Consider the following 55536-nt stretch of genomic DNA (forward strand, 5'->3'; position numbering starts at 1 on the left):
ACCCCCGCCACGGCGGGAACCGCCGTCACATGGAACGCGCGGAACAGCCTCGGATCGATGCCGATGTTGCCATAGTCGTCCTGGTTGTCGACGACCTTGAGGATGCCTTGCTGAAAGGCTTTCATCGAGTTCCCCGGAAACCCGTTGAAGACGACCGAACCGCCGGCGCGGGCAGTGTCGCGGATCAGCGCTTTCAGCGACTGCGGCGGCATCGCCAACGATGCGAACACAATCAGCTGCGGGGCACGGCCATGGTCGGCGCCGGTGTCGGCAGCCGTCTTCACCAGCGCATCGAAATCGACGAGACCTGCAGGGCCACCGCCGAGGCGGGGCAGACTCTGCGTCATGGCGCGCTGGCCGGCTTCAGCCGTGGCCCTTGCATCCTCGCGCAACGCCTCGCTGCGGCGCAAGACTTCACTGGCCAGCGCCTGCGCGTCGTCCTCCCCGGCCTTGCCTCGCGCCAGCACCGCCTGGATGTCGAGGCCCTCGACGTTCTGCGCGACGGCATAGCCGGTGCCGGCAAGCGCGATGAGGCCCAGCGGCAAGAGCGCCATGCGCTTGATGGTTGTCATGCTCTTCCTCACAGGACGCAGCAGTTTCGTTTGCGCCACACGAGGTAGCCCATGTCCTCACCCGTCGCGGGGATCGCATTGCCCGAGCCGGGCTTCATGTCGGAGGAGCCGATCGGCGGGCAGGCGTAACGGCCCTTGACCATCGGCGAGGGAATCGTCGCCTGGAACCGGTACTGCTGCTTGCGCATGATCGGCATGACGTACTTGCCGCACAGGCCCTTCGAGCCCATCGTCCCCCAAGCGACGCCTTCGCGGTGCAGCTTGTAGGCAAAGCGCGAGAGGGCAAGCCGGCTCGACTGCACCTCGCCCACATGCTCGGCGATATTGCCGTCCATCGGGTACATCGAGCCAAGGCAGCCCGCGCACCAGAACAGCGGATCGAGCGGGAGCTTCAGCGTCGCCGCGCCACAGTCGGCGGCACAGGCCACCTGCGCGATCGGGTTGGCGAAGACGGCGACCTCGGGATTGATCAGCGCGGTCAGGGTATCGTCCTGCCAGAGCGGATCGATCTCGGTGACATAGGCAATGTCGAACGAGGACTGCTCCATGCAGGCGACGTCCGTCAGGATCTCCATCCAGTAGAGGAGCGGATAGACATACCAGTGGACGTTCCACTTGGCGCCGCCGTTGCGGCCATCGCGCGAGGACGCGGCGCGCCCGTACCCGATGTCGAAACCCGGGGCGATGCGCGTGCCGCCAAGACTCGAGAAGCACCAGGGCTTGACCGTCACGTCAGCGAGGCGGACCGGCTCCCAGAAGCCGAACGCAAAACCGATGCGCGGGAGCGGCGAGCCGCAGGCGCAGACCGGAAGCGAGGGATTGTCGGTATCGGGCCGGTCCCCCGGAAAGATCTTCAGCGCGCCGATCGACAGCGGGAAGAGGCACGACCAGCACACGTCGGTGATCGGATTGACGAAACGGCCGGTGCATTTGGCGGGCGCGCTGGCGCTGGTCACGGCATCGGCCGCGCGGGGCTTGCCAGGCAGGCTGACCAGCAACGCGAGACCGAGCAGCGCCACGGTGACGATCCTGCCGACCGCCCCAAACCGCACAGGGAGCCGAACCGAGAGCGGCATGGATATTCGGACCGGCATCATGATCACTTCCTGCCGACGCTGACGGGGATTTCTGAAACGCGCATGACCTTGCCGGCGGGCTCGACGACCGCGGGAACCGCGCGGATGCCAAAGCGCGTGGTCAGGTATCCGCCCTGATCGAAGTAGAACCGGCGCTGGAAGCGCGTCATCGCCTCGAGCGGCGCGCCCTTGACCATGACGATCTTCGCGGTGACATCGGTATAGCGGCGCATTGCCCAGTCGAACTGGTCGCGATCGTCCGCGTCGATGAAGACGAGACTCTGGCGCACGGTCACGAAGTCGAGCGGATTGACGCGCTGGCCCGCGCGCGCGATCGCGTTGCCCTTCGTATCGAAGATGTCGTGATCGATGGTGATCGCCGGATCGTAAGTCCAGCTGCGCGGCCACGTGGCAAGAGCAATGCCAGCCACCGGATCGGGCCTGCGAATGCGCGCCTCGCTCCGACGGGCGAACTCCTGGTTCATCCGCTCGAGCGCGCCCGTCGTCTGCAGGTGCGTGAGCTTGTTGCGGATCACGGCGAGAAGATCCGGCTCAACGACCGCGAAGACCGCGCCGTGCTGGCCATAGTCCCTTGCCGATGTGGGAACGGCGACCGATCCTGCGCCCACGCACGCTACGAGAGCGGCAAGGCCCCTCCCCCGCATCACAGCAGGACTCCCCTGGCAACGCCGACGATCTGGCGGCGGCACACGAAGCCGATCGCGGCATAGCGGCTGTCGAAGCCGTCCTTGTGAGCGCTGCCCATGTAGTAGCAGCCCTCGGGGATACGTCCGACAGGACCCGGCGCCAGCACTTCGCCGGCGGCCGAAAGCGGCTTCATATGACCGATCACCGACCTCGTGCCCTGGCGCGGGTCGTTTCCGGATGGGGCACGGATCAGCACCACGTCGTCACCGCGGTGTTCGATCACGTCTCCTGGCATGCCAAGCGCGATCTTGCCGAATGGCGATGGCCGCTTGCCGAAGTGCGCCTCAACGAGTGCGTTCCGGGGCGGCAGGAAGAAGGCAACCTGCCCCCGTGCCGGCAAGGCGCCGCGCTCGACGAAGTAGGCCCAGTTGGGCAGCGAGGGTGAGCGGTTGATGAGGAACAGGTGCGCGCGCGCGAAGTCGTCGACGCCGCGCCACAGCACGAGCGCGGCAACAAGGCCGGCGCCGGCGATCCACCGCTTCCGCGAGGAACTGGCCCGGGAATGAGGAGGGGACGAATTACTGGCCAGCAACGCCATTGCCCGATCCCGTGATCATTGCACCCGACGAAGGGATCTGGGACGGCATCACGCCACCCTGCCCGACCGTTCCTGGGACACCGGCATTGCCGGTGCCTGGCTGCGCGGCCCCGCCCGCCGGCGGCGAGGCCACGCGCGGCGCGGGATTGGCGAGCATCACCTTGCCCACCGCCTTGCGCACCTCGGCCGTGATGTTGGGCGTGGAGGAGGACACCACGGCCTCGCCGACAAGGATGGTCTCGCCCGTAGCGGCCCGGTGCCTGAGCACCGCCTGCAGCGCCGCCATGTACTGGCGCGTGTCGGCCTCGGTCTGCTCGGGGCTGTTGCCCGCCCGGGCCTCGGCCATCACGAAGTCGTTGGCCATCGCCGCCAGATTGACCGAGACGATCCGCCTGTCCTTGAGCGCATGCACATCGCGCGTGATCCAGGCGCCCCACAGCAGGGCGCCGGCGACGGCCGCACCGCCGAGGATCTGGCCCCAGCTGAAACCGGCAAAGCCACGCCGGCGCTTGGCCGGTGCGATGTCCGGAACAGGGGTATCCGTCCCGGCCTGGGTGCTTGAAGGGTCGCGGTCCGGCAACGATGGTGCGGTAGTGGCCATGGAGAAGCTACTTTCAGGAAGGCGTGGAAGGGGAGATCGCCGACGCTGCGGCGTGTCGAAGCGCCGACAGGCGCGACAGGCACAGCACGGCAAAGACGAGATCGAACGCGACGAAGACCACCATCGCGAACTCGGCGCGGGCGGCGTGCGGCGCGGAGAGGTAATGCTCCGAAAGGTTCAGGCCCTCGCGGAAGAAGCCCTCGAAGCTCGCGTTCGCCATCAGGATGAACAGGCCGATCAGAAGGCCGAGCGCGGCGAGCGCGTTGATAAAGGCCCATGCGCCAAGCGCGATCGTCCAGTAGAAGAACGACGAGCGCCGAGATTGGCGCGGGGAGCGCGTTGCCTCCATCTCAGGCCCGGGCGCAGATGCCGGAGCCCTCATTCCGCCGCCTCCAGTCCCTCGATGCCCTCAAGCGGCGTCCACTTGCCCGGATCATCGGGATAGGCGATGCGCTCGATCGCCTGCGCCATCGGGAAGCCGCGATCGACTAGCCGCTCGACCGCGGCGAAGACCTGCGAGCTCGAGGAGAACACCGTCGCGGAATAGGGGTCGAGCACGAGCCGGCCCAGGGCGAGCGTTTCCGGGCCACGGATCATGAGATCGGAATATTCGGTGCCATTGCGCTTGAGCGAGCGCATCAGCGCCTCGCTGCCATCGCTCAGGTCGAAGCGACCGTGTTTGGTGAAGTCCGAGATGGTGTCGGGCTTCTGCTGGAGCACGATCGACCAGTCGCTGTTCTCCAGCGCCGCCACCGAGCCATCGGACTTGTAGTAGTCGTTGAGCGATTGCGTCGCGGTGATCAGCGATCCGCCGTACTTGCGGCAGGTGCGGGCATAGGCCTCGATGAAGTCGGCCATCGAGCCGCCCTTGAGCATGGCCCACGCCTCGTCGAGCAGCAGCGCCTTGCGCGTCGCGCGGTCCTCGCGCATCGCCTGGCTCGACAGGAACATGATCGCGCTCAGCACCACCGAGCGCAGTTCCTCGCGCGAGGCGAGGTCGGACAGCTCGAACACGGTCAGCGCTGCCCCGATCCGCAGCGAAGCGCGGCCCGTGAAGAACTTGCCGTAAGTGCCCGCTCTTGAGAACGGGCGCATGCCAATCGCCAGCGCCTGGCCCGCCGGATGCCCCGAGGCCTCGAGCGCCCGGATCACCCCGTCGATCGAACCGTTGTCGCGTTCGGCTTCCCACTCGGCATTGACCGCGCCATCGACCAGGCCCGCCTCGGTATCGTCGAGCCGGCTCGAGGGGCGCGCCATCTGGCCGACGATCGCCTTCAGCATGGAAATGGAGTCGAGCTTGTAGTCGTCGTTGCTGTCCGCTTCGGCCGCATCGATCATCGAGAACGGGTTGAGGCGCAACCCGCCGTTCATGGTGAACTCGACGAACTCCCCGCCCTGCAGCTTGCACGAGTGCTCGAAGCTGCGGCCATCGTCGATCACGATGACTTTCGCGCCGGCGCCGACCAGCGCCGCGGTGATCTCCTGCAGCGCCACGGACTTGCCCGACCCGGATTTGCCGAAGACCGCAACATTGTGGTTGCCCGCGGCGTTCTCGAACGGCGACCAGAAGAAGGGCTGGCCGCGCCGGCCCAGCAGCAGCATGTGCGGAACCGCCGAGCCGGTGTACTCGCCCTGCATCGGCGCGATGTTGGCGACAGTGGTCGTCAGCATCGTGCGCATGCGCTTCAACCGTTCGAAGTCGCGGGCGAGGCCGTTGGCCATGGTCATCGGCATGACCGCGAGCAGTCCCGGCATCTGCATGTAGCGCTCGTCCTGCAGCTCCCACCCCGCCGACTTGTAGATCGCCTTGAGGTTGCGCTCGTGGGCATCGCCCATCCCGTAGGTCGAGAAGCTGGTGACGCCGTAATAGACCCGCACGAGCTTCTGGCCCTGGCGCAGCTGCTCCTGGACATATTCCCACTCGCGGCTCTGGTCCTTGAGCTGCGGCATCCAGCGGGCCGAGCGGGAATCGGCAAGGCTGGTGGTGCGCATGAACTTGAAGCTCGCCCGTGCGGTTGCGGCCTGCTCGTCGGGATATTCGAGCGCCAGCACGGTCGCGACCGGGCACGGCATGCGCAGCTTGTCGATGAACGGATCGCCGATCAGCCGCGCGGTATCCCACGCCGTCCAGCGGGGCGGCAGGTTGCGCACCGCATAGGATCGAATGTCAAAGTGATCGGGGCGCACTTCGCCGATATCGGGCGTGCCGTCGGTGAGGTTGCCCATCGCCCGGAACCGCTCGGTCCTCAGCACGATCCGCGTCGGCTCGACCCGGATCTCCATATCGCGGCGCACGGCCTGGTCGGCGATGGGATCGAACGGGTTGTAGTCGGTGACGTCCTCGACGCCCGAGGTCGTGGGCGAGGTGAAGTCGTCGATCAGCGCCATCAGGCCGACCGGATCGATGACCATGCTGTGCACATCGATCGAGCGCAGCATCGCGATCATCGAATCGCGCAAGGCCACGAGTTCCACGTCCGTGGTCTTCGATCCTTCGGGAACGCCGAGAGACACGATCACGCGATGCGAGCGCAAGTGGAAGGGGGCGTCGCGCGACAGGCTCGCCCAGACACCGGCCTTGATATGATCGCAGCGGTGCTGCGCCATGCGTTCGTAGATGCCGCCCGCATCGCTGCGCGGCATGTACCACATGCCGATCTTGCCCGAGACGCGCGGGCTCTGCCACTGCACGATCTGGACGCAGGTGCGCTCCGGGATACCTTCGGACAGGAACTGGGCGATGATCTCGCTGGTGCGGTCGTCCGCGCCGACCAGCGGCGAGATCTCGAGGATGAAGCCGCGCGAGGCGTTGTTGTAGTAGAGCTGGGTCTTCGGATCGAAGCTGCGGTAGGGCAGCCAGTGCGCCAGCATGGGGATCGCGGCTTCGGGCGGCGCGGCATCGACCTTGCGGGGGCCGCCGAAGAGATCCGCGACAAGACCGTCGAAGAAGGCCATCAGTGTTCTCCCGCGATCGTGGTCGTGGCGGCCGGGAAGGACGGGGCACGGACGGGTGCGGCGGCGGCCGACGTGGACGCCGAGGGCGCCGGAGTAGCTGGCGCCGTGGCGCCCGCTCCCGCCGTCGACTTGCCCAGCGTCTGCTCGACCTGTTGGCGGATGGATGCTGACGGAGACACCGTTGCCGCGCTCTCGCCATTGATAGTGAGGGCCTGGTCGAACGCGGCAAGGCCGGGGGCACCGGCGGCAAGTTCCGCATAGGACAGGCGAGCCGGTGCCGCTGTGCTCTGTTGCACCGGCGCTGGCGCGCCCTTCCCCGCCATGGCGTCGGGCTCGACATAGACGACCGATTGCCCGCGCCAGCGCCCGAAGCGGTCCGCGCGTGCCGGCAGCACGACCTTCAGCGCGTGCGCCGAATGCGCCGTCGAACTGGTCGGGGACGCATCCGGCGATCCGGCCGGCGCGGAGCCATCGCCGCCCATGACCGTCAGCGCCTGGTCGTCGATCTTCGAGGTGGGTGCGCACATGCCGTCGGGGGCACGGCACACGAAGTTCCCCTTGACGTTGCCACCAAGGCTGACGCAGCCGGCAAGGATTGCGCAGGATACGGCTGCGCTGCTGATAGCGGCCATACGCTTCATGGCAGGATGCTCCGGCTGATCGTTACGGGTGCAGGCCGCGGGTTGCGGTTCGATCGCAACGCCATTCCCCCGGAAAGAAACAGGCCCATCAGGCCTGCCCATGCGGACAAGGCCTTGAGTGCGACGAACATCGGCCGCCATCCGACGGGATCGGAGTGCCCGAGCGCCGTCACCGCCTGGCTGCTGATCGCGAAGAGCACCGCCAGACCCGCCAGTTCAACACCGATCAACAGCGCGATCGTGACCCGATGCCGGTTCATCGCCGCGCCGCCTTCAGCCAGGGCTCGAGAATGTCGCGCGAGCGGTAGCCCTCGAGCATCTCGCCATCGGAGCGCACGATCACCGGCGTGCCGGAGAAGGCGTTGACGCGCGCGAACTGCTCGTTGGCGTCAAGCCCGCTGGTGTCGCACGTGGCTGCCGGCAGCGCCTCACCGGCATAGGCCGCGCGGACCGCACGCCCCTTGTCGCGCGCGCAGAGCACGCGGTTGGCTATGTCGCGGCTGCCAAGCGTCGAGATCGGCCGCTCGATCACGCGCACGTTCATCGTCTCGAGCTGGTTCACCAGCGCGCGGCAATACCCACAATGAAAATCGGTGAAGATCGTGACCGGGGTCCCGTCCGGCTTGCCCCAGACCACCGCGCCCGCCGGACCCAGCTTCGAAAGGTCCACCCGGCGCGCGGTTGCCGCCTGCCCGGCGCCTGCCCCTGGGCCTGCCACCGCGCCAGCAGGAACGCCGCCATGCGCGGCCATGGCCGCAGCGGGCGATTCCGCGCCCTCCTCCTCGCGTGATCCCGCATGGGCCGCTCCGCCCAGGAGCAGGCCGGGATTGATCTCGAGCAGCTTGGCGGCGGTGAGGTCCTGGCGCGTCTGCATGTCATAGACGCGGCCGATGAACAGGTAGCGCGCGCCGTGGTCGACGTAGAACAGGCTCTTGCCGGCCACGACCTCGCAGAGCCCGCCAACCTTGTCGCAGTCCATCGTGCCGACCTCGGTCTTTGGCAGGCGGGTCTTCAGGAGGTCGGTGACGTGGCGGGCATCGATGTGGCGATCGGCGGCATAGACGCCTGCCGAAACGCTGAGCGCGCCCAGGGCACCGAGAAGTCCGGCGCCCAGTGTCCCGCTCTTGAGTGTTCCGCTCTTGAGCTTGCTGGGGATTTTCATGGCTGAGGTAACCTTCAGTTGCGGATGAACGTGCCTTCGAGGAACACGATCTCGACATCGATGCCGGTCGGCATCTCGATGACGGGCTGATACTGCTCGGCCCGTTCGATGAGGTATTGCGATAGCCGGTCACCGGCCTGCGCGATGCCCTCGCCAAGGCCCCCTTGAGCGATATCGCCGGCCGACAGCTTCGGGCGCTCGCCGTTGACGACCGTCTGCGCGCCGGTGAGGTAGGCGCGCGTGTTCACGGAAAAGCCCTTGCCCACCCCGCCGACTAGGCCGGCGAAGAACGCCTGCATCGTGAGGCTGCCCTCGCGGCTCACCACGCGGCCGCGGACCCCGGTCTTGCCGCCGAAGGCGACGAAGCCCTTGACCTCGCTTTCCGCAAAGCGGCCCCCCGGCTGCGGACAGGTCATCTTCGCGAGCCGGACGTAGACCTTCTCCGAGGACAGATCGCCGCGCGCCGCGCCATTGACGAGGCAGCCGTCGATCCGCGTGGTCAGCACCTTGCCGTTCTGCGCGACCGAGCGCGCCGGGCCGGTGATGCGCAGGACCACCGGCAGGGGATCGGACTGCGATTGCACATTGGACGCGGCATCGACGCCAACGATGACGCGCGCCCTGGCGTAGCTGTTCGCCGGCAGGTAGTTGGGGCTGTCCGTATAGATCGTGTTGCCGCGATCGGCAGGCCTGGCGGTGCCGGTGGCGCCGGCAGGCGAGCCTGTGAAGCTGATGACCTTGAGTTCGGAGCGTGGGGCAGCCGCCAGCGGGGACCCGCCCGGAACACTGCTCGCGCCAAAGCCCTGGTATGACGATGGACCACCGGCGCCGTAGAGGGCGCGCGGTCCTGCCGCCGCCGCGCTCGCCGCACCCGATTGCGCGGCCGCCAGTTGCTGGCGCAGGTTGCGGTTCTCGTCCTCGTAGGCCGAGACCACCTTGGTGCCATCGGCCGCCATGTTGGAGTTTTCCGAACGCAGCGCGTCGAGCTGGGTCTTCAGCTGCGCAAGCTGGTCGCCCTGCCCCGCCATCCGGCGCAACTGGTTGTCCTGCGCCTGCAGGCGGTTCTCCGACATCGCAATCCACTCCTTCTCCGAGAGGTTGCGCGCGCCGAGATCGTCGGTGGACACGGAAATCTGCTGGCCGCCTTTGGGCGTCTCGGGGCCGGTCGGCTTTGTTCCGCTGTCGGCGAAGAGCCACCAACCACACAGCACGACCACCACCGCGCCGCCGGCGTAGAGCGCCATGCGCTGCCGGCGCAGAACGGCGTCGTTGCCGGCGAGGTCCGTCGCCGGCATCGGGGCGGCGTTGAGATCGGGCGCCGCCCTGCGTGCGCCCTTGCGCTGAAACAGATCGCTCAATGCCATTGCAAAACCTCGTGCTGCTCAATAGCGCCGCCGTGACGCGGTCGCGGGGCCGGGGACGGGAAGTCCAGGGGGGGCCAACCGTCCATGCTCATGATCCCGGCACGGTGCGGCGCGTGACGACATAAGCTGTCGTCACCTGGCGCGGCTCGAGACGGGGCGAGGCGATCGACACCGCGACCGCGTCAGCCGGCGCCACCTGCGCCTCCTCGAGGTCCACCGGCGCCTTGCCGGTGTTCTCAATCCGCAGCACCCGCCCCATCAGGTCGAGGCCGCGGTACTGGGCAAGGAGCTGGACGGTGACATCCCCTGCCCGCACCAGCACCAGCGCGGCCTTTTCCATATGGAAGCCGGGCACGACCTTCTGTCCCGCCATGGCCTGGACAAGCCGCACCGCCGTCTCGTCGAGATCGGGCGCCTGCTGGTCCCCCTCGTCGGCATCCGCGCTCTTTGCAGCGGCTGCCGCTCCGGGATTGGAGAGAAAGATCTGCTGCGCCTCGACAGCGTCGATGCGGCAGGCGAACTTGTAGACGAAACCCTTCTTCGACGTTCCGAAGAACGAGAGCGCCTTCGCCTTGAACCCGCCCGGGACCGAAAGATAGATGTCACCCCGCGTCGGCTCGTTGACGACCGAGAAATCCTCGAGCGGATTGTCGGGCTGTACCTTGGAGACGCTGGCGAAGGCATCGTCGACAAGGCTGATACGCGTGAGGTCCTTCTGCGAGGCGACGCATTCGACGCGCGCATTGTCCTCGACCATCAGGGTCTGGTCGGCCCAGGCAGGGGTGGCGAAGAGAACGCCGGCGGCAAAGAGGGTGCAGCCCACCCATTGCGCGCCACGGTTGTCGAGGCGCGCAAGCAGCATGGCGCCGCCGGCAAGGCAGGCGTAATCGGCCGATCCGTTCATGGCTGTGTTCCTGTTGAGGGCGCCGCGGTCGCAGCTTCGGCTGCGGCTTCAACGGGCGCGCCGGGAGCGCTGACCGCGCCGAAGCCGACGAGGCGCAGTTCGACGCCGGTGTAGCTCCAGTCGAAGCGGAACGTGCGCTTGAGCGCCGCCACTTCCTGCCGGCCAACCATGGTGTGCAGCACGCCCGTCACTTCGGACGTCAGGTGCTCGGGGTCGACTTTCATCGCTTCGATCGTGAAGAACTGCGCAACGCTGGAGCCGCGCTGGTCGTTGACGATGCGCAGCAGCTCGCCCTTGATCCGGCCGTAGGCCGAGGGGTGGACGATCCGCAGCACCGAATCCATCCAGTATTGGGCGTTCGCCGGCGTGCGGTTGAGCATGAGCACGGTCGCGTCGCGCGTCACCAGTTCGAGGTAGTCCTTGCCAAGCCTCGCACTCGAGATCTCGATGCTGCGCGTCAGAACCGGTTGCAGCACGACCTGCCGGTCGCGCGCCGAGGCGGCGATCAGCGCCAGCATCGCGACGACGCCAAGGCCGATGCTGGTGAGGACCAGCATGTTGCGCTGTTTGAGGACGCGCTGCGCCTGCGCCTGGCTGAAGCCGATTTCCATGAGACTATCCCGCCATGAGTCTGAGGTAGGAAGGCGGGACGGCGCGAAGGCCGGTCATGCCCTGCGGCAGGTACCAGTAGCATGCATGAAGAAGCCAGGACGTGGCACGACCAGCTTTTGCCTTTCGCAGACCCCACCAACCCAGGAAACCCAATGCAATGCCGACAAGCACATGCTCGGTCATGATGCCGACCACGAACGGGATCGCGAGGCAGGCGAACTCGTCGAGAGTCCACAGGCCGATCCGCTCGGGCTCATCAAGCCGTGCAGGAATGACATAGCGATCCATCGCCGCCCCTCTCCCCCGGAACGATCAGCGGAGGCGCAGCCCCCGTGCGATCGTCACCGGATTACGTCAGATGATCGCGGTGATCGTCGAGGTGACGATCGGGATACCCGTGCCGACGCCGATGCCGACGCCCACGGGAATGGCGATCTGGGCCATCGAGAACCGGCCCGAAGCGAGGCCGATCAGGCCGCCGACCAGCGAGATCAGGGTGATGATCTTGCCGCCCGAACCTTCGAGGAAGCCCGAGAACTTGGTGAAGGCGGTGTCGAAGGTCGTGTCCGTGCCGGCCAGCGCCGGTACGGCGAAGAGGGCGACCGCAAGGGCCACCATCAGCAGCGCGAAAAGCAGGTTCTCCAGTTTGCGGTCGGAGACCGTATTCTTGAAGCCATCCCACCTGGCAAGTGAAGCCGTAAATGCCATAGCATGTCCCTATTTGCTTTGCCGTCAGTATTAACGACGATTCCAGACAAAGAGATGGACCGGAATTTGCAAGGTGGAACTGGCCGCATTGGAGATCAATGTAGGAGATATTCTATAAAATGTCTCTCATGCAGCATTTTTACGTATTTTTATGGCGGAAATTTCCGCCACTCTGTCGAATTAATTCATCATTCTGCCGGATTTATTAGAGGGAGTGGCGGATTTATCCGCCATCCGGCGCAGCCGAAGCACGCGCTCTTCAATTCATACGGATTCACGCTTGCCCAACGCAGGCGCATCGCCTACCCATAGGAAAGCATGTATTTGCATGTATTCTTATCGAACGAGGACCGCATGCCCTTGAGTGATCGCTATCGGGAATTGTACCTGAACCAGATGGGACAAAACCCGGTCTCCACGCGATCAATCGCAATCCGCGCCAAACTGCACCAATCGACGCTGAGCCACTTCGCGTTCAAAGGCGGGAAAATGCGCTACGATCATCTCGTAGCGCTGCTTGACGCCGCGGGGATAGATCGGCTGCGATCCGTCCTCGCCGTCGAAGTCCTTCAGGACCCGGACAGCTATGACAATCCCGCGATCAAGATGATTGCCGACATCCTGCCTCCCTTGGTCGAATACCTCATGTCGCAGGACATGAATCTGGCTGATCCGTTCCGTACCCACGAAACGGGCATGATCTCCGAACACATCGCGAAATATCTCATCCAGATCGTCGAAAAGCGGCAAGCGCGCCAGAATGCCCTGTTTGAGCAGCGCTATTCCCTGGGACGAGCATGAACTCCCATGGGTTGCGGCAATCGTCCCAATTATCCCCGCCGAAACGGGTGTCTAGGGCCTGGTGCGTCCCTCAAGCGCGCTCCAGTTTGCGAGAATGTTGGCAACGTAGCCTCGGGTTTCCCGGATAGACGGCACGGCATAGGAGGTCCGGACACGCCCAGGACCCGCGTTGTACGCCGCCAACGCGAGGTCCGCGCGACCGAACTCGTTGAGATGGGCCTTGAGATAACGTGCGGCCCCTGTGAGGTTCCCGCGCAGGTCATAGCGATCGACACCAAGATGTCTCGCCGTGCCCGGCATCAGCTGGCCAAGACCGAATGCCCCTTTCGTGCTGACGGCGAACGGATTGTAGCGGCTCTCCTGGATCAGCATCGCATCGAACAGGCCGACCGGCAGGCCGGCTTCGCAGGCGACCTGCTGCATCAGCGGATAGAGCAGGCGCCGGCGCTCCTCGCCGGTCTGCCCCATCAGTTGCGACGGCCGCCACGGCCGCGCCCCACACGCGCCGATCGCAGGCGACAGGACTGGTCGCATCGTGATCGCCACCGGCGCTTCCCCAGTCCTCATCCAACGAGGGATTCGCAAGAATGAAGATGGAGCCACAGCCTCCGGGCGCGACCAGTCTTGCAGCATCACCGCGCCAGGGCGCGGCACTTCCAAGGGACCAGTTGCCGTTCGTGGTTCGGCGGGAATGCCTGAGCCGTATGACGGTCCCGCCGGAGCCGAAAAGTCCAGCAACGCAACGGCACGAGACGCAGGCCGCGCATGCGCTGACGTCGACAGCAAAAGGCATCCGGCGATCAGAAACAGACGATGATGTGGCATGGGTGGACCATCGCGAAGAGGCAAATCCTGCTCAAGAGCCTGACTCGCACCAAAACACCTGGCGGGCAGAGGACAGGCCGCACAAGGCCATGCGCAAGGAGCTCGATGCCCTCCCTGTCTTTCATGGACGGTCGCGATCAGGGTGGCACAGCGACGCCTATCGCCAGCGCCAGATGGACGCCGGGTTGGTCCCGGTCAGGCTGCTGCTACACAGGGATCTTCATCGCATGGTTATCGGCTTGCGCGATCGCTACGGCTACCGCAGCCTCCACGCCATAGCGACGGCCTACCTCGAAGCCGCGGAAAAGCGCGTGAACATCGCGAGCCTTGTCATGCCGCGCCGCCATTCGCGGTCCACGCACTATGTCGAGTGCAACGTGATGATTTCCGAGGATGCGCGCAATTTCCTCGATCGCATCAAATCACGCCATGGCCTTTCGCGCTACCACGCGTTCGAAGCCCTGCTCGACGCCCTTCCCGATCCATGGGCCGTCAAGGCCCATGGTTCCCTGTTCGATTGCGATAAACCGGAGAACGCCGTGAGCGGATAAACGAAGCCCGGCACGAGGCCGGGCATCGCAGGATTGATTGCCTGAGCATTTGGCGTGCTCAAACCGAACCCTAAGGCGTGGGTTCTGGCTAGCTCTCCTCGACATTGCTGTCAACGATGCGCGCTTCGCGCCACGGGACTTTTTTGCCCCGTGAACGGCCTCTCGTGAGGAGGCTGACACCATGACCATTACCAACGACGCAGAAGCGACGGATGCCGTGATAACTCCGGCCAGCGACGCCGTGCGTTATGCCGCCGCCATCACCGCGCAATGGCGCAGCCTGCCGCCGGTGAACGATGCGCGAAAGCTGCGCTCCGACATTCTGAAAGCTCTCGAATTGCTGGCGCGCTACGACACGCGCTCGCTCGATGTATCCCGCGCGAACGTGCGTCACCTCATCCGCCTGGTCAGTCTGGTCCGCCCCGAGGACCTCGCCGCCAGTGGCGGCCTGCTCGGCGCTTCCAACGCCTGGTACGCCGAGCGCCTCGGTGTCCGACCCGACACCATGACCACCATATTTCGCGCGCTGAAGCGCGCCGGCCTCATCATTCCGCACAACCAGACCGAGAACCACCGCCGTGTCGCCCGGCGCGACCGCCACACGTCCTGGATAGGCCGAGGCTACTCGCTCAAGCCCTTGCTCGTCCGTCTTCCGGAATTCTCGCAACAAGGGCGCCGGCTCGAGCACGAGGCGGTCGTTGTCCGCGCGAAGCTCTTCGAACTGGACGCGCTGATACGGCAGATGCGCCGCCAACTCGCCGCCGCTCCCGATGACGGCCTGCACGAACGCCTTGCATCGATCGCCGACGAGATGCGCGCTGCCGGTGGCCGCCCCAGCGCTCCTTTAGCGACATCCCTGTTGCACCAGGCCTTTGTGCTATCACTCGATGTGGAAAAGCGCCTGCAGATCGGCTGCGCAGAGGCCCCTTGTCCGGATTTGAATCCGGACCAGTCCCGAAAAAATTCCGGACCCCATATTACAGCCGAGCAACATGATACTGTTCTTGTATCGGCTATCCAGGAGGGGGGTAGCGGTGAGGACGGCGCGCCGACGGCGATATCTGGGGTGAGGGAAAGGTTGCTGGTCGGGGAGGAGATGACGTGCGGCATCACTCCGGCCGAAGCACGGCATCTGTTTCCAGCGGGCGCGTTGTTCATCCCGGCATCGAGCGATCACGAAGCCTTTGTCATTTCCGCGTCGCGGCTGTCCGACGCGCTGAAGATCAATCCCCGCCTGCTCGGGCGCGGCTTCGAGACCATGGGGATCGCCCGCACCATGTGGAGCCTGTTTATCGTCTGCCAGCGATCCGCACGGGGAGAAATCCATGCGACACCCGCCGCCTACTTCAACGGGATGGTGACCAAGGCCGCCGCCGGGATGCTTGACCTCGACAGGTCAATCTGGGGCGAGCGCCAGAAGGCGAACAACCACATGGGCGGATGAGGATTGCGAGGTCACACAAGACGGGGCGCTTGCGGCATTTCAATCGACACTCTGGACACTCAAATCGGTCCGTATTGCCGGTTTCCCCGTTCCCATCCTTGCCAAGCAGGGTGCATCCGTGGATGGTCAAATTTCCGTTAACGATGTTTTTTACAACGCTGGCGGAAAACCGTGGATGGAGCACTGATCATGAAAAACAAGCGCGCGCCGCGGCCGGCGCCAAGGCCGGCTACGCGAAGTTTCTGGAGCGCACTCCTGCGCTACCTTTACAGCTGACGCACCTGCACTCGACGTCGATGTGGCGGCCCGCATCATGCGGGGCCGTCACTCGGCAAACTCCGGCGACCGCAAGTACGAAAGCGCAAGGACCAGAAGTGTCGTGGAAATGGATATACGGGTCCCCAGCGCCTCGGCATAAATCCGGCGCGCCTCTCGCAACGACACACCGATCTGATCGTCGAAACGCACCGCGAACCTGATTCCGGAATGGCTCGCCTTTTCGAACAGGTAGTCATCGCCGATCACGGTTTCCAGCATAGCCGGATCGTTCCAGGGAAACTCGATCAGAAGGGCCCTCAGGAACGCGTTGAAGCCGACCAGCTTCACTTTCTCGATCTGGAATCTGGCCAATGCCTCGACAAGGTAGGCAAACTGGTTCCTTGTATAGGCGACGGTGTAGCCAGCATTTGCCATGAAATGGGAGAGCCTGTATTCCTTGCCAATCGATCCGGAACGAGAGCACACTTTGACACCGCCGCAACATGCCCCATCCGCCGCTCATCCATACTATGACGAAGAGGCAACCTGGGGGACGTTCGAGCTTGCCGTCGAGGCCTATGCCCTGGTCCAGCAGATGCGCGAGGCTCTAGCAGTGGTCGCTACCGAAAGCGAGTCTACGAAACCCTCCGCTGCCGCGCGATGGTTGCCAGCAGTTCCTCCAGCGCCATGACTTCGCCAACCGCCTTGCCGAGACCATAGTCAATCCCGGCAACTTTGGCCGCGGCAAGATCGGCTGCCGAGGTGAGGTTGGGTACGAGGATCGACCGTCCAAGATCCCTGCCCAGATCCACGCTGGCACGTAGCAGGCGTTCACCCGCAATATAGCTGAAACCGGAAAAGGTCTCCGATAGCTTCATTTGGGTGGCCCGCAGGCGACGCAGCGTTGCAAAATCCATATTCCTCGCAAGTCCGAGGCCAAGCAGCGAACATTCCACACCAAGCTTGCGCAGACGGATGAGCTGGCTGTCGCGCAAGCCGCCACGCTCGACCGATTCTAGACGATCCACGCCAATAGTCAGGCGCTGCGCGACATCGGGTTTGCCAGCAAGGACATGACCAAGATCTTCCCACAGGTGCGGATCGTCGAGAAGATCCGCCTCGATATTCAGCCAAAGCCGCATATCGTGGTGGCCGTATTCCTGAGGGCTAAGAACAGTGCGCAGTTGCACCATCACCTGCGCGCTGTTTTCCCGGGTGATGGTTTGCGTAAACTCCGCTCCACAGATCTGACCGGTCATCAGGTTCAGCACCGGCCGATAGGGACGCAAAGCCGTTACGTTGTTCCCACCGTTTGCCTCCTGCGTCGGGGCCGAGCGCGCGATAGCAAAGGGGATCCGCCTGGCTTGTGCACTTTGCGCCGCTTCGCCCGCCCTGGTCAGGGCCGTGGCCATGTCTCCGCCGCTGAGAAACGCAATGCCCGTATGCGCTGACACCATAGTGTCGACTGGCAATCCTCCCGGAACACCCGTTTCGGACGCGACGGTGTACAACGTATCGCGCAACCGGTGAATGTTCGTGAGATCGACGTGAAACGCCAACGTCTCCGGCGCCGTCTGGAATACCACATCAGCGAGCCCATGGTCCCGGATGCGCTCGGCCGCCGATTGCAGCGCCCGCACGGCATCGTCGTCGGCAAGACATGTGACGCGCATGCAGCACACGCCCATCGTTCCCGCCGCGATCGCCGCCTCGGCAAATGCCGCGCGGTTGGCGAGGCCCGTATCGCCGTCAACCAGTCGGAACGCATCGCCGGCCTGCTGGATATCGAGCTTCCAGCGCATCAACCCGGCATAGACCCAGGCCAGCAGGATGCCAGGAACAATCTCCAGATCGACCGCCCACCGCGCTAGCGCGCCGAAGGTGAAAAAGGCTCCAATCGAGAAGTAGGCAGCGTGGCGAAACCTGAACGCACGTCGACCGAGCCCCCACATGAAGTGCGGAAGCGCCAGAGCGGCCAACCAGATGGGCAACCACCCAATCTGAATGGGCACGCCATGGCGATATGTCTCCATCTGGACGATGAGCTGCGCAGGTGCCGTTCGATTGATGCCGAAGCTGAAAATCGGACCACCTGCCCCCACCCCGGCACTGTCCGTTTGACTGATAATTATGAGGCGCCCGGCGACTTTCTCGCGCGGAAATCGTGCCGATGCCACATCGAGCAGTGACAATCTTTCGACGGCATCACCATCAATCGTAGGATTGACCGGGGTTACTGTATCAAAATGCCGTGTCGCACCCGTGGCCAACGCGGCCACTGGCGGGATCACGCCTTGCCGGGTTTGTAGCCAGGGTGACATCGACCCCTTGGGGCTGCGAAACAGCGAATACGTGAGGGCATTCCCGTAAAGGATGTTCTTTCGTAATTGCGGCAGCGGCGGATCCTCCCGGACGACCGGAAAGGTTTCCGCGTGAAGAGACAGTGCCGGTAACCAACCCGCAGACCGCTCCGTCATGGGGCCGTCGTTAGCGGGAAATACTTCCAGAACCGCGATCACGGGACGGCTCAGCCGGGCTATCGCTTGGCCGAGGCGGGTGTCGGCCTCTGGTGTCGATGGCTGATCAAGGTATTCGTTGATAATGATGCGTTTCGCACCGGCATTGTCGAGTTCCGTCAATGCCTTTGCCAGCAACAACCGTTGATCGCCCAGCGAACGATTGTCGAAGCCGTGGCTTTCCTCGACCAGAACGTAATTGTCGAGCGTCCTCTCCCTGAACGGGATCGTGGCTGCAAAGTGGAACGTTTCCAACGGAGCGAAAATGTCCAGCGCGGAGACCAGGAAGGATAAAGCCAGTGCCCAGACAAGATATTTCCGGGGAACGGGGAAGCTGAGGAAACGCTGCACACGGTGTCCCATAGCCATGCGATCTTGCATGGCAAGGGAGTCTGGGGCAAAGAATGATGCAAATGAATGCCACTTCGGACCAATCTTTCGCGGAAACGGCGACCGACCGCCTCTATCTCGAGATGCGCAAACGCATTCTCGATGGCCGGTTGCGTGGCGGGCAGCTGATCCAGACGGCGTCGGTCCTCTCTTTCTTCGAATGCGGAACGACCCCGACACGCGAGGCGATGCGCCGCTTGCGCCTGGAAGGCTATTTCACGCAGGATACCCGCGGCCGTCACTACGTCCGCAACTGGTCCCAAAACGATCTCGTCGATGCCTGGACGCTGGGCGCGACGATATGGGGATATTCCGCTCTTCGTTTTGCCGAACGCGCCGATACGCTGCATAAGACCCGCCTCAACACGCTGATGAACGCGGCTTTTGAGGAAGGGCGCACCGATTCAGGCGATATGCAATTTGTCCTGTCGGGCATTCTGGTAACGCTCCACGTGATCGGCGCAAAGTCACACGTCCACCATGCCGAGGCCACGCTCGATCATCACGTGCCAGTGGGCCTTCGCAGAATGTGTCTTCAGGCGCTGACCAGTGCGGATCTGCAAAGGCTTTGCAGCCAGCTCCAGAACGCCGTGAACTTCGCTCTGGCCGGGCAAGCCCAATTGGCCGCGCAAGGCGTGGAAATGGCGGTGCGCTCAATCCTGGCGCCAGCTGCCGAGCATTTTTCCTGGCTTGCGGCACTGCCGACGACGGCCGAAGCCGTGTTTGATGACGATGGCGACGTCGAAGCGCCCAAGTCTCCCCGCAGCGACCTGCGGCCCTATTACGGAACCGGGGCGCCAGAGATTGCGGATATAGACCAGTGGATTGCCCGGACGGTCAAGGCCACTGCTCCACACACGGGCCATACCGCGCTAACCGCCTGACTTTTCGGCCGCACCCGTTCAGCGCTTTCCGTATGGTACGGCACTTTCATCCCTGATTTTTGGCAATCTGCGTACGCTGCAGCAAACGCCAATGCCCGACCGCCAGTTGCAAATCGGCCCATACATCCATGCATTTGCATATATGTAAATGACGGATGCTCACGCCATCCGACACACTCTCTTTCGGCCATCGACGCATCACCTGACCGCAACACACCCAAAAGGGATCAATTAAAATAGGGCCGGCACTCTTGCCAAACGCCTATTTCATAGGCATTTGCACGCCAAGCGGTTAGTCTCCATCCACAGTTGATCTCTCCGCCGGGGCGGCCCTGAACCATCGGTTCGGGGCCGCTCTTTTTCATTTGGCCTGCTCCTGAACTCCGAGCGCGCGCGACATTCCGCCCTTACATCGATCATAAAAACATGTAATTGTATGCTATACCCGAAGCCGGGAGGCTCATCATGCAATGTGGAATGCGCTTCAGTAAGAACGACCTCGACGCGCTGCGGGCATCGACCCTTCTCAGCGCCGTGATCGGCCGCAAGGTCAAACTCCGCCGCGCCGGGGCCGAATTCGTGGGGCTCTGCCCCTTCCACGACGAGAACACCCCGTCCTTCCGGGTCAACGATGACAAGGGCCTCTACTATTGTTTCGGCTGCGGCGCCGGCGGCGATGTCATCCGCTTTCTCATGGATGAACAGGGGTTGAGCTTTCCGGACGCAGTTCGGGCGTTGTCCGACGAAGCAGCGCTACCCGCCGCTTCCCGGCGAGATCCAATCCGGACAGCTGCCAAAGTCTCCGCCAAGCGCCAGGCCGCAATCGAGGACGCGCGGTCCGAATGGCTTAGCGCCCGGTCGGTGCGCGGAACGCCTGCCGAACTCTATCTTGCCGCGCGCGGGATCACCGGCTCTCTCCCCTGGTCCGTCAAGTTCGGGCGCGTGCCCCTCTGGCGCAACCGGGAAACAGGAGCCATCGGCCGTCGCTCCCCTGCCCTGCTCCTTGCCGCCCAAAATCGGAACGGTGCGATCTGTGGCATCCAGCATGTCTTTCTCACCGAAGACGGCCGCAAACTGCCGCGCGGCAAAGCCAAGCGCAGTCTGGGCCAGATCCGCGGCTGTGCCGTGCGTCTATCACCCCCAGCACGGCGCATCATCCTGGTCGAAGGTCCCGAAGACGGCCTGACCCTGCGGTTGCGCGAGGACCGCGTGCCGATCTGGATCACCCTCGGCACCGGCATGATGCCCTTTGTTGAACTCCCGCCCATCGTCGAGCACGTTACCCTCGCCGGCGACAACAACGCGCCTGGCCGCGCGGCCGTTGCCAAAGCCGGGGAGCATTTCGAAGGACTGGGGCTCACGGTCGACACCGTGTTCCCCCCTGCCCGCTTTGAGGACTGGAATGACGAACTGCTGGGAAAGGAAATGGCAAGCCAGTGAAATACCCTCTGAACCCCTGCCCCTCCAAACATGCCGGTCGCTCCGAGGTCGTGAATGTCTGACACCGAGTTTTCCGCCGCCGAAAAGTTGCGGGCCATTCAGATCGCCCACGAGCAGATGCTCGTCGCCGTCATCAGCACCGTTTGCGATTTGCGGCCACAGGACGATACCGTCCGCCTGACGATCGCCAGAAGGTTCAAGGATCTCGTGTGTCGCCACCAGCTGACCGACGTCAGCAGCCCGGTCAAGGCGGAAGCGGTTACGATGTTCATGCTCGATGCCGGACAGAAACTGATCGGCCAGGTTTTACCGCGACCGCTGTCCAATCAGATTCCGGTGCCCTCACCCGACAAATGATCCGCTCATGCAATGCCACCAACAAATCCCCTGGCGCTGCCTCCCGCGGGCAGCGCCAGGCGCATGGCGCTGCCACACCCGGGCTGCCGGCAGCGCGCTCGGGCCTGAACCTCAGAAAGCCACAGGCGACGATAGTCCGCTCGCGCGAGGAGCTCTGACGGTTTGACGAACCGCACCTTGCCGCAGCGCCGACACGTCAGTTCCATGCGCGTCGCCGGATCGAGGTCGCCCAGCTGGAGGGCATCGAGCCAGCTCACCAGTCGTCTTCCGCTTCAGGAATCCGCGTGAAGCTGATCTTGGTCCCGACATTGCCTCCCGCCGGCGGCTCCCAAGGTCCGACGCTGACGACAGTCTGTCCGTAGCGCGCGTTCAGGCCATCCATCGCCCGAATCAATTCTTCTGCGCGTTGCCGATCGCGATCGTCGTCAGCAAAGAGATCGGGCTGTCGCGCATCAGCACCGGTCAGCTCGCCGAGCGTCACCATGATGCGCAGAATCTGTGTCCGCGGCGGCACGACCGCAACGACATGGTCCCACAGCCTGGTATAGGCCTGCAGGATCGCGATATCGTCATGGACCTCCCCGAGCGGGTGGACGTCCCCCCAGCCACGCTCGTATCCTCGAAGATAGAGATACAGCGCCGACGCATAAAAGTTCGATCGCCGCATACGGCGGGCGGCCTTCGTCAGCAGGAGGCGGCCCATGGCCCGCGCGTTCCCCAGCGAACGCTGATCGGGTGGCAGGACGCGGCCGTGTCCGAACATATTGCGCTCGGTCTCCGGGCTCTCGATCGCGTAGCCGTGGAGCGCATACCACAGGCGCTCCCCGGTGACATTCCGCCAGAGCGCGCGCGCGTGCTTGGGTTGCAACGCCAGCAGCCCGGTGACATCGACGACGCCGGCGAGCCCAAGCCGACGGATCATCGATCGGCCGATCCCAGGAATGTCCTCGAGCTTGAGTCGGGCAAGCTGCGCCGGAACGTCCTCTGGGTGCCAGATCGTCAACCCATCGGGTTTGCGGGTATCGCTCGCGATCTTGGCCAGGTGCCGGTTGGCGGCGAAGCCGATCGAGCAGGTCAGGGTGGCGCCAATGTTATAGCGGATCGTGGTCTTGATGCGGTTCGCGAGATCGACCGGTTCCGATCGTTGCGAGGGATCGAGGTAGCACGAAACCTCGTCGATCGACTTTACCTGGTCGACAGGGATGACGGACGAGATTTCCGAAACCAGGGCATTGTGCGCGCGGCGATAGAGATCCGGCTTTTGAGGAACAAGCACCAGGTCCCGGCAAAGCGCCCTCGCCTCCTCAACCGGCATGATGCTCTTGACCCCCCTCGCCTTCGCTTCGCGCGACGCGGCGATGATCGTCGAGCGGCCGCCGACATAAGGCACCACGCCGATCGGTCGTCCACGCAACTGCGGATCGCGCAGCTGCTCAACCGAGGCGAAGAAGCCGTCGAAATCCAGATAGAGATGTTCGATCGTGGTCGGCTTGCGCATAGGCCCTCACCCGGCCATCCGCGCCGGTGTTAATCCGTTCAGCCGATCAGCGCTGGGAAGAAGTCGAACTGGTCGGGGTCCGGTTCGGAATCGTCGTCCCCGATCACCCTCATCTCTCCGACAACGATCTGATAGTCGTAGTTGTGAAACAGCGTGAACGGGTCCGTGGCGATCATCTCGAACCTCTCAGGATCCTCGTTCTTAATGTCGTACCCGTTGCTCAGTGCGCTGATGTACACCTCAGCGCGCAGGATAATGGCCAGTGCTGCGGCCGACGCCGGTGCCAGCCCTTCCGTTTCGCAGAACGCAAGGAGCGCTTGCTCCCGTTTGGCTTGATCGTAACCACCGGCTCGATCGGCGCGGAGATAGGCGTCATAGCCGCGCTCGACCTGGTCCATCGTCATGGTCACGCTGTTCAGCAGAGCGATGACCCGCTCATATTCGCGTCGCGGTGCGCCTTCAGGTGGGATTTCCAGCATGGTGGGCATGTGTCGTTCTCGATTCGCGTGATGAGAACATCATGAGAACATGAGGCGCCTTCCGTCAAGATGCGCCGCCCCTCTCCCCTCCCCCGCGTCGAGACCAACGTCGATCTGTCGGCTGTACTTGCATGTCCTTTGCTGGCCAGGGCCGATCGAAACGGCGCAGATCCTCCAGTGGTGCTTCCAGCCACGTCCGCCATTCACTGCGCGCGAGAATGACCGGACAGCGATCATGGATTTCCATCAGCTCTGGCGCAGCATCAGTCATGACGCCGGTGTAGCAGTCACCCCACTCCGCTGACGACCGCCACAGCCCCGCCCAGGCAAATGTGCGCTCGCCTTTGACCGACAGCCAGGTCTCGGTCATGCGGCCGGTTTCTCCGACCGCCTCGGCGAAACGCTTGCAAGGTATCACGCATCGTTGTTCGGGCACCTGAGCCCAGCGACGCCAGAACGCATTCAGTTTGTCGAAGCGGGCGTTGTTCACCGGGCGAGGCTTGGTGTGACCCTTGAGGAGTACCGGGAAGCCCCATGTCATGTGTTCGACGACCAGCCCCCCTTCCCTCTGGATTACGACATACGCGGGATCCCGTGGGTGAACAGTGGCCGGTCCGGCATTGAAGGCATGCGCCGGCTTGGCGTCGAAGTCTTCGACTATTTCCTCGAGCGTCGGGCTGTCGTAGCGGTTGCACATGGCCTAGATCCCATTTTTGATCACCCGACTTATAGACATACCGGATATTTCCACTAACCCGGTTATGCTATTTATCGGGTTTTCAGTATTACCAGATAATGCCTCGCCAATCTCGCCGCCATCCTGTCATCAGAGGGCAATCGCCAAGGTGCACATTTTTGGCAGGCCATCAACACGTCGTCTGAATGTGCAGAACCAAGCTGGCTCGATGCCCACGGGTACTGAATTTGGGTATCAAGTCTCGGTGTCGTGGACCTACGCTTAATCCGGTAATTCAAATTATCGGATATTCAACGAAAGCGGCGGCATAAATCTGATAATAGATTTTACCGGATATTCCATATAATCCGGTATTGACATACACCTAGTATACAGATTAATCCGGTATACGATAAGACCCGGTAAATCTACAAATCGGATAAAGAGACGCGCAGATGCCCACAATAGCCATCGCCTCACCAAAGGGGGGCTCAGGAAAGAGCACTACGGCAGTCATCCTCGGAACTGAGCTAGCTCATGCCGGGGCGCACGTTACCATGCTCGATTGTGACCCGAACAGATCTCTCAGCCTATGGGCGTCCAGGGGCGAAATACCGGAGAGGATTAAAGTCCTTTCCGACATATCAGAATCGGAAATCATAAAGACGATAAAAAACCACGATCAGGATGGCGAAATCGTCATTGTTGACCTCGAGGGCGTAGCAACACGATTGATGTCGCGCGCAATATCGCAAGCCGATCTCGTAATCACGCCTATGAGAGCAACAACACTTGATGCCACCGTCGGCGCAAGGACGCTTCATCTAATTCAAGAAGAAGAAGAGGCTCTTGGTAGGCCAATACCTTTTGCGATCGTATTTACGATGACTAAAGCCATCCGTTCAAAGCAGCACTCAGGAATCGACTCGTCATTAAGAGGGCAGGGGGTGGATATCATCCAGCCTGACTTGATGGAACGAACCGCATTCTCAAGTTTGTTCGAGTTCGGCGGCGACCTCTATTCCATGCCAGCCCAGGGCAACGCCAAGGCCGCCCAGGACAACGCTTCGCACTTTGCACAAGCTGTCCTCAAACGCCTCCTTGATGAACTGTCGGAACCCCAGGGAGATCAAGCATGACGGACTCCAGCGCATTCAAGATCGACCTCGGCAGTCTGAAATCCAGATCGAAGGAAGTTTCACCCTCACGCATAGCGGCGTCGGATGCCATCGCTGAAGATCATGGGTTCGTATCAAGGCCGGAGCAGGGCAGGCGAGGGCGCAAGCCAAGCCCGCGGACCGGGCAGGTTCATGCAAAGGTGCTACCCCACATAGCCGAGGAAATTGCCGAGGAAGCCAGAAGGCGAGGGGTGACGCAGGGCGTTATCATCGAAGAAGCTTGGATGGCATACAGGCGATAAGCTGAAATGCATTATCCGGTATATCTATTTACCGGATAATCTCCTGGTTCCAGAGAGCATGTGCCAAACGTTAATGTGCGGAATGGGGCGGCGTGGAATCAAGTGCGACCCCGCAGTCTGACGAATGAAATGCAAAACCCTTCAAAGGCTTTGTACAGGGCAGGTCCCCGCAGTGTGTCCAACTTGGAACCGAGATGATTGCGAAATGCCTCAGCAATGACATCTCGATCCCAACCGCCACCGTTATCCGCCACGATCGCGTTCAATCGCGCATCGGTGGAAAAATGCAAAGATCCGCTGGGGAAGGGCAGGGCATCTGGTAGACTGTGAGCAACTGGAACGATCCGCTCGACACTGCCATCCCGACGAGCGACGCGACCAACCTGAGGTCTCTCAAGTTCATCGGCTGCTTCCTCAATGGCGGCCGGTTCCTTCGGTTCGAACGAAATTTCGACTTCTTTGACAGGGCGCCCCTTACCGTCACCGCGAATTTCAGTCCATGTCATCACAAAATCGGATAACTGATCGATTTCCGCCTTGGCTTTGGCAAGGACTTCGCGACGAAAAATCGCAAAGTTCGTGTAAATATCCGCAGGAACACCAATTTTCTGCCGTAAATCAGAAATTGTTCCTCGCCAGCGCCGATCCCTACGCCTCAGATAAAGACTGCCCAGTTCATACAGAGAAAACGCGTACTTGGATTTGAATGCCATGGCCACAGCCATACGGATTTGAGCATAATAATCAGATCCTGCAATGGCCACTCGCGCAGCTTCTGAAAATCTGTACTCAACAATGCTCATACCATCTTCGCTGACCTCCTCGATATTCCACTCCATAAGCGGGGAGGTCATAATAGCTTCGCGGTTTCTAATTGATGTTGTGCGGAGCTTAACCTTCACATTCATCAGTTCGTCTAAAACGTCACTGATGCGATCATTGCTTTCATGGGAGCCGCGAAGCTCCTTTTTTGTAATTGAGAAAGTGCGATCTTGCCAAGCGTCTCCACCTGCCTTCTGAAGCAATAGGAGAAGCATTTTCCTCGCGGCCAGACCCAACGATCCGACCGCAAAATCCATCTCAACAATTTCACCAGCTTTTGGGAAAACCCTACCGCCTTCGCGTTGTGCGCGGTACGCAGCCTTCAGAGTTCTGCCAACTGGCAGGTCAGTCGAAGCATCAATCTTCGGGTCTAGAGATCGATTCCCGTCATCCATATGCGTTGTTTTATATGTGGCCCGCACAGAGAGCAACGCATGTTATCCGCCCCATTCCGCATATAAAGGAGAAATTCAGGCCGCCCCATTCCGCACATAGACTCGGATTGTATCGCGCAGAGTCACGAATCCTGCATTCTGACAAGGGACCCGCCGCCCCATTCCACACATTAAGAACGCCAGAAGATATCAAACAGACTTCAAACAGGGACATGAAACGCTGAAATTGAGGGCATCCGAGCTTCTTATGGGCCTTAAACCACGGGCCGCCCCATTCCGCACATTAACGCCCGGCGCCGCATTTGGAACCACCACATCTCGCACACTGAAGCGCCCCAGAACACATATTGAAACGCCCAGGACCGCACATGGAATGGTAAAATTCCGCTGATTTCTGCGGCTTTCGCCTCCCTGAATCCTAGAATCCTTGAATCAAAGAAACTCCCGCGCTGCGCTTGGGCGTCTTTCAAAATGTAATGGGAGAAAAGGGGGAGAGGACTCTGCGGCCAAGAGAGGCCGCAAAGAAAGGTCCGCTTCCCATGCACTGTCCGCCAACATCCTCGCACCTCCATGTCGGCCGTCTCCTCGATGCCGCCCAGCAGCTTGCCGGCCACCTGCGCGCATCGTCTCGCCTGGATCGGGGCCTGCTCAACGCGGCGATGTCGACCGCTTTCGGCGCCACCGCAGCGACCGGTGCCTGGACACAGCGTGACAGCTTCATAGCCGCAGAAATCGCCCTGATCCTACGGTTGCGGGAGATCGATTTGCCGCAGGCAAGGGCGGAGACCTTGGGTACGCTTGCGGCGCTCGCAGCCCTGCTGCCCACCCAGACGGTCCGAAGCGAGGAGCAGATCGCTCACCAGCATTTCTCGACGCCCCTGTCGCTGTCCTGGTTAGCCGCACAGCTCGCCGGCGTGACGCCAGACGACATCGTCCTCGAGCCCAGTGCCGGGACCGGCATGCTTGCGCAATGGCTGGGGCAGGGGAGGGCGCTCCACCTCAACGAGATCGATCCGGCTCGCGCCGAGGTGCTGCGCCGGCTGTTTCCTTGGGCGTCCGTCTCCGGCGAGGATGCCGCCCGGCTCGATCCGATGGGCGTGCGACCCAGCGTCATCGTCATGAACCCGCCTTTCGCGCGCAACGCCGCTGGCGGCGAGGATCGTCTTGCGGCCGCGCGGCATCTGGCTGCCGCTGTCCGCGCGTTGTGCCCGGGCGGCCGACTGGTGGCACTGATGCCGGACAGCTTCACCGGCACGGGGAAGGGGGCTGACATCTTCGCGCGCGCCCTTCAGGGATACCGCGTCATCCAGCATATCCGCCTTGAAGGGGCCTTTGCTGCGCATGGCACATCAGTGCCCGTGCGGTTGCTGGCGATCGACAAGGTGCCCGGCAAGCTTACGACGGCCGTGATCCAGCGGTCCAGTCTGGTCGACCTCATCCCTTTCCTGGAGCAACTGCCGGCGCGCGCGCCGCTGCGTGGCGCAAGGCCATCCGCTGTAGCCGCTCATCCGTTGGTCGCTGCCAAGGCGAGCGGGGGCCTGTTCCGATCCATCGGCACGCGCGCGATGCCGGGCCGCACATCTCAGCACGCGCCGACGGCGGCGCCAGCCCCGATCTGGGGCGAAGCCCGCTACGCCGTGATCGACCGGCCCGACGACGCCGAGCAGTCTGCCGGCGTCTATGCGTCGTGGCGGCCGCAGCGCATCGCCTTTGCAGGGGCCGCGGAGCATCCCGCCGCTCTCGTCGAGTCCGCCGCCATGGCTTCGGTGCTGCCACCGCTGCCGTGTTACGTTCCGCGGCTACCACGCGGGGTACTCGACAACCAGGTCCTGTCCGCCGCCCAGCTCGAAACCGTCGTGCAGGCGCTCGATGCAATGGAGCATGATCTGGCCGGGCGCTACCGTCTACCCGACAAGGGCACCGACCTGATCGCGCATGCCGAAGGCCAGATCTACCGGCAGGGCTTCTTTCTTGGCGACGGCACCGGTGCGGGGAAGGGCCGGCAGCTGGCAGGTATCCTGATGGATCAGTGGCTGCGCGGCAACCGTCGCCATATCTGGCTGAGCGAGAATTCAGCGCTGCAGGCGGATGCAATCCGCGACTGGGAAGCGCTGGGCGGGTTGCCGATCGACATTCAGTCCATGGCAAAGTTCCGGCCGGAGGCGAAGATCGGGCTTGCCGAAGGCATCCTGTTCCTGAGCTATGCGACCTTGCGCAGCGCATCAGGTGGCAAGACCCGGTTGCAGCAGCTCGTCGAGTGGTGTGGCTCGGATTTCGACGGATGTATCCTGTTCGACGAAGCCCACGCCATGGGTGGGGTCGCCGGTGGAGAAGGGCACTTCGGTGCGACCAGGGGATCGCAGCAGGGCCTGGCCGGCGTCGAGCTGCAGAACCGCCTGCCCCGCGCGCGCGTGATCTACGCCTCGGCCACCGGTGCCACCGACGTGAGTAACCTTGCCTACGCGGTCCGGCTTGGCCTGTGGGGGGAGGGGACCCAGTTTCCCGACCGGGTGTCGTTCACCACGCGCATCCGCGAGGGCGGGATTGCGGCTATGGAACTGGTTGCGAGAGAGCTAAAATCGATGGGCGTGTATGTGGCGCGCTCGCTCTCCTACGCCGGCGTCGAATACGACGTGCTCGAGCACAAGCTCACCGAGAGCCAGATCGCTGATTTTGACGCCTATAGCGAGGCCTGGTCCATCATATTCCGGCATATGGAAGAAGCGCTGGCGGCGTCCGGTGTTGTCGATCCGCTCGAGGGCAAGACACTCAACGGGCAGGCCCTGGCCGCCGCGCGCAGTCGGTTCTACAGTTCTGCCCAGAGGTTCTTCGGCCAGCTGCTTCTGGCCATGAAGTTGCCCACTCTGCTGCCGGCGATCGGCGAGGCCCTCGACAACGGCATGAGCGCGGTGATCCAGCTCGTCTCCACGTCGGAAGCCCTGCTCGATCGGCGGCTTGCCAGTCTCGATGACGCCGATCGCGCCGAGCTGGCGATCGACCTCAGCCCGAAGGAGGCGATGTTATTGTACCTGCAGAATGCCTTTCCGACCCGGGCGATGGAAAGCTTCTTCGACGACGATGGCAACGAGCGCTCGCGGCCCATCGTGGACGCGGACGGCAATCCGGTCCACAGCGCGGAGGCGTTGCGCATCCGCGATGACATGATCGCATTGCTGGCGGCCTTGCCGCCGATCGCACCAGCGCTCGATGCCATCATCACCCGCTTCGGGGTCGATGCCGTCGCCGAAGTGACGGGAAGGACGCGGCGGTTGCTGACCCTGCCCGATGGTTCGCAGAAGCTGCAAGCACGCTCTGCCTCCGCCGGGATCGCCGACGCCAATCTGTTCATGGCCGGCAAGAAGCGGATCCTCGTCTTCTCCGACGCCGGCGGCACGGGCCGGTCCTATCATGCGAGCCTTGCCGCGCAGAACCAGCTGCGTCGCGTCCACTTCCTGCTCGAACCCGGGTGGCGGGCCGACAAGGCCATCCAGGGCCTTGGCCGCACCAACCGCACCCATCAGGCCTCGGCGCCGATCTTCCGCCCGGTCACGACCGATTGCCGCGGCGAGCGCCGGTTCATTTCCACGATCGCGCGGCGGCTCGATGCGCTCGGCGCGCTTACCCGTGGCCAGCGGCAGACCGGCGGGCAGAACCTGTTCGACGCGGCGGACAATCTGGAATCGAATTACGCAAGGGAGGCGCTCACCATCTGGTATCGCCTGCTCTACGCCGGCAAGCTGACCTCGACGACGTTCGCGGCGTTCTGCACCCGGACCGGGCTGAAGCTGGAGCACGAAGGCGGCCTGGTCGAGCAGCTGCCGCCGATCCAGCGCTGGCTCAACAGGATCCTCGCGCTGCCGATCGCCCTGCAGAACGCCATCTTCGACGAATTCCTTGGCCTCGTTGAAGCGCGGATCGAGGCGGCGAAGAAGGCGGGCACCTTCGACGCCGGCGTCGAGACGGTGGTCGCGGACAGGCTGACCATCGTCGAGGAGCGCGATCTGTTCCGCGACAGGGGCGGGGCCACCACCCAGCTGCTCACGCTCGAAGCCCAATGGGCGGTCAGGATCACCAGTCTTGCCGAGATCACCGCGCGCTGCGAACGGGCAGGGGGCCGAGCGCGCGCCATGCGCAACGGCAAATCGGGCAAGGTCGCGCTCTTCGTTCCCGATCGGCCCTGGCTTGACGAGGACGGTCACCCGGTTCCGGTCTGGAAAGCCCACCGGCAGGGCCGGACCATGCTGGTCCCGCAGAACGATCTCGATGAAAGCCACTGGGAGATCGTCGATCCCGCCACCTTCGATGCGCTCTGGCAGGCCGAAGTTGCGCAGGCGGCCGCGCATCCGCACATCGAGCGCTTCTTCCTTGCCACCGGGCGCTTACTTCCCATCTGGAACCTGCTGGGTGACGAAGCGCAGGTGCGTCGCGTGGTTACGCAGGAGGGGCGTTCGTTCCTCGGCCGCATCGTCCCGACCGAAGCCGTCAACGATCTGCTGGCCAAACTCGGGATTACCGATCAGATCGCCCTGTCCGCCGACGAACTCGTGCGCGCCGCACTGGCCGGCAAGGTCGTACCCATCCACGCCGCGCGTGGCCTGTCGCTCAAGCGCAGCCGCGTCAACGGCGAGCAGCGCCTTGAAGTGGTCGGCTTCGATCCCCGCGGCCTCGCCAGCTGGAAAGCCCGGGGCGCCTATACCGAGATCATCCAGTTCCAGACCCGCTTGTTCCTCCCCGTCGCTGTCGCGACCCAGGCCATCACGGAGATGGCAGCGTGAGCGCGTTCCGCTGCCAGATTTGCGGGCGCCGCAAGCATCTGCGCAAGGACGGGACCGTCGTGCACCATTGCGTCGGCGGTCCGCGCTGCCCGGGGAGTGGCCACCCACCCATCGAGCACGATGATGCCCGGCTCATCAGCTACGCGGCGGAGATCGAGCGGGCATACCGGAAGGCTTATGCCGCGGTGCGCGTGCTCGAAGAACGGCGCGCCAACTTCATCGATCCCGCGCTCATCATCCGGCGGGGCCTTTTCGCCGGTCAGGCGTTGCGGATCGGTCGCCGGCTGCAGCGGCATCGCGATTGGCCCGAGCGCTATCGGCGGTCCATCGCGCGGCAGATGGACAGGCATGGCTATGCCTGGGCCGAGCCGCCGCCCGACTATCTCGTGGAGAGGATAGAGCAGAATGGAAGGGGACACATGTAGCGGCGGGCGCTCTTGAATCGATTGCATCGTGCATCGTTACGCGATACATTGATTTATGATCCTGAGCTTCCGACATAAGGGAATAGAAGCCTTCTATCGTTCCGGGACAACGCGCGGGATTCAGGCGGCGCATGCGAAGAAGCTCCGGAATATTCTCGCAATGCTCGATGTGGCGACGAGTCCCGACGACATGAATCTGCCATCTTTCAGGCTCCACCCCCTGAAGGGGGACTTGAAGGGATTCTGGTCTATCTGGGTGAACGGCAATTGGCGCGTAACATTTCGTTTTGTCGGCGCGGACACGGAACTGGTCGATTATCAGGACTACCATTGAGGTCATGACGATGATGCACAATCCTCCTCACCCCGGCGAACTGTTGCGCGATGAAGTCATCGATGCGCTCGATCTTTCGGTCACCGAGGCAGCAAGCCGTCTCGCCATGTCCCGGGTCGCGCTGTCGCGCGTGTTGAACGGGAAGGCGGGAATCAGTCCGGACCTTGCCGTCAGGCTCGAGCAGGCGGGCGCCAGCACGGCGCGGGCGTGGCTTGCGATGCAGGCGAGCTACGATCTGTGGCGCGCGATGCAGCACAAACAGCCTCCGATCCGCCGTCTGCAGGATGCGGCCTGAGGCTGGATGATGCGACGGCAGCTGTCGCGTATGGCAAGCATGGTGCCCATAACCGCTATCGCGATGATGTTGATTGCCCCTGTTCATGTCCTTGCGCAGACGCAGGACCAGCAGGATCGATTAAATCTGGTAGCGAAATATGTCGTCACCGCGCCGATGTGTGAGCGGTTAGGAATGGTGTTGGCGCCGGACTTGCCCGCCAGGGCTGAAGCACGGCTCGATGCGGAAATGGCCTCGTGGGTAATCGATTCGCACTTGCGCGAACGCCTCAAAAATGAGGCCGTCGGCCGGCAGGGAAAAATGCTCGGGATCGATCTCGGCAAGACTGCGACAGAAGCAAAGACAGATGCACAGCTTCGCAATTTGAAGGCCGTTCTATCGGGCTTTGGCCACACCTGCATGGCCGCGAGTACCGATCCAATCTTCCAGTCACTTATCGTTCCTCCCGCCAACTATGATCTCGACAAGGCCGCGATCTATGCCGCTGATGCTGTGCTGGAGGCCGGTGGCCTGGCAAGTTGGCAAACGCCACAAATCCAGGCGCGGGGTGATTTGATGATGGTCGCTGGGGCCTGTCGATCGAAGATTGGTGCCACTCGCTCCGATGCGCTTCTTGATGAATACGGGCACTCCGATGATCCTCGTGTGCGAGGCTACTATATGAAGTCGTTCGATGCAGGCTTGTCGGATCCGACACTCATATCGACTCTGGCGGGTTGTAAGCGGGCGATCGCATCCCTTCTGCCAAAGGTCCGCTGACTGATCTGACGCGGAGCATTCCTCTGCCCCGCCCGTCCGCTGCGCGGCCGCGCGAAAAGAGGGAAGGGGGAAGGGAGGGGGCGAGGCCCCCTGGGAGCGGAAAGTTCCCCTGATCCGGGCCTTGCATGACAAGGCGAGTACCTCCCATGATCACCACCACCATTCCCTTCGCGAAGCTGCGTGCGTCCGATGCCAATGTCCGCAAGGACACTGCCTATTCCGCAACAGGCCTCGCGGCGCTGGCCGCCTCGATCGCGGGCCATGGCTTGCTGCAGCCGCTGATCGTATCGCCCGCCCGGGGCAAGAAGACGCTCTTCGATGTCCATGCCGGCGGCCGCCGCTTGGCGGCGCTTGGCCTTCTGGTCGAGGAGGGCACGCTGGCGAAGGATCATCCCGTCGACGTGCGGCTGTGCGAGGACGAGGACGCCGCCGCGCGCGAACTCAGCCTCGCCGAGAACCTGCTGCACGAGCCGATGACCGCGGCCGAGGAATGCACCGCCTACCGTGACATCGTTGCCGAAGGGGCGAGCGCCGAGGATGTCGCGCGCCGCTTTGGCGTCACCGTGCGCCATGTCCATGGCCGCCTGCGGCTTGCCGACCTCGCCGAACCGATCTTCGCGGCGCTGGCGCAAGGAGAGATCACGCTCGATGTGGCGATGGCCTATGGCGCGGTTTCCGATCACGCGCGCCAGATCGCGGCCTGGGAGCGCTGTTCGAACGGGTGGCAGAGCGACAATCCGCAAGCCATCCGGCGCATGGTCGCTGCGGAAAGTCTGTCGGGTAGCGATCCGATCGCGCTCTTCGTTGGCGAAGCCGAATACACCGCTGCCGGCGGGCGTATCGAACGCGACCTCTTCGCCGGTGAAGGCGAGGGGACCTGGACCGATGTCGCCATCGCCCAGGATCTTGCGATGAAGAAGCTGACCTTCGAGGCGGAAGTGGCCCAGCTCGCGACAAAACTCGCCTGGGTCAGGCCAGTGCTCGCTACCCGCGTGTCCTATGACGAAACCAGGGACCTCCATGGCTACTACCCGCAGTATTCCGAACCGTCGGTCGAAGCACAGGCGCGCATGGCCGAGATCCAGATGCGGTTGGACGCGATCGGGGACGAGCTCGATCGCATCGAGGATGAGGAGGAAGCCGACGCGCTCTATGACGAACAGGAGCAGCTCTCCGGCGAGCACGACCGGCTCGGCAAGACTGACCCGATCATCCCCGAAGACGACCTTGCCCTGATCGGGACGTTCCTGCTGCTCGACCGCGAAGGTCGGCCCACGCTGGCGCCGCAGTATTACACCAGCACGAAGCGCGCATCGGGCCATCATGCTCCCGGACAGGAGGGCAGCGCCGATGGGGCCGGTGACAACGACAGCGGCATCGAAGCCGACGGGCACGATGCCCCGGCGGACACGCTGCCCCGCACGCTCGAGGAGCAGCTGGCCAAGGATCGCCGCGACATCCTCGCCCTTCACGTCGCGCACGACCCCGCGCTGGCGCTCGATCTCGCGATCTTCAGCCTCGCCCGCGACCATGCCGGTCACTTTGGCTACAACGACACCGGATGCTCGATCCGCATCACCGACCGGTTCGAGCCTGCCGGCCTCAAGGACATTCCCCCGGGTCGCGCGCTCGAGGAGCTCGAACAGGTCCGCGTTGCGCTCCCGAATGACTGGGCGCTGGTCGAGGACAGCTTCGCCTCGTTCCTGGCGTTCCGCGCGCTCGACGAGGATGCCCGCGCCCGCTGGCTTGCCTATGCCGTCAGCCAGAGCCTGCAGGCGAGCCTTGCCACCGGCGAGCGCCGCAACCCCTTCCAGTCGCAGCTTGGCGCGTCGCTGGGCATCGATGTGGCGCAGCACTGGCGACCGGGCGCGGAGCGGTTCTTCGACCGGCTGAAGAAGAGCCAGATCCTGGCGATCCTCGGCGCGATCGATCCCGCGATGCCGGGACGCTACGCGCTCGCCAAGAAGGGCGAACTCGCCAGCGCCGCGACGAAGCTGTGCGCGGGCGACGCCATTGTCGAACCGGCGATCCGCGCGCGCGCGATCACCTGGACGCCCGAGCCGATGCTGTTCGGCACCGGCGCGCCGGTCCCTGACCTCGAGGAGACCAGTGAAGGGGCGCTCGAGGTCGAGGGCGAGATCGAGGCCGAAGCCGAAGATGGTGCCGGCGACGAGGACGAGTCCGTCCTGTCCGACGACGATGACGACGGGATCGTGGAACTCGCCGCCGCCGCCTGACCCCGCCCCCGATTGCTCATGAAGACGCCCGGTTCCGGTTCGCGCCGGGGTCGGGCGTTTGCTGTTCAGGAACACTGCCATGCCCACTTCTGTTCATGACGCCGATGCCGGCGCGCTCCTCTCGCTCGCGATCGATCCCGATGGTTCGCGCCTCTCCCATGACGACAAGGCCACACTCGAGCAGCTCGTCGCAAGCGCTGCGTCCAGTGCCTGGTTCAACGCGTTCGAGCCCTCGCGCGAGGTGCTCGACCTCAAGCAAGGCAATGCCCTCGCGCGCGTCATTCTCGAAGCGCGTGCCGAGGGCGAGGATGGCGATGCGGCCCTTGCCCGCTCGTGCCTGATCGTGCGCGACGATCCCTGGGCCTGCGCGCGGGACCTCGCCCGCGATCTTGTCGCCCGTCACGACGCCGCGCTCCAGGACCTCACCCGACGCGCCCATGCCGGGTTGATCACGGCGCTCGCCGAACGGATCGAGCCCGTGCTGATCGATGCCGACACGTCGCGGCCGCGCGACGCCTTCGGCAGCTGCGACCGGGCCGAAGTGCTGTTCGTACTTTCTCCCACTGGCAAGCACGCGCTCGATGCCAGCATCACCAGCCACAGGCCCTGGCCGGAGTTTGGCGAACTCTGCGTGACCGAGGATCTCGTCCATGCCCTGGCGGCCATGGGCTACACGCTGGGGCAGTATCGCAAGGCCAGCGGCAATGCCCATGTCAGCCAGGTGCCGCGCGGCCGCCGCCGGATGGCGCGCCCGGACTTTGTCCGGCGCCGCGTGCCCCTGTGCATCTGGGACGACCTTCGCGAAGTGGTCGACAACGCCTGCTCCACCAACTTCCTCTTCGTGCTCTACGCCATGGTGCCGATCACCCAGCTCCTCGATATCGACCCCGCACGAGCAATGACGTTCAGCAGGGCCGCCGTGGCGACGTGGGATCCGTGGAACGGGACGTTCCACGATGCCGTGTCGGTCCCCGCGGTCACGGTAACCCCGAAGATGGGCACGCTGATGTCCGCGGCGGGGTGGCACGCGCCCGATTCCATCTGCGGTTTCGTGCACAGCTACTACCACGCCGATCTGTCGCAGGCAGACGAAACGGCACCCTGAGGCGTCAGGGCAGGACGGCCGTTCGGCCGAAGCCATCCGGCAAAGGAAAGGGGGGGCAGGGGAGGGCGAGCATTAGGCTCGCTTGAAGAGGAGAATCCCCATGGCATCGTCACCCGCATCAACCCGCGCCGACGTCTATGCCCGTGTTACTGCGGAAATCATCGCGGCTATCGAAAACGGCGCAGGTGAATGGCGCGCGCCCTGGCATCACGACGGCAGCGCCATCGCGCGTCCTACGAACCTCGGATCGGGCAAGCGCTATCGCGGAATTAACACGGTGGCGCTCTGGGTCGCGGCAATGGCCAGGAATTACACCTCGGGCCTGTGGGGCACGTATAGGCAGTGGGCGGCGGCAGGCGGTCAGGTCCGAAAGGGTGAACGGGCCACGACGGTCGTGTTCTGGAAGCAGTTCGAGAGCGTTGACGATGACGCCGGCGCCGATGAGGACGAAGCGGGCAGGACCCGCATGTTCGCCCGGGCCTTTTCGGTCTTCAACATCGCCCAGGTCGACGGGTACGCCGCTCCCGAAACTCCGGTTCTCCCGCAAAGCGAGCGCCATGCCCACGCGGAGGCATTCATCGCCAGTCTTGGCATCACGACCGAATTTGGAGGCGACCAGGCCTTTTACCGTCCATCGACGGACACGGTGCATATGCCGCCCTTTGCGTGTTTCCGCGATACCGCCTCGTTCTACGGGGTCTGGATTCATGAATGTGGGCATGCCTCCGGCGCCAGTCATCGACTGGCCCGCGATCTTTCGGGCCGCTTCGGCTCCGCGTCCTATGCCGCGGAAGAATGCGTGGTCGAGATTCTGAGCGGCCTGATACTCGCCGATCTCGGTATCGCCCATCATCCCCGTCCCGATCATGCGGCCTACCTGTCATCGTGGTTGTCGGTGCTGGCCAGCGATCCGCGTGCGATCTTCACCGCCGCCAGCAAGGCCCAGCAGGCGGCCGACTGGATGTGGGAACAGCAACCCCTGGCCGAGGCGCTGGCGGCATGAACTTCCTGTATTCCTCGCTTCCCGTCGGCGCGCACGTCGCCTTTCACGATCTCGACGCTGCCGATGCGCCGACCTGGGCGCGCGACTATGCCCGCCTTGTCGATGACGTGCGTGACCGCGCCTCATGCGCATTCCCCTCCTTCGACCCGGTCGACTGCTGGCGCGACTGCAACGCGCGCGTGATCCTGCGCAATGCTTTCGCCGATATCGGCGTGACCACGGATGACGGACGCGCGGCCATCTGGATGGCGCGGCGCAGCGATCGGGCATTCCGGCTTCGCTGCGAATGGGGCGAGGTCGGGGCGACGGCCCGCGCATGGCTGGACCGGTCCGCGGCGACGTTCGCGGCGGTGTTCGGCCCGCGCGCCACTCCCTTGTCCGACCTGCCGCTGGCCGCCTGACGAACCTCGTCCCCCGGAGAATCCCGATGACCCTGATCACCCGTGGCGCCTGGCGCGCCAGTCCCTTGCGCCCAACATCGGCCACCTGGCCATTTGACTGGACCGCCGAGATCACCGCGATCGATCCCGTGTGCCGGCGGCACCAGTATGTCGGTCGCCTCGTCCAGGCCGGCGGCCGTCCGATCGGCGAGGCGCAGGCCAATCTTTCCGCCGTCGGCCTGGTGCCCGAGATGGTGCGCCTACTGAAAGCCGTCGCCGGCGTCATCGCGATGAGCGATCCCGAAGACGACACCTTCGCCGACAGCGCGGCAGACTGCCTCGCGGCGTTGCTCGACCATCGCAATGCCCTGCATGCAGTGCTGCGCACGCTGGGGGCGGCGCAGGACGGTGACGGCCGGAATACGGATATTCCACGCCTGGGAGTACGATAGATGACCGATTACTATACGAGCCTGTGCTTCGGTGTCCGCATCAACGCCATCGATGCCGCGCTTCTGCGGGAAGTCGAGGAGCTGTGCGCCGATCTCGGCAATGGCCTCGTGACGGCCGACCAGGAGGCGAAGCGGTATTCCGGGATGTCGGACGCATTCCGAACGCTCTTTCCGATGCGGGATCGTCAAGCGCCTTTCGCCGGTGTGCGATCCCTGTTCACGGACCCGGACTATCCGGTGATATCCGCCGATCTGATCTATGCGGAGGGCTCCGAGGATACCGAGGTGGACCTTTATGTTTCAGGGAACCAGGCCGATCCCTGGGAGATCGCCAACATGCTGCGCGTCGTCGCACCGTCGTCGTTGCCGTTCCGTTTCGGCTACGCCTGCACAGCGTCGCGCATGCATCTCGATTCACAAAGTGGCGGCGAGATCGAAGTGCGGGCCGACAGGATCGTCCATCTGGCCGATATGGGGGAGGATATTGACGCGCATGCCCTGGTGATCGCCGCGTCTCACGAAGAGGGCCTGTCGTTCTGGAATGCCGAAGCCGGTTGGAGCGAATTGAAATCCGCCACGGTCTACAAGGAACGGGATCGCGCCAGCGTCACGCTGCCACTGCACACTCCGCCCGCGGTCTGGATGCAATTGCCACCACGCCATGCTTTTTTCGAGGTATTGTCATGACTGCGCCCTATCTGGCGTATCGCTGCCCGGTCTGCGGATCGGAAGAATGAGGCAACGACGCCAACGCTGGTTGGGATGTGGTCACGCAAAGCAGCGTGCTGCTCGGCGAATTTGACAACCAGTGGTGCAACACCTGTGGAGACGTGCGGTTGGAAGAATTCGCGATCACCGATTCCGTGCGGATCGCGGTCATCGATCAGCAGCGTGCCCGGCTCGTGGTCGAGGGCGCGGCGCAGGATCTTCTCGAGGCCGCGCGCATGGCGCTGTGCGCCCTCAGCGACCAGCGCACCGCGCGCGTGAAAGGCTACGACGTCCTCGCGCACGACAAGCTGATCGCCGCCATTGCCCAGGCCGAAGGAAAGCCACGTCCATGATGGAAACCATGCTGGTGTTCTCCACAGCGCACCTCACCAAGGGAACCTGCAACACCTGGTTGCACCACGCTTCCCTTGTCGCCTACCCGAAGGGCGATGTCGGTTGGTTCGTGCACGTCCCGGACTCGACACCCGGAGATGTGCCCGCTGATCTCGCCGAATGCCTCGATCAGGCAAGGGCGCTCAACTGCGACTGGATCATGTTCGATCGCGATGCCGACGCCCTGTCCATCCTGCCGACATACGCCTGGTGAGGGCGCATCGCCGGTCGGCGAGAAGAAAGCAGAGGGGGAAGGGGAGTGGCGAGCAATTCCGCTCGCCAGAAAGTTCCGAACCCCATGCTCTGCGACAGCGATCGTTTTGCCTTCATTCCCCGGCGCATCCATGGCTTTTCCAGTACCGGGAACGCCTATGACGCTACCCAGACCGACGAAAAGATCGACAGCGGCGATACACTGCTGATCTTGCCTGAGGGCGTCGTCGGCGTTGCCCATTGCTGGCCCTTTGCGGTCACGCAGGAGGCCGGCAAACTCCACGCCGTCAAGCCGATGGCGCACGAGACGCTGAGCGATTTCGCGAGCGCCTTCAACGTAACCGCCGACGACATCGAGGCAGCCCTCGATCTCGCCAGGGCTCTGGGCTTCGCCATCGATCCTGCATTGGCCGCACTCGACGCGCCCGCCGTCTGACATCCCTAAACGGGAGTACACCCATGCTTACAATCGCCCCGCCGGCGGGCGCGCCAACGCGCCTGGAACAGATCGCCCACCTCAACGACCGTGCCCGTCTCGGCCTCGACCGCACCGCGCGGATCGTGGTGACGCGCAATTGCCTCGCGACGCTGGGACCGATCGAAGGGCCGGTCGCCATGCTCAACCAGGCGCGGCTCATGGCCGCGGCGCGCAGCTGCACCTTCAGCGCCGACAGCCCCGAACGCGACCTCGGCGTGTTCGCGATCGATGGACACACCGTCTGGGTGAAGATCGACAGCTACGATCGCAATCTCGAATACGGCTCCGACGATCCCGCCGACCCGGTCCTGACCACCCGTGTGGTCACCATTCTCCTGCCGGAGGACTGGTGATGGCGCGGGTCGAGACGGTCACCCCGTTCGACCCGGCCGAGGCCGCCAGCTGGATGGCGCGCGGGCGGCCGCCGGCGGACGCAGCACGGCTCGCGTCGATCTGGCGGCGGTATCCCGACCTTCCAGCGTCAGCCCCTGCCGATGACCGGATGCGGCGCCTGCGCGATCGGGCCATGGCCATGCGTGCCTTTCACGATGCGCTCGATCGCCGGAACCAACAGGCACGCGAGATCCGCAACTTCGCGTACACCGCGTCCCGGATCGCGCAAGGCGTCGGGGACGATCGCGACCGGGCGATCCTCGCCGGACGTGATCGCCATGGCTACCGGTGGATGCCGTCGGTCCGTTACGCCGAGGGGCTGATGGTCGCGCGAGGCGGTCGGGCTTATGCTCCCCACTGCACTGGCGAGGAACGGGACGCCTACGATCGCGGGTTTGCCGAGGGCGGTGGCGATCCCGGCGATATCTTCGATGCCGCCCGGCGCGCGCTGCGCGTCGCGGTTGCCCGGCAGACACCTGCCGAACCCGCGTTGGCCAGACCCTTGCCGAGTACATGGCCCAAGCCCGATGACGCCCGCAGGCCTACACCCTGGTCGCGACGCCTCATTATCCTGGGTGCCGCGGAAGCCGGCCTTGCCAGCGGCGAGGCCGATTGCCCCATGGTCCTGCCCACGCTGCTGGCGCGCGAAGGTGCGGCGGACACGATCATCCTGATCGTTGCAGGCGGTGTCCTGGTCGATCGGGAATCCTGCGTCACAGCCAGCACCTGGCCCCCACCGCCGGCGGACCTGCCGGCCCTGCTTGCCGACCGTGATGTCGACGACATTCTCGTTGCCGCGCAAGGCGCCGACCTCGCCGTCATCGATGCCCACGCTTCTCTCCTGCCACTAGCCCGCCACCAGGAGCGGCTGCGCCATACGGCGGCGCTTCAGCGCGCGCAGTTCGCCCTGTGGCTCGATCGGGGCCTGTGTGCCGGCGAAAGCAGGGCTGCCGGACACATCCGCTGGGGGAAGGTCAACCGTGGCCTGGTAGCCCGCCTTGGCGAATTGACCGCGACCTACACCGGCAAGGATGCCCAAGGGCACCGGATCGCTATCACGCTGACGGCGACCGGAACACCGGCAGCCGGCTATGTGGCCTGCGATGGTGCCGAGCTCGCCCCTGCGGTGTTCGTCTCCCGTCGCAAGGCCGTTCGCGGGGCCATGGAAGGGGCGCTGCGCCGTTTCGCAGGCGCAATCCGGCTCCCGGCCAGCACAAGATGATCGGGGGCATGGCCATCCCCCTCACGTCGTGACCTTGCCAGAGCGGCTTCATGACGTCAGACATCCGACAAAACAGGGCGCACCTCATGACTCGCAATCTTGCGACCTTCGACAATGCCATGCGCGTCGCCGGCGCGCTGGCCGACGATCACGACCGCGACTATGCGCTGGTCCGCACGGGCGATCCAGGCCGGCCCTATGTGGTCGAGGCGTTCGCCAGTCAGCCCGGCATCGTCGCCCTGATCTGCGCCGATCCCGAGATCGCGTTGCGCTGGGTGTCCTCGGTTACCGCAGAGGTCTACCCGCTGTGGGAATGATCGCGCGCCTTTGCCTGGCAGCGGTGCTGTTATCCAGCGCGGCCGGATGCAGCCGGCAGCCAACTTATGCCGGCGAGCCTTGCGTCATCACCGTTCACCTGGATCGACCGGACGCTGCCCGCGCGCGCGGGCCGGGCCGGGAAGGGGTGCGCGGTCCTTGCGCGGGAGGCAGCGCCACCGGCACGCCCCGCAATGATGACGACGGCGCGGGGCACCAATCCGCTGACGGTGAAGTCGCTGACGCCTGAAAGTCTCAGTGTACGCTCCCCGGGTGTGGAGAAGGGGCAGGGGCTGTCGTCGCCGTATGGGAGCCATGCGGAGCGGAGGCGGGCAGGGGATCGCCCAGGCGCCATGCGCGATGCGTGACACCGATGGTCTTCATCAGCACGGCAACCGCATCGTCATAGGCGGGATCGGGCAGGCTCCGCGCGAGATGGATCGCCGTGGCCTCGCTCCCGGTATCGGTCAGCGTCAGGCTCGCGATCGGCGTGCCGGACACGAGGTTGTAGCGCAACCCCTTCACGAACCGGCGCCGGTCGCTCACCGCTTTGGTCACCAGCGCCAGATCCTCGACACTCTCGTAGGGCAACCACGCACGCGACACCGGCATCACCGCGCTCTCGATCAGCTGCGGCAGCCCGGACGGACTGATCGCGAAACTCGCCGCGATTATCAGGTGCCCCTCGCGCTCGTCCGAGCGCCATAGCTCCTCTTCCACCGCGAAACGCTTGTGAAAGCGCCGCGCCATGTCCTCGTCCATCAGGAAGGGCCAGTCCGGCAGATGCCGGATCATGATCTTCTCGCCATAACGCGCGGGCTCGATACCCTTGACCTCGTCGATCAGGATCATGATCGCGTCCTTCGACGCCCGCGCCGGCTGCAGCACGCCAAGGCGGCGGCCCGCGATCGCGTCCCGATCGTCGAGACGGAATGTCTCGGGCACGTAGAGCACGTCCCCCAGCGCCATGCCCCGCGCCTTGCAGCCGTGGGCGGCCTGCAGCAGCTGGCGGCGCACGATGTACCAGTTGCGCTTGCCCGCCATCCGGGGATGCCAGTGGGTGAGCTGCGCCCGGTCCCACAGGTAATGCAACAGGCCCCGGATTGTCAGGCGCTGCCCGGTCGCCTTCACGTCCGGCTTGTCGTTGGTCAGCGCCGCCGGCGCGGCGCGCGCGGCTCCGCGCGACAGCGGGAACGCGAACCGCAAGGTGATCTCGCCGGTTTCCGCATCGTCGAGGATGGCGCTGCCGCGGACCTGGCCGAGCCCGGTCAGGTGATCGGGGGCCTCGTAGTGATCGCAATGCGGCGCGTGCAACGCGCCGGTCCCCGGCCAGCGCGCCAGCACATGCTGGTCATGGCGCCGGGTGATGTAGAGATCGAGATCGGCATCGCGCCGGCACAGGCAGCGCACGCGCTCCTTCTGCGCATAGGCGTGGGCGAGCATGGCCTCGAAGCCCTGCTCGCCTTCCGCCATTTCCCGATCGGTTATGTAGTAGCGCTGCGTCACACGCCCTCCGCGATGCCCTGCCACTGTGGACCCAGATCGAAGGTCTGGTCGAACAGCCCGAGTGGGCCATCGGCTCGGTCGCTGACGTAGGGCTCGGGTTCCTTCGTCACCGGACGCCCGGCCTTGCGGGCGGCCTCCCACTGGTCGTCCCGTGCGCGTAGCAGGGCGACGAGCCATCGCAGGTCGGTGGCGATCGCGAACGTATGGCGGCCCGCCAGCGTGTACCACAGGCAGCGCTGGTAATCGTTGCGATCGTCGCCGAGGATCTCGGCCAGTTCGCGCTTGCCATCGGGATCGCCCGCAAGCAGCCGGTCGATAGTGCAGCACAGGGCATAGGCCTCGACGAGCGCGGCCTGCGGATCGACGCCCACGCTGGCGCCGGCGAGCGCTCGCCGTTCCCAGCAGGTGTCCGGATCGTCGCGGACCTCGATCAGGCCGAGATCGATGTTGAGGTTGTGAAGCCAGTCGTGTGTCATTGCCAATATCCCTGTCATCGGTTGAATCCGCTACAAGGCACGCAGGCAAGCCTCTGCCGCGCACCAAAGCGGATGGTGTGATCGGTGTTCCGGAATGCTGGCGAGGCGTCGCTCGCCGATGACTGGCCGAAGGCCCTGGCTCTGAGATGATACCCGAAGGGGACAGTTTCCGCCGGCTAGCGACGGATGTTTGTTCCCTACCTGTACCGAATAGGGCGGGCAAGCCGCAGCGTGGCCGCGCAACCGGAATGGATTGGAAATCGGGAGGCGAAGGGCTGCTTTCGCCCGCTACGAACGGGCGAGAGCAGTCGCCCCAGTTTTGGGTGAGTGACTGATCGATAGTTCGCATCGCCCCCCGTGCGAAGCGCCTTGCGTGTCCACATTCTTCCACTATATTGAGACGAGTGAACAAGCCCATGACCCTCAATGTCCGCATCGGCGGAGCGCTGAGCGATTTCGTCGCCACCAATGTCGGCGACCAGGGTGCCTATGAGAATGTCAGCGAATATGTCCGCGACCTGATCCGCCGCGACAAGGAGCGAACCGAAGCCGAGCAATTCGACCGGCTCAAAGCTGAGCTGACCCGGGCTTTCGCCGCGCCCCAATCCAGCTATGCGCCGCTCGATGCGGACGCGGTGATCACGCGCAACCGTCGGGGCTGACATGACCGGCTTCACGGTCTCCGCGATAGCCGGACAACGCCTCGACGAAATCTACGCCTATACTCGCGACACCTGGGGGGAAGCGCAGGCGGAAACCTATGTGCGGGGGCTCTTCGGGTGCTTCGACCGTATCGTGCGCCGCGATCAGGTCTGGCGCGCGATACCGGCCGAGTTTGGTGTGGACGGCTTCTACTGCCGGCACGCGCATCACTACATATATTGGCGCCAGTTCGCCGATGGCACGGTCGGCATCGCGACGATCCTGCACGAGCGAATGCACCAGATGGATCGCTTCCGCGAGGACAGTGCGCCCTGATCAACCGCCCGATGGAACGGCTATCGCCGCGACACCGGACGTTTGGGCCCTTGGTCAGGGCATCGGAACCGGCCATACATTCATCTGGCTGCTGTAATGCCGAAAGACTTGGGCTGGGACTTTACTGCCGTTTGCAAACCCGGTGGCGAGGGTCGGCTTCCGGCAGAGGCAGACACAAATAATGTGCCGCCAACGACTGCGGCGAACTCGACGGACTACGCGACGAGGATAGGAGGGTTACTCGTCTGAGGCTGACTCTTGGGTGGCCTCATCTGCTATCCGATATTTCTCTGCCATGCTCTGTGTGACGGAGAAGCGCGGCAGACCACCGAAATTCGCTTTGATGAATTGTCCAGCCTTTGGCGTCTTCGCCCCCACGAAGTTCTGAGCATGGCCGACGGTAGCCCGGTTCTGTGTGAGAATGAGTTCCCGCTGTGGCCGCGCCACAAGCCGATCGGCAAATGATTTCGTGCCAGCAGCCACAAACCAAACGTCTGGAGCAATTGGTAGCCCGATATAAGATGATGGATCGCCAAGCCAAGCTGCCTTTCTTGGCACATCGAGAGGCCAATCCGAAATCCAGAGTTCTCTCGAATTTGAGGTCTTTAGTACGCGCCAATGCATGTTGATTAGCGTCGATCCACGTTCGTGATCGTCGATTGCGTGCCTCAGTATTTTCATCTGCAGGTCTTGAACAGCAACCGGAGGAAGCTCCTCGCCTTCGCCATCGGCCTCCATGAGTGGGCGAGCCCGTTCAGCTTGGAGCGCTACGGCCTCGCGTAAGCCGAGTATGTCGAGCGGGGTCCGGAAGATCAGCGACATGATAAACCGTGCCCACTCGGTGCATTCTTGGTCGCTCAGAGCATCGACTTCACCCCGAAGCAGGCGCGCATGAACATTGGCCGCAGCGTTATCGATTCGCTGCATGAAGATCGTTTCCATTTGCTGCGCATGCTCGGAAGGAAACCCCTCGGTTTTGTAGAGATCACGGCCGAAGCAGACGCCTTTTGGTGACTTTGGCTCGCAATGAACGTCGCCGCGCCAATCTCGATAATAGCGAAGCAACTCACCACCCGTTGCCCATTCGTCCAACAAAAACTGTGGGATAAAATGGTGGCGCCACGGCGGATTCTGTATCTTCGATTGCATGTCCATTGGCTCTCGTTGTTTACCTGCCGTTGTAGCATGCAGCTTGAGCCTCTTGGGATTCGGCTGCTGTCCGGCCTCTGGGCACTTAGGACCAATTTAGCCATGAGCACTTTCAGGCCTCGGCTGCGGAATGGCAAGAGTTGGTCAAAATTGACCGTTGCTCGCTTACAAACCGGGCCTATGGCGACCGGATTAGAAGGTGGGCTTGTCGGCCTTCGCCCTTCGGAATTGATCCGAGCGAGCCGCTACCACGAATTCAGCGCATACCCGACCCTCTGCTCCAAGAAGTCGAACCAATTGTTCATGTCAGGAGTGCCGGTGCCACGAGTGCCAAGACGTTTTTCAATGCGGATGAACGCTTCGCCCGGAATGCCGGTTTGCAGAGAAAGGGTTTTGTTAGGTGTGCGTCCTTGAAGGGTTTCATACAGCCAATACTCGAAGGCAATTTGCTCGGCATGGGCTTCGAATTCCAATGGGCAGCCGTAGTATGCTCCGAGCCACTCATCACTATGTGCCGAAGGCATTCTAGTATTTTGCCAGTTCCGTTGACTGCTTGCGGCCGCATCAGATGCTAGTCTATCGTGTTTTCGCTGAGCCATGTGAGTCATCTCGTGGCACAAAGCACCGCCGACAATGACGACGATGTCGTTTTGTGAGTAGCCAGCAGCCGCTTTGCCGTCACCGATCTCCAGCCCGACGCCCGTATTTCCAGACCACGCCTTAATCGCAGTCGGATCATTCCAAGCCATCTTTGCGTAGGAATTAGGCTTGGATGCAGCCTTAAGCGTGAACATGGAAGAAGGGAAGATAGAGGGCGTTGTGAGGGTGGCATAGTCGCTGCCAAATTTGAGACTGCTAGCTACGGCATCCTTGACGATCTCTTCCGCCACCGTTTTAATCGACAGCAACTTGGCTTTGGGAGTGATATGCATACCGCGCATTACCGCAAAGCACCTGATTTGTCAGCAATATATAAGGTTTTAGACAATCCGGAAGTTTACCAGATTGGCAATAATTCACCTTATTTAACAGATCGCTGCCTACTGGCGTCTGAGCGTTGGAAACCGTCTGTCCTTTGCGATGTTGAGCAGGGTGTCCAGCCCGCATAGGCAACTCCAAGCCTCGCTTACGCTGCCCCGTTAGCCAAAAGCCATGGTCAATAATGCACAGCCGCGGTTCGAAAATCTACGCATATGAAGCGGCCGGTCGGTAAGTATAAAGCATCCAGAACAAGACTACGGGCGGCATGGCCGATTAGCCCACTGCCAGAAGTCTATCGGGCGACGGACCGGTTTTGGTTGCCTTCTACCGGAGGCGAACGCGGCATCGTGGGACAAGTACGAACCCGCTGGCGCGGGAGTGGCGCTTGTTTTGAGGCCTGGCCAGTGATCGGCGGTCTGGGTCTAAGTTGAGGTCTGGTCCAGGTAGGCAGACGATTGCGGCTCCTTTCAACCAAGGAGTCGTATCATGACCAATGTTCTGTCTGATGCTCCCGTCACTTCCCTGCGTCAGCGCATGATCGAAGACATGAACATGCGCCGGTTCACGCGTAAGACCCAGTTTGATTACGTGCGGCATGTCGCGAGGTTCGCTACATATCTTGGGCGGCCTCCCGATACTGCGACGGCAGAAGAGCTCCGGCAATTCCAGGTCGAACAGCGTGAGGCGGGCATAGGGATCCCGACCATGAACAGCATCGTTTCTGCGCTGCGTTTCTTCTTCACGCATACCATTGATCGCCCGGATCTGTCCCGCAAGCTCTACACGGTCAAGAATCCGCGCTCCTTGCCCATTGTCCTCAGCCGCGAAGAGGTCGTGCTTCTCCTCGGCGCGACCAACTGCCTGAAGCACAAGGCTGCACTGTCCGTTGCCTATGGCGCTGGCTTGCGCGCCGCCGAAGTGACGATGCTGAAGGTCCGCGATGTCGACAGCAAGCGCATGCTCCTGCGCGTGGAGCGCGGTAAAGGCGGGCGCTATCGCAATGCGCTCCTGCCCGCTGACCTTCTTGCCCTTTTGCGCGAGTGGTGGACGGTTGGCCGCAAGCAAGGCGTCATGCACGCCGATGGCTGGCTGTTCCCGGGCATGCACTATCTCAAGCCGCTTAGTACCAGGCAGCTCCATCGGATCGTTGTCGATGCTGCCGAGGCTGCGGGTATCAAAAAGCGGGTCGGCCCTCACACTCTGCGGCACAGCTTCGCCACGCATCTGTTGGAAGACGGCGTCGATATTCGGATCATCCAGGCGCTGCTCGGGCATGCGAACCTCGAGACCACCGCTTTCTACACCACGGTCGCAACCCGAACGGTGCGCGCGGTCATCAGTCCGCTGGACACGTTGACGACGCTGCTCGAGGCGCAGGTGGCTCCTCCCGGCTGAGCCGGTGCGCGCCTCGCTCGAGGTCGCCGATATCTTCCGTAGCGCCGGGCTCGCGTATCGCGCAGCCCATGCCGGGCATCTCAGCCTTGGCCAGCTCAAGGTCATGACGGCCATCGAGAATTGCCGCACCGCCGCGCTGGGCGGCCACGTCGAGGCCTGCGACGATTGCGGGCATTGGCAGATCGCCTACAACTCGTGCCGCAACCGGCACTGTCCCAAATGTCAGGGCGCCGCCGCGCGCACCTGGCTGGCGGCACGCGAAGCTGACCTGTTGCCGGTAGGCTACTTCCACGTGGTGTTCACCGTGCCTGCCGAGATCGCCGACATTGCCTGGCAGAACAAGGCGGTGGTCTATGATCTGCTGTTCCGCGCTGCTGCGGACACCATGCTGACCATCGCCGCCGATCCCAAGCACCTCGGCGCGCGGGTCGGGATCACCGCTGTCTTGCACACGTGGGGATCGGCGCTGACCCACCACCCGCATGTGCACATGATCGTACCTGGCGGTGGCATCGCGCTCGACAGCACGCGATGGATATCATCGCGCCCCGCGTTCCTACTGCCGGTGCGTGTGCTGGGCGCCTTGTTCCGCCGGCTGTTCCTCACCCGCCTGCTGGCGCTGTTCGACGCCGGCAAGCTGGGCTTCTTCGGCACCCTGGCTGACCTCGCGACACGCAAGGCCTTCCTGCGGGATCTGTCGCCGATCCGGAAAAAGCGCTGGGTGGTCTATGCCAAGCCACCCTTCGCCGGACCGCAGGCCGTGTTGGCCTATCTCTCGCGCTACACCCACCGCGTTGCCATCTCGAACCGGCGGCTCATCGGCTTCGACGAGACCGGCGTGACGTTCCGATACAAGGACTATCGCCGCGATGGCACCGAACGCCAGCAGGTCATGACGCTGGCCACCGACGAGTTCATCCGCCGCTTCCTGATCCACGTCCTGCCGCGCGGCTTCCACCGCATCCGGCACTATGGCCTGCTCGCCAGTTCAACGCACAAAGAAGCCATGGTGCTGGCCCGCAAACTGCTGGGCGTCGCCGCGCCGCTTGAGGAGACCGACACCGAACCCGACGAACCGCCCGATCACCGGCCGCCATGCCCTTGCTGCGGCGGGCATATGACCATCATTGAGGCCTTCACCCGCTGGTGCCAACCGCGCGGGCCACCCGCGCCAGCGCCGCCCGCCCGGAGAAACACGTCATGACCCGGCATGGCTTACCCCGCATGATGGCCGCGGACACTGCGACCCGGCCCATGGGTGTAGGTGTGCCAACGCCGCCAGCACCGTCAAAATTGCGCTCGTTGCCAGCAGGATCAGCGGCGCTACGAGCACAATGGCCAACTGACTTCTATGCTGTTCCGCCCGTCACGGGCTGGCCGGTAGGCTCGCTTCAGTCACCCCAATCCACACCAATGTCCTTTTACCCATAGACCTGTGCGAGCCTCACTGCGGGTCGTACTTGTAAGACTTTCGTACGCCTGCCGGCGCCCGAAACCCTTCGACGAAGCCGTCGTTCCCGCTTCGCGACGCAAATTGCGGTTCTGGGCGAAAGCAGACGCTCCGCCTCGCACGGATGTTGTGCTCGAATGACTGAACCAACAGCCGACTGCCGGCTTTCACCCGAATTGATCAAGATTCAGGTGACATTTCTTATATTTCAGGCCGCTGCCGCAATGACAGGGGGCGTTCCGCCCGGCCAGCGCGGGCCGCGGTGCGGCGAGGGTCGTGACTGGGCGCTTGATGATCCTATCGGCGGCGCGTTCGGCCCGGCTATCGTGCTTCCAGGGAAACTCGACCTTGTGCCCGAAGCGCAGCGTTCCGCCGGGTGCGATAACGATACCATACCAGCTGTCCGCGCGACCGCGGTACTTGCGCGCGCGCATGTGGTCGTCGATCCTGGCCAGACTGTTGGCGTCGGTGTCAGCGTTGCAGTGTATGGCGATGCCCGATCCGCCGAAGCCGAGTACGAAGTTCGACTCCCCCCGCCACCCGGCCTTCGCGACCACCGTCTCCAGGTTGTCGCGCAGTTCCGTGATGCCATTCTCGGCGAGCTGATAGGCGAGCATGACCGTGTCGGTCAGCGTGCCGGTCGGGTTCGCTTCGATCGCGCGAATGAGCCTGTCCAGTCTCGATCCGGCGATTACGGTGAGCACGCCCCTAGGCGTCCGCGCGCCGGGTTGACCCATTCTCCGCACACCCATTGCGATCTCAATGTCGGCCGCGAAGTCGTCCTCGAACACGACCATGTCGTGCTCCTTCTCCAGCCACAGATTGTATTTTAGGTGGTAGGACAGCAGCGTGATCTCGTGATGGATGAGGACCTTCGGTCCGTGGATCGCGCGCAGCTCGAGATAGCTCAGGAAGCGGATCGGCCGCTCGAGCATCTCGGCCATAACGTCCAGCGTGAAGACGTCGATGACGAGCGGGGCGAGGACCTTGGGCTCTTCCCGACGCACCAGGAACTGGTCCGTCTGGAAGGCCAGCGCCGGGTAGTGGTCCGACACCAGGCACACCGGGAACACCTGCGAGATCCCGGGTGGGATCTCGATCGTTGTGCCGTCGGCGGTGCTGAAGCGAAGCGAACGGTCCGACAGCGCGGCGGAGCAGTCCATGGCTTGATCATAGGCGTCCTGGACCGCGCCCTTGAAGTCGCCGCGCAGCTGAAGGTCGTTGCCCTTGCGCGCGGCGAGAGTGAGGCGCTTCGACTTGGCCTGCAGCACGATCGCCCGGTCGGCGAACAGCACTAGCACGTCGATCTCGCCGACGCGGTCGCCCTTTGCGCGGTCGACGTTCACGCCCCTGTGCACCCGGGCCGGACCGAACACTCGAGACAGGCGATCGACGGCGAACGCCTCGGTGAAGTCGCCGCGGTGGTCGGACATCGCCGGTCTGTAGGGCTTGTCCTCGAACATCCAGTAGAAGGGCGACTCGTAGACGGCCTCCGCCAGCGCGTTGAAGTGGAAGAGCAGGTGGCGCCCGTCGCCCGTCTCCAGCACCGGCGACCCGTTAACGGCGTTGAAGTCGCTGATCGTGGCGAAGGTCGGATTTCCGCGGCCCACCGGCAGCGTGAATGCGTCGATGCAGGCGCTCGCGGTATCCTCGCCGAGGCCGGCGACGGGAGCGATCTCGGCGGCGGTCAGCGTGAACGCCTCGAGAAGGCGCGGATCGCCTGGCGTGTTTGCGCCCGCCGCCATCGCGCCAGAGACCTTGCCGTTCTGGATGTCGGCGGCGGCCTTAGCGAAGGCGACCATATCGGCGATTCCGGCCTTCCGATGCTTCTTCAGCCAGGGGTCGTCGGCCGCATACTTCTCGATCGCGAAGTCGCAGTTCTGGAATGAGAAAGCGCCTTCGCCGCCATAGAAGATCGGCTCGCGCATCGCACCGCCGCTTTCCCAAGGGTTGGGCGGGGTCTCGCCGGCCTCGAACGCCGCGAACATGCCGTCGAGCGTCGGCGCGCCCATGCACCGGTGCAGTTCCTCCATCAGGGCGTCGGTCCGCTTGACGAGCGCGTCGACGTCGGTGGGTGCCGGAGCGGCCAGATCGCCACCGGCGCGCACCATTAGCCCGATGAGCGTGGACATCTCAGTCCGGATCAGCCGCGACCTCGAATAGAGATGCTGCATGTCCTCGGCCTTCATCCCGTCGCGGCGATGCCACACGAAGTTGTCGCGCACGCACAGGAAGGCGATCACGTGTGCGTAGCCGGGGGTGGCGGTCAGTTCCGCGATCTCGTCGAACACCTCCTGCTCAGGCCGTCGCGTGGGAACCCGCGGCCGCACTCCGCTCTCCGCCGACCCGTCGGCTTGCGTCGTCGGTGCTGCCAGTTCACTCATCGCCTTGCTCCCAGTGGGCGAGGCCCTTCGCGACCATTTTCCGGGCGAATCCCGGTCCGTCGCCGGTGAGATGTCCGCCATCGTCGCGCCGGTTGCCGTCATCGACATGGAAGGTGACTGGGATCGGACTGCTCGAGATGATCTCCTGTCCGATCCCCTGCTTAATGTAGTCGCCCCTGCCCTTCGGTCCGTCGAGATACATATTGGTGACCACGAAGTGATCTTCGTCATAGCGGTCCGCGCCTTCGATGTGCCTGAAGGTGATGCTGCCAATCAGTTCGGGAGGGGTCGCGAGGGTCCTGACAATCGCCTCGTCGTCGTCGGTCCATTCGATCTCGACGTCGCCCTTGTTCTTTGTCGTGAATATCCATTTGCTCATGAAGGCACTGTATCAGAAGCTGTAGTTCACGCGCCATATTGGAGCGCGTTGTTCGCGAAAAGTGTGCCGTGCGCGCGACGCCGGCCGACCGATTCCCGCTGCCGAGTTCGATGACGATGGCGGCCAGCAATGCGTCTCGATCATCGTGTGATTGCGTCGCGATCATCAAGTCCCTTGGCATCTGCTGTCGGTCTGTCGAATGACCGCGCGGCCCCGCCTCTGCGCTCGGCAGTATTCCAACTTGCGAATGGCCAGTCGGAACGTGAGCCGACATTCCCGCCAATGCAATCGAAGGGCATGAGTTGGTCGCCTGCCGCCTGTGCGCTGTGATGGAAAATGCCGCCGCAAGAGGAGATGTTGCAGGGCCTGGAGGCCGGCCACGAAACCGCTCCTTCGTTCATCTTCTGGGGAGAGGCGGCGAGCGGCGGCTTACAACGAAGCCGTAAGCATCGCCGATCGGCGCCAATGGCGGGGCAGCGGACGCTCCGCTATCTAATCCGGCAAATTCTGCCCCAGCAAAACCACCTCGCTGCCATCTGCGACCAATGCGTTGCCGTCAAAAGTTCTCAGCCCGAAAATGGGATCGCCTTGTGGGTTATGAATATGTGCCTCGGCTTGAACGAGAATGCTTGGCCGATCGCCGTCTTCTCCGCGCCACAAAGCGTACTGCGGGATCAAAACGTCAAGAGCGCTAAGGCTGCGCCCCTTGCGACGATTGCTGGCAGAAAACCGCGTTACCTTGGTCAACGTCATCCATTTTCGCGGATCGACCTGCCAGAAAACCTTGGGTTGGGAGCGATGGCCAATTCATGAGGCTATGAATTACGCAAAAAACGAATGGCCGCAATGTTATCGTGTCCGCCAAGCCAGGTTTTGCGCGGGGATGGCGATAGCCTTCGCCAGCGTGGCGGCGTCACGCTCCGCCTTAAGAGCGGTCATTCGACTGATAGGCGCTGCTCCCTGAAACCTGCCCATTGTTAATCAGACATGCACGGCAGGCGCGACTGAAAGCGCATCTTCGTAGTTATGCGTGAAATCCTCGGGCGGGAGTGGAGCCCAGAGGTAGAAGGAATTGTCTATGGGCGGCGATGTAGGTTCCCACGATACGCCTTTGGGAATGTAATCTATGTCGTACGAATATTCCGCATAGCTGCCCCACGGGTCGCGGGCGTAGTAGAAGTAGTTGGAGCCAAGCACATGGCGCCCTAGGCCCCAGCCATGTTCATATCCTGCAAGGTGCATCTGTGCGGCGCCCCGGCCGATGTGATCGATCGACGGGACATCCCAGCTCGAATGATGCAATCCTGTTCCGCTGGATTTCCCGAAGGCGATCAAATGATGATCGGATCCATGCCTGGCGTGGGTGAACGCAACGACATCCCCGGATTTGTCCGAAAGCCGCAAACCCAGGGCGTTCGCATAGAACTCTACCGCAGCCGGTACGTCGGGCACGAGTAGGAGGATATGCGACAGGCGCGATGGGTGGACCGGCGGTTGCGTTCCTCGCAATGGCGCATTGCGGCACCCTGCGGGGCTGGGAAGCTGGCCGTTGCCCTCCTTGGCGTCCGGCGTTTTCTTGCCGCCCGCCTTGATCTGTATCGGCACACCATTCAAATCGCGGAACCAAAGACCGCCGTTGTCCGGTGCGTCTTGCGGGGCGTCGATCCGATCGATGTCCAGCTTGTTCAGCCGATCCTCGAAGTGGGGCAGATCTTCGGTATAGGCCGCGAAACTCAAATAGCGCAGCCGTTTTGACGGCCCCTCGCACAACCTAGCCCACATATGCGGTGAACCGAAGGTATGGAGTACGAGCGCCCCGCCTTCTTCCTTTACGTCCAGGCCAAACGCCTCAAAGAATCGCTTTGCTTCGTCTAGGTCGGGCACGGTTAAGGCAAAATGGTCGAGCGAATGGATGCCTGCCGCTTCCGGCTGGGAAAGCACCGCCCCGGTCACCATGTGCCTCCCGCGCTCTGGGCGCTTTCGTCGGCCCATTGGTCGATGATGCAAGGCGCTGCGTCGAACAAGCTCATGTCGTTGACGATGAAGTGCTGGCCAGCAACGGCTGCATCCATCAGGTTGCGCGCCAGGATGCTCGGCCGGCGCAGCGAAGAGGAAACCGAACTGAACGCCGTAACCGCAACATCGCGGCAGATCTGGTGAGTCCAGGTCGTGACCTGCCGAATTTGCTGAATCTCGGTTTCGGTCAGCGGCTGGTTCGCATTTGCCTTGCGGTCGGCATTGGCGAAGAGTTCATAGGCGCGCGCGCGGGCCGCTTGAAATATCGCTTCGTTCCGAACGAAGTCGAGCTTGAAGGTCGGCGTGTCCGCAATGGACGCGGTGGCATAGAGGCGCTTCTTCAAACTTGCGGCATGCGCGGCTTCGTGAAGCGAGCGCCTGGCGATTCCCAGCGCCACACCTGTATGCCCGGCGCAGACCGAAACCAGGGTCCCGATCGTTGCGGCGCGTGATGGCCGCATCGGTTCGGTCCAGTATTGGTTGAAGGTCCAATCCAGGGGAAAAGTCTGCTCGGCAACTTCATAGTCGAAACTGCCCGTCGCCTCCATTCCCGCAACATTCCAGTTGCCCAGGATATTGACCCTGTCCGCGGGCAAGAAGGCACCGACCACGCGCGGCTGGCCATCTGCCTGCATCACCGGCTTGCCGCCGTCCTGCAGCACGAAGGCGGAAGACACCCAGTCGGCATGGGAAACACCGCTACCGAAACTGTAACGGCCGCTGCCGGTGTAAGCGTCG

The 55536-nt window shown here is 63.4% G+C and carries 60 protein-coding genes (1 of these 60 only partly in view); 29 read left to right on the top strand and 31 right to left on the bottom strand.

What is annotated here, in order from left to right:
* The 15 genes from NMD1_RS00015 to NMD1_RS00085 form a co-directional block, all read right to left on the bottom strand.
* Window positions 1-572: type-F conjugative transfer system pilin assembly protein TrbC (locus tag NMD1_RS00015; RefSeq protein WP_147457716.1), on the bottom strand; the 572-nt coding region annotated here is incomplete at its 3' end.
* A gap of 8 nt (window positions 573-580) precedes the next feature.
* Entirely contained in the window at window positions 581-1648 is a 1068-nt protein-coding gene (gene traU / locus NMD1_RS00020) for a conjugal transfer pilus assembly protein TraU (protein WP_125953151.1), read from the bottom strand.
* Between the two features lie 23 nt (window positions 1649-1671).
* Window positions 1672-2313: a type-F conjugative transfer system protein TraW gene (gene traW / locus NMD1_RS00025; protein WP_125953152.1), complete on the bottom strand. Its 642-nt coding sequence runs from the start codon at window positions 2311-2313 to the stop codon at window positions 1672-1674.
* On the bottom strand, window positions 2313-2894 hold the full coding sequence (locus tag NMD1_RS00030; protein ID WP_125953072.1) for a S26 family signal peptidase: 582 nt from the start codon (window positions 2892-2894) through the stop codon (window positions 2313-2315). Before NMD1_RS00030 ends, traW begins: the two co-directional genes overlap by 1 nt.
* A complete protein-coding gene (locus NMD1_RS00035) occupies window positions 2875-3495 on the bottom strand; it encodes a TrbI F-type domain-containing protein (protein ID WP_125953073.1) in 621 nt (206 codons plus the stop codon). Before NMD1_RS00035 ends, NMD1_RS00030 begins: the two co-directional genes overlap by 20 nt.
* A 13-nt stretch (window positions 3496-3508) precedes the next feature.
* Window positions 3509-3844, bottom strand: a complete 336-nt coding sequence (locus NMD1_RS00040) for a hypothetical protein (RefSeq protein WP_125953074.1) — start codon at window positions 3842-3844, stop codon at window positions 3509-3511.
* Window positions 3845-3873: 29 nt separating this feature from the next.
* Complete coding sequence (gene traC / locus NMD1_RS00045; protein ID WP_125953075.1) at window positions 3874-6450, bottom strand: type IV secretion system protein TraC; 2577 nt, start codon at window positions 6448-6450, stop codon at window positions 3874-3876.
* On the bottom strand, window positions 6450-7091 hold the full coding sequence (locus tag NMD1_RS00050; protein ID WP_125953076.1) for a hypothetical protein: 642 nt from the start codon (window positions 7089-7091) through the stop codon (window positions 6450-6452). The genes traC and NMD1_RS00050 overlap by 1 nt, the downstream gene beginning before the upstream one ends.
* Entirely contained in the window at window positions 7088-7351 is a 264-nt protein-coding gene (locus NMD1_RS00055; protein WP_125953077.1) for a hypothetical protein, read from the bottom strand. Before NMD1_RS00055 ends, NMD1_RS00050 begins: the two co-directional genes overlap by 4 nt.
* Window positions 7348-8253: a DsbC family protein gene (locus NMD1_RS00060; RefSeq protein WP_125953078.1), complete on the bottom strand. Its 906-nt coding sequence runs from the start codon at window positions 8251-8253 to the stop codon at window positions 7348-7350. Before NMD1_RS00060 ends, NMD1_RS00055 begins: the two co-directional genes overlap by 4 nt.
* A 14-nt stretch (window positions 8254-8267) precedes the next feature.
* Window positions 8268-9617, bottom strand: a complete 1350-nt coding sequence (locus tag NMD1_RS00065) for a TrbI/VirB10 family protein (RefSeq protein WP_125953079.1) — start codon at window positions 9615-9617, stop codon at window positions 8268-8270.
* 88 nt (window positions 9618-9705) lie between these two features.
* Window positions 9706-10521, bottom strand: coding sequence for a type-F conjugative transfer system secretin TraK (locus NMD1_RS00070; protein WP_125953080.1), 816 nt, complete (start codon window positions 10519-10521; stop codon window positions 9706-9708).
* Complete coding sequence (locus NMD1_RS00075; RefSeq protein WP_125953081.1) at window positions 10518-11132, bottom strand: type IV conjugative transfer system protein TraE; 615 nt, start codon at window positions 11130-11132, stop codon at window positions 10518-10520. The genes NMD1_RS00070 and NMD1_RS00075 overlap by 4 nt, the downstream gene beginning before the upstream one ends.
* A gap of 4 nt (window positions 11133-11136) precedes the next feature.
* Window positions 11137-11421, bottom strand: a complete 285-nt coding sequence (traL, locus tag NMD1_RS00080) for a type IV conjugative transfer system protein TraL (RefSeq protein ID WP_125953082.1) — start codon at window positions 11419-11421, stop codon at window positions 11137-11139.
* A 66-nt stretch (window positions 11422-11487) separates the two neighbouring features.
* Window positions 11488-11841 (bottom strand): TrbC/VirB2 family protein, encoded by a 354-nt coding sequence (locus NMD1_RS00085; RefSeq protein WP_125953083.1) that lies wholly within the window; start codon window positions 11839-11841, stop codon window positions 11488-11490.
* A 360-nt stretch (window positions 11842-12201) separates the two neighbouring features.
* Here NMD1_RS00085 and NMD1_RS00090 point away from each other — a divergent pair, with 360 nt between their 5' ends.
* Window positions 12202-12642, top strand: coding sequence for a hypothetical protein (locus NMD1_RS00090; protein ID WP_125953084.1), 441 nt, complete (start codon window positions 12202-12204; stop codon window positions 12640-12642).
* 51 nt (window positions 12643-12693) lie between these two features.
* Here NMD1_RS00090 and NMD1_RS21390 read toward each other — a convergent pair whose 3' ends face one another.
* Window positions 12694-13188: a lytic transglycosylase domain-containing protein gene (locus NMD1_RS21390; RefSeq protein WP_233497254.1), complete on the bottom strand. Its 495-nt coding sequence runs from the start codon at window positions 13186-13188 to the stop codon at window positions 12694-12696.
* Window positions 13189-13229: 41 nt separating this feature from the next.
* Between NMD1_RS21390 and NMD1_RS21395 the strand changes: the two genes are divergently transcribed.
* On the top strand, window positions 13230-14018 hold the full coding sequence (locus tag NMD1_RS21395; protein ID WP_233497255.1) for a hypothetical protein: 789 nt from the start codon (window positions 13230-13232) through the stop codon (window positions 14016-14018).
* Between the two features lie 181 nt (window positions 14019-14199).
* Complete coding sequence (gene repC / locus NMD1_RS00105) at window positions 14200-15462, top strand: replication initiation protein RepC (RefSeq protein WP_125953087.1); 1263 nt, start codon at window positions 14200-14202, stop codon at window positions 15460-15462.
* 324 nt (window positions 15463-15786) lie between these two features.
* Here the strand turns inward: repC and NMD1_RS00110 are convergent, their stop codons facing one another.
* Window positions 15787-16155 carry a hypothetical protein gene (locus tag NMD1_RS00110; RefSeq protein WP_125953088.1) on the bottom strand — a complete coding sequence of 123 codons (369 nt, stop codon included), beginning with the start codon at window positions 16153-16155 and terminating at the stop codon, window positions 15787-15789.
* A 200-nt stretch (window positions 16156-16355) separates the two neighbouring features.
* A complete protein-coding gene (locus NMD1_RS00115) occupies window positions 16356-18587 on the bottom strand; it encodes an EAL domain-containing protein (protein ID WP_158453826.1) in 2232 nt (743 codons plus the stop codon).
* Between the two features lie 62 nt (window positions 18588-18649).
* Here NMD1_RS00115 and NMD1_RS00120 point away from each other — a divergent pair, with 62 nt between their 5' ends.
* The 3 genes from NMD1_RS00120 to NMD1_RS00130 all read left to right on the top strand — a co-directional run bounded on the left by NMD1_RS00120 (window position 18650) and on the right by NMD1_RS00130 (window position 21307).
* Window positions 18650-19510 (top strand): GntR family transcriptional regulator, encoded by an 861-nt coding sequence (locus NMD1_RS00120; RefSeq protein ID WP_158453827.1) that lies wholly within the window; start codon window positions 18650-18652, stop codon window positions 19508-19510.
* 477 nt (window positions 19511-19987) lie between these two features.
* Window positions 19988-20950, top strand: coding sequence for a CHC2 zinc finger domain-containing protein (locus NMD1_RS21125; RefSeq protein ID WP_158453828.1), 963 nt, complete (start codon window positions 19988-19990; stop codon window positions 20948-20950).
* A gap of 54 nt (window positions 20951-21004) precedes the next feature.
* Entirely contained in the window at window positions 21005-21307 is a 303-nt protein-coding gene (locus NMD1_RS00130) for a hypothetical protein (RefSeq protein WP_125953091.1), read from the top strand.
* Window positions 21308-21312: 5 nt separating this feature from the next.
* On the opposite strand, the gene NMD1_RS00135 is transcribed toward NMD1_RS00130, so the two are convergent.
* From NMD1_RS00135 to NMD1_RS00150, 4 genes are read right to left on the bottom strand one after another with little or no spacing between them, the layout of a single operon-like run.
* Window positions 21313-21564 (bottom strand): hypothetical protein, encoded by a 252-nt coding sequence (locus NMD1_RS00135; RefSeq protein ID WP_125953092.1) that lies wholly within the window; start codon window positions 21562-21564, stop codon window positions 21313-21315.
* Window positions 21561-22805 carry a type VI secretion protein ImpB gene (locus tag NMD1_RS00140; protein WP_125953093.1) on the bottom strand — a complete coding sequence of 415 codons (1245 nt, stop codon included), beginning with the start codon at window positions 22803-22805 and terminating at the stop codon, window positions 21561-21563. The genes NMD1_RS00135 and NMD1_RS00140 overlap by 4 nt, the downstream gene beginning before the upstream one ends.
* Window positions 22806-22843: 38 nt before the next feature.
* The gene (locus NMD1_RS00145) at window positions 22844-23293 is read right to left on the bottom strand and encodes a hypothetical protein (RefSeq protein WP_125953094.1); all 450 of its coding nucleotides are present in this window, start codon (window positions 23291-23293) and stop codon (window positions 22844-22846) included.
* Window positions 23294-23348: 55 nt separating this feature from the next.
* The gene (locus NMD1_RS00150) at window positions 23349-23981 is read right to left on the bottom strand and encodes an SOS response-associated peptidase (RefSeq protein WP_125953095.1); all 633 of its coding nucleotides are present in this window, start codon (window positions 23979-23981) and stop codon (window positions 23349-23351) included.
* A gap of 434 nt (window positions 23982-24415) precedes the next feature.
* Between NMD1_RS00150 and NMD1_RS00155 the strand changes: the two genes are divergently transcribed.
* Entirely contained in the window at window positions 24416-25099 is a 684-nt protein-coding gene (locus NMD1_RS00155; protein ID WP_125953096.1) for a ParA family protein, read from the top strand.
* Window positions 25100-25478: 379 nt separating this feature from the next.
* On the opposite strand, the gene NMD1_RS00165 is transcribed toward NMD1_RS00155, so the two are convergent.
* Window positions 25479-26597, bottom strand: a complete 1119-nt coding sequence (locus NMD1_RS00165; RefSeq protein WP_125953098.1) for a replication initiation protein — start codon at window positions 26595-26597, stop codon at window positions 25479-25481.
* Between the two features lie 539 nt (window positions 26598-27136).
* Here NMD1_RS00165 and NMD1_RS00170 point away from each other — a divergent pair.
* The 17 genes from NMD1_RS00170 to NMD1_RS00250 all read left to right on the top strand — a co-directional run bounded on the left by NMD1_RS00170 (window position 27137) and on the right by NMD1_RS00250 (window position 42086).
* Window positions 27137-31372: a strawberry notch family protein gene (locus tag NMD1_RS00170; RefSeq protein ID WP_233497256.1), complete on the top strand. Its 4236-nt coding sequence runs from the start codon at window positions 27137-27139 to the stop codon at window positions 31370-31372.
* The gene (locus NMD1_RS00175; RefSeq protein ID WP_125953099.1) at window positions 31369-31797 is read left to right on the top strand and encodes a hypothetical protein; all 429 of its coding nucleotides are present in this window, start codon (window positions 31369-31371) and stop codon (window positions 31795-31797) included. The genes NMD1_RS00170 and NMD1_RS00175 overlap by 4 nt, the downstream gene beginning before the upstream one ends.
* Before the next feature lie 55 nt (window positions 31798-31852).
* Window positions 31853-32131, top strand: coding sequence for a type II toxin-antitoxin system RelE/ParE family toxin (locus NMD1_RS00180; protein WP_125953100.1), 279 nt, complete (start codon window positions 31853-31855; stop codon window positions 32129-32131).
* Between the two features lie 4 nt (window positions 32132-32135).
* Window positions 32136-32426 carry a HigA family addiction module antitoxin gene (locus NMD1_RS00185; RefSeq protein WP_125953101.1) on the top strand — a complete coding sequence of 97 codons (291 nt, stop codon included), beginning with the start codon at window positions 32136-32138 and terminating at the stop codon, window positions 32424-32426.
* A 30-nt stretch (window positions 32427-32456) separates the two neighbouring features.
* Window positions 32457-33185 carry a hypothetical protein gene (locus NMD1_RS00190; RefSeq protein ID WP_125953102.1) on the top strand — a complete coding sequence of 243 codons (729 nt, stop codon included), beginning with the start codon at window positions 32457-32459 and terminating at the stop codon, window positions 33183-33185.
* Between the two features lie 146 nt (window positions 33186-33331).
* Window positions 33332-35422, top strand: a complete 2091-nt coding sequence (locus tag NMD1_RS00195; RefSeq protein WP_125953103.1) for a ParB/RepB/Spo0J family partition protein — start codon at window positions 33332-33334, stop codon at window positions 35420-35422.
* Between the two features lie 79 nt (window positions 35423-35501).
* Window positions 35502-36527: a hypothetical protein gene (locus NMD1_RS00200; RefSeq protein ID WP_125953104.1), complete on the top strand. Its 1026-nt coding sequence runs from the start codon at window positions 35502-35504 to the stop codon at window positions 36525-36527.
* 100 nt (window positions 36528-36627) lie between these two features.
* Window positions 36628-37530 carry an ArdC family protein gene (locus NMD1_RS00205; protein WP_125953105.1) on the top strand — a complete coding sequence of 301 codons (903 nt, stop codon included), beginning with the start codon at window positions 36628-36630 and terminating at the stop codon, window positions 37528-37530.
* The gene (locus NMD1_RS00210; RefSeq protein WP_125953106.1) at window positions 37527-37931 is read left to right on the top strand and encodes a hypothetical protein; all 405 of its coding nucleotides are present in this window, start codon (window positions 37527-37529) and stop codon (window positions 37929-37931) included. Before NMD1_RS00205 ends, NMD1_RS00210 begins: the two co-directional genes overlap by 4 nt.
* Window positions 37932-37957: 26 nt before the next feature.
* Window positions 37958-38362: a hypothetical protein gene (locus NMD1_RS00215; protein WP_125953107.1), complete on the top strand. Its 405-nt coding sequence runs from the start codon at window positions 37958-37960 to the stop codon at window positions 38360-38362.
* Entirely contained in the window at window positions 38363-39049 is a 687-nt protein-coding gene (locus NMD1_RS00220) for a hypothetical protein (protein WP_125953108.1), read from the top strand.
* A gap of 95 nt (window positions 39050-39144) precedes the next feature.
* Window positions 39145-39423, top strand: a complete 279-nt coding sequence (locus tag NMD1_RS00225; RefSeq protein ID WP_125953109.1) for a hypothetical protein — start codon at window positions 39145-39147, stop codon at window positions 39421-39423.
* Window positions 39420-39677: a hypothetical protein gene (locus tag NMD1_RS00230; RefSeq protein WP_125953110.1), complete on the top strand. Its 258-nt coding sequence runs from the start codon at window positions 39420-39422 to the stop codon at window positions 39675-39677. The genes NMD1_RS00225 and NMD1_RS00230 overlap by 4 nt, the downstream gene beginning before the upstream one ends.
* A gap of 45 nt (window positions 39678-39722) precedes the next feature.
* Window positions 39723-40112, top strand: coding sequence for a hypothetical protein (locus tag NMD1_RS00235; RefSeq protein ID WP_233497257.1), 390 nt, complete (start codon window positions 39723-39725; stop codon window positions 40110-40112).
* Between the two features lie 23 nt (window positions 40113-40135).
* Complete coding sequence (locus tag NMD1_RS00240; protein WP_125953111.1) at window positions 40136-40507, top strand: DUF3768 domain-containing protein; 372 nt, start codon at window positions 40136-40138, stop codon at window positions 40505-40507.
* Window positions 40507-41769 (top strand): hypothetical protein, encoded by a 1263-nt coding sequence (locus tag NMD1_RS00245; protein ID WP_125953112.1) that lies wholly within the window; start codon window positions 40507-40509, stop codon window positions 41767-41769. Before NMD1_RS00240 ends, NMD1_RS00245 begins: the two co-directional genes overlap by 1 nt.
* Window positions 41770-41855: 86 nt before the next feature.
* Window positions 41856-42086 carry a hypothetical protein gene (locus tag NMD1_RS00250; protein ID WP_125953113.1) on the top strand — a complete coding sequence of 77 codons (231 nt, stop codon included), beginning with the start codon at window positions 41856-41858 and terminating at the stop codon, window positions 42084-42086.
* A 253-nt stretch (window positions 42087-42339) separates the two neighbouring features.
* Here the strand turns inward: NMD1_RS00250 and NMD1_RS00255 are convergent, their stop codons facing one another.
* Both NMD1_RS00255 and NMD1_RS00260 read right to left on the bottom strand, forming a co-directional pair.
* Window positions 42340-43590 (bottom strand): DUF1173 domain-containing protein, encoded by a 1251-nt coding sequence (locus NMD1_RS00255; protein ID WP_125953114.1) that lies wholly within the window; start codon window positions 43588-43590, stop codon window positions 42340-42342.
* On the bottom strand, window positions 43587-44066 hold the full coding sequence (locus NMD1_RS00260) for a hypothetical protein (protein ID WP_125953115.1): 480 nt from the start codon (window positions 44064-44066) through the stop codon (window positions 43587-43589). The genes NMD1_RS00255 and NMD1_RS00260 overlap by 4 nt, the downstream gene beginning before the upstream one ends.
* Before the next feature lie 416 nt (window positions 44067-44482).
* Here NMD1_RS00260 and NMD1_RS00265 point away from each other — a divergent pair, with 416 nt between their 5' ends.
* Window positions 44483-44728 carry an addiction module antitoxin gene (locus NMD1_RS00265; RefSeq protein ID WP_125953155.1) on the top strand — a complete coding sequence of 82 codons (246 nt, stop codon included), beginning with the start codon at window positions 44483-44485 and terminating at the stop codon, window positions 44726-44728.
* A 1-nt stretch (window position 44729) separates the two neighbouring features.
* On the top strand, window positions 44730-45044 hold the full coding sequence (locus NMD1_RS00270) for a type II toxin-antitoxin system RelE/ParE family toxin (RefSeq protein ID WP_125953116.1): 315 nt from the start codon (window positions 44730-44732) through the stop codon (window positions 45042-45044).
* 237 nt (window positions 45045-45281) lie between these two features.
* On the opposite strand, the gene NMD1_RS00275 is transcribed toward NMD1_RS00270, so the two are convergent.
* Both NMD1_RS00275 and NMD1_RS00280 read right to left on the bottom strand, forming a co-directional pair.
* Window positions 45282-46199 carry a DUF4238 domain-containing protein gene (locus NMD1_RS00275; RefSeq protein WP_125953117.1) on the bottom strand — a complete coding sequence of 306 codons (918 nt, stop codon included), beginning with the start codon at window positions 46197-46199 and terminating at the stop codon, window positions 45282-45284.
* 239 nt (window positions 46200-46438) lie between these two features.
* Window positions 46439-47125, bottom strand: coding sequence for a hypothetical protein (locus NMD1_RS00280; protein WP_125953118.1), 687 nt, complete (start codon window positions 47123-47125; stop codon window positions 46439-46441).
* A 535-nt stretch (window positions 47126-47660) separates the two neighbouring features.
* Here NMD1_RS00280 and NMD1_RS00285 point away from each other — a divergent pair.
* The gene (locus tag NMD1_RS00285; protein ID WP_125953119.1) at window positions 47661-48569 is read left to right on the top strand and encodes a tyrosine-type recombinase/integrase; all 909 of its coding nucleotides are present in this window, start codon (window positions 47661-47663) and stop codon (window positions 48567-48569) included.
* A gap of 4 nt (window positions 48570-48573) precedes the next feature.
* Complete coding sequence (locus NMD1_RS00290) at window positions 48574-49773, top strand: IS91 family transposase (protein ID WP_125953120.1); 1200 nt, start codon at window positions 48574-48576, stop codon at window positions 49771-49773.
* A 413-nt stretch (window positions 49774-50186) separates the two neighbouring features.
* On the opposite strand, the gene NMD1_RS00295 is transcribed toward NMD1_RS00290, so the two are convergent.
* Both NMD1_RS00295 and NMD1_RS00300 read right to left on the bottom strand, forming a co-directional pair.
* The gene (locus NMD1_RS00295; protein ID WP_125953121.1) at window positions 50187-52403 is read right to left on the bottom strand and encodes an SEC-C metal-binding domain-containing protein; all 2217 of its coding nucleotides are present in this window, start codon (window positions 52401-52403) and stop codon (window positions 50187-50189) included.
* Entirely contained in the window at window positions 52396-52782 is a 387-nt protein-coding gene (locus NMD1_RS00300) for a hypothetical protein (RefSeq protein WP_125953122.1), read from the bottom strand. Before NMD1_RS00300 ends, NMD1_RS00295 begins: the two co-directional genes overlap by 8 nt.
* Window positions 52783-53136: 354 nt before the next feature.
* Here NMD1_RS00300 and NMD1_RS00305 point away from each other — a divergent pair, with 354 nt between their 5' ends.
* Window positions 53137-53595, top strand: a complete 459-nt coding sequence (locus NMD1_RS00305) for a hypothetical protein (RefSeq protein ID WP_125953123.1) — start codon at window positions 53137-53139, stop codon at window positions 53593-53595.
* Window positions 53596-53763: 168 nt separating this feature from the next.
* Here NMD1_RS00305 and NMD1_RS00310 read toward each other — a convergent pair whose 3' ends face one another.
* Window positions 53764-54738, bottom strand: a complete 975-nt coding sequence (locus NMD1_RS00310; protein WP_125953124.1) for a VOC family protein — start codon at window positions 54736-54738, stop codon at window positions 53764-53766.
* On the bottom strand, window positions 54732-55536 hold the 3' portion of the coding sequence (locus NMD1_RS00315; RefSeq protein WP_158453829.1) for an acyl-CoA dehydrogenase family protein. The gene runs 422 nt beyond the window's last position; 805 of the gene's 1227 nt are visible here — the last part of the coding sequence; the start codon falls outside the window, past its right edge; its stop codon occupies window positions 54732-54734. Before NMD1_RS00315 ends, NMD1_RS00310 begins: the two co-directional genes overlap by 7 nt.

Origin of the sequence: Novosphingobium sp. MD-1 (assembly GCF_001014975.1) — a bacterium.
GTDB lineage: Bacteria > Pseudomonadota > Alphaproteobacteria > Sphingomonadales > Sphingomonadaceae > Novosphingobium.

What these genes read in the sequence shown, in the direction of transcription:
- traU (WP_125953151.1), bottom strand. Translation starts at nt 1,648, where the DNA reads ATGCCGCTCTCGGTTCGGCTCCCTGTGCGGTTTGGGGCGGTCGGCAGG.
- traW (WP_125953152.1), bottom strand. Translation starts at nt 2,313, where the DNA reads ATGCGGGGGAGGGGCCTTGCCGCTCTCGTAGCGTGCGTGGGCGCAGGA.
- NMD1_RS00030 (WP_125953072.1), bottom strand. Translation starts at nt 2,894, where the DNA reads ATGGCGTTGCTGGCCAGTAATTCGTCCCCTCCTCATTCCCGGGCCAGT.
- NMD1_RS00035 (WP_125953073.1), bottom strand. Translation starts at nt 3,495, where the DNA reads ATGGCCACTACCGCACCATCGTTGCCGGACCGCGACCCTTCAAGCACC.
- NMD1_RS00040 (WP_125953074.1), bottom strand. Translation starts at nt 3,844, where the DNA reads ATGGAGGCAACGCGCTCCCCGCGCCAATCTCGGCGCTCGTCGTTCTTC.
- traC (WP_125953075.1), bottom strand. Translation starts at nt 6,450, where the DNA reads ATGGCCTTCTTCGACGGTCTTGTCGCGGATCTCTTCGGCGGCCCCCGC.
- NMD1_RS00050 (WP_125953076.1), bottom strand. Translation starts at nt 7,091, where the DNA reads ATGAAGCGTATGGCCGCTATCAGCAGCGCAGCCGTATCCTGCGCAATC.
- NMD1_RS00055 (WP_125953077.1), bottom strand. Translation starts at nt 7,351, where the DNA reads ATGAACCGGCATCGGGTCACGATCGCGCTGTTGATCGGTGTTGAACTG.
- NMD1_RS00060 (WP_125953078.1), bottom strand. Translation starts at nt 8,253, where the DNA reads ATGAAAATCCCCAGCAAGCTCAAGAGCGGAACACTCAAGAGCGGGACA.
- NMD1_RS00065 (WP_125953079.1), bottom strand. Translation starts at nt 9,617, where the DNA reads ATGGCATTGAGCGATCTGTTTCAGCGCAAGGGCGCACGCAGGGCGGCG.
- NMD1_RS00070 (WP_125953080.1), bottom strand. Translation starts at nt 10,521, where the DNA reads ATGAACGGATCGGCCGATTACGCCTGCCTTGCCGGCGGCGCCATGCTG.
- NMD1_RS00075 (WP_125953081.1), bottom strand. Translation starts at nt 11,132, where the DNA reads ATGGAAATCGGCTTCAGCCAGGCGCAGGCGCAGCGCGTCCTCAAACAG.
- traL (WP_125953082.1), bottom strand. Translation starts at nt 11,421, where the DNA reads ATGGATCGCTATGTCATTCCTGCACGGCTTGATGAGCCCGAGCGGATC.
- NMD1_RS00085 (WP_125953083.1), bottom strand. Translation starts at nt 11,841, where the DNA reads ATGGCATTTACGGCTTCACTTGCCAGGTGGGATGGCTTCAAGAATACG.
- NMD1_RS21395 (WP_233497255.1), top strand. Translation starts at nt 13,230, where the DNA reads ATGAAGATGGAGCCACAGCCTCCGGGCGCGACCAGTCTTGCAGCATCA.
- repC (WP_125953087.1), top strand. Translation starts at nt 14,200, where the DNA reads ATGACCATTACCAACGACGCAGAAGCGACGGATGCCGTGATAACTCCG.
- NMD1_RS00110 (WP_125953088.1), bottom strand. Translation starts at nt 16,155, where the DNA reads ATGGCAAATGCTGGCTACACCGTCGCCTATACAAGGAACCAGTTTGCC.
- NMD1_RS00120 (WP_158453827.1), top strand. Translation starts at nt 18,650, where the DNA reads ATGAATGCCACTTCGGACCAATCTTTCGCGGAAACGGCGACCGACCGC.
- NMD1_RS21125 (WP_158453828.1), top strand. Translation starts at nt 19,988, where the DNA reads ATGCGCTTCAGTAAGAACGACCTCGACGCGCTGCGGGCATCGACCCTT.
- NMD1_RS00130 (WP_125953091.1), top strand. Translation starts at nt 21,005, where the DNA reads ATGTCTGACACCGAGTTTTCCGCCGCCGAAAAGTTGCGGGCCATTCAG.
- NMD1_RS00140 (WP_125953093.1), bottom strand. Translation starts at nt 22,805, where the DNA reads ATGCGCAAGCCGACCACGATCGAACATCTCTATCTGGATTTCGACGGC.
- NMD1_RS00145 (WP_125953094.1), bottom strand. Translation starts at nt 23,293, where the DNA reads ATGCCCACCATGCTGGAAATCCCACCTGAAGGCGCACCGCGACGCGAA.
- NMD1_RS00150 (WP_125953095.1), bottom strand. Translation starts at nt 23,981, where the DNA reads ATGTGCAACCGCTACGACAGCCCGACGCTCGAGGAAATAGTCGAAGAC.
- NMD1_RS00155 (WP_125953096.1), top strand. Translation starts at nt 24,416, where the DNA reads ATGCCCACAATAGCCATCGCCTCACCAAAGGGGGGCTCAGGAAAGAGC.
- NMD1_RS00165 (WP_125953098.1), bottom strand. Translation starts at nt 26,597, where the DNA reads ATGGATGACGGGAATCGATCTCTAGACCCGAAGATTGATGCTTCGACT.
- NMD1_RS00170 (WP_233497256.1), top strand. Translation starts at nt 27,137, where the DNA reads ATGCACTGTCCGCCAACATCCTCGCACCTCCATGTCGGCCGTCTCCTC.
- NMD1_RS00180 (WP_125953100.1), top strand. Translation starts at nt 31,853, where the DNA reads ATGATCCTGAGCTTCCGACATAAGGGAATAGAAGCCTTCTATCGTTCC.
- NMD1_RS00185 (WP_125953101.1), top strand. Translation starts at nt 32,136, where the DNA reads ATGACGATGATGCACAATCCTCCTCACCCCGGCGAACTGTTGCGCGAT.
- NMD1_RS00190 (WP_125953102.1), top strand. Translation starts at nt 32,457, where the DNA reads ATGGCAAGCATGGTGCCCATAACCGCTATCGCGATGATGTTGATTGCC.
- NMD1_RS00195 (WP_125953103.1), top strand. Translation starts at nt 33,332, where the DNA reads ATGATCACCACCACCATTCCCTTCGCGAAGCTGCGTGCGTCCGATGCC.
- NMD1_RS00200 (WP_125953104.1), top strand. Translation starts at nt 35,502, where the DNA reads ATGCCCACTTCTGTTCATGACGCCGATGCCGGCGCGCTCCTCTCGCTC.
- NMD1_RS00205 (WP_125953105.1), top strand. Translation starts at nt 36,628, where the DNA reads ATGGCATCGTCACCCGCATCAACCCGCGCCGACGTCTATGCCCGTGTT.
- NMD1_RS00210 (WP_125953106.1), top strand. Translation starts at nt 37,527, where the DNA reads ATGAACTTCCTGTATTCCTCGCTTCCCGTCGGCGCGCACGTCGCCTTT.
- NMD1_RS00215 (WP_125953107.1), top strand. Translation starts at nt 37,958, where the DNA reads ATGACCCTGATCACCCGTGGCGCCTGGCGCGCCAGTCCCTTGCGCCCA.
- NMD1_RS00220 (WP_125953108.1), top strand. Translation starts at nt 38,363, where the DNA reads ATGACCGATTACTATACGAGCCTGTGCTTCGGTGTCCGCATCAACGCC.
- NMD1_RS00230 (WP_125953110.1), top strand. Translation starts at nt 39,420, where the DNA reads ATGATGGAAACCATGCTGGTGTTCTCCACAGCGCACCTCACCAAGGGA.
- NMD1_RS00240 (WP_125953111.1), top strand. Translation starts at nt 40,136, where the DNA reads ATGCTTACAATCGCCCCGCCGGCGGGCGCGCCAACGCGCCTGGAACAG.
- NMD1_RS00245 (WP_125953112.1), top strand. Translation starts at nt 40,507, where the DNA reads ATGGCGCGGGTCGAGACGGTCACCCCGTTCGACCCGGCCGAGGCCGCC.
- NMD1_RS00250 (WP_125953113.1), top strand. Translation starts at nt 41,856, where the DNA reads ATGACTCGCAATCTTGCGACCTTCGACAATGCCATGCGCGTCGCCGGC.
- NMD1_RS00260 (WP_125953115.1), bottom strand. Translation starts at nt 44,066, where the DNA reads ATGACACACGACTGGCTTCACAACCTCAACATCGATCTCGGCCTGATC.
- NMD1_RS00265 (WP_125953155.1), top strand. Translation starts at nt 44,483, where the DNA reads ATGACCCTCAATGTCCGCATCGGCGGAGCGCTGAGCGATTTCGTCGCC.
- NMD1_RS00270 (WP_125953116.1), top strand. Translation starts at nt 44,730, where the DNA reads ATGACCGGCTTCACGGTCTCCGCGATAGCCGGACAACGCCTCGACGAA.
- NMD1_RS00275 (WP_125953117.1), bottom strand. Translation starts at nt 46,199, where the DNA reads ATGGACATGCAATCGAAGATACAGAATCCGCCGTGGCGCCACCATTTT.
- NMD1_RS00280 (WP_125953118.1), bottom strand. Translation starts at nt 47,125, where the DNA reads ATGCATATCACTCCCAAAGCCAAGTTGCTGTCGATTAAAACGGTGGCG.
- NMD1_RS00285 (WP_125953119.1), top strand. Translation starts at nt 47,661, where the DNA reads ATGACCAATGTTCTGTCTGATGCTCCCGTCACTTCCCTGCGTCAGCGC.
- NMD1_RS00295 (WP_125953121.1), bottom strand. Translation starts at nt 52,403, where the DNA reads ATGAGTGAACTGGCAGCACCGACGACGCAAGCCGACGGGTCGGCGGAG.
- NMD1_RS00300 (WP_125953122.1), bottom strand. Translation starts at nt 52,782, where the DNA reads ATGAGCAAATGGATATTCACGACAAAGAACAAGGGCGACGTCGAGATC.
- NMD1_RS00305 (WP_125953123.1), top strand. Translation starts at nt 53,137, where the DNA reads ATGTTGCAGGGCCTGGAGGCCGGCCACGAAACCGCTCCTTCGTTCATC.
- NMD1_RS00310 (WP_125953124.1), bottom strand. Translation starts at nt 54,738, where the DNA reads ATGGTGACCGGGGCGGTGCTTTCCCAGCCGGAAGCGGCAGGCATCCAT.